This window comes from Marcopretia estuarina LEGE 06307 (assembly GCF_056633115.1).
On record NZ_JBSJOY010000004.1, the window covers coordinates 220,072 to 276,190 of the forward strand.

The 56,119-nt window shown below is 67.0% G+C and carries 56 protein-coding genes, 1 tRNA gene, 2 pseudogenes and 1 riboswitch (2 of these 60 running past the window's edge); of the genes and pseudogenes, 24 read left to right on the forward strand and 35 right to left on the reverse strand.

From position 1 onward, the window contains the following. Positions 1-1,889, forward strand: partial view of a DUF3769 domain-containing protein gene (locus ACWJI3_RS10855; protein WP_480203681.1) — the 3' portion only. Its footprint begins 1,387 nt before the window's first position; only the last 1,889 of its 3,276 coding nucleotides appear in the window; its start codon lies off the left edge, out of view; it ends in the stop codon at positions 1,887-1,889. A gap of 21 nt (positions 1,890-1,910) precedes the next feature. Here ACWJI3_RS10855 and ACWJI3_RS10860 read toward each other — a convergent pair whose 3' ends face one another. The 6 genes from ACWJI3_RS10860 to ACWJI3_RS10885 form a co-directional block, all read right to left on the reverse strand. Further along, positions 1,911-2,561 (reverse strand): 3-isopropylmalate dehydratase small subunit, encoded by a 651-nt coding sequence (locus tag ACWJI3_RS10860; RefSeq protein ID WP_480203682.1) that lies wholly within the window; start codon positions 2,559-2,561, stop codon positions 1,911-1,913. Between the two features lie 4 nt (positions 2,562-2,565). Beyond that, positions 2,566-4,035, reverse strand: coding sequence for a 3-isopropylmalate dehydratase large subunit (gene leuC / locus ACWJI3_RS10865; protein ID WP_480203774.1), 1,470 nt, complete (start codon positions 4,033-4,035; stop codon positions 2,566-2,568). Positions 4,036-4,092: 57 nt separating this feature from the next. Continuing rightward, complete coding sequence (locus tag ACWJI3_RS10870; RefSeq protein WP_480203683.1) at positions 4,093-5,421, reverse strand: competence/damage-inducible protein A; 1,329 nt, start codon at positions 5,419-5,421, stop codon at positions 4,093-4,095. A 45-nt stretch (positions 5,422-5,466) separates the two neighbouring features. Then, a complete protein-coding gene (locus ACWJI3_RS10875) occupies positions 5,467-6,588 on the reverse strand; it encodes an MraY family glycosyltransferase (RefSeq protein WP_480203684.1) in 1,122 nt (373 codons plus the stop codon). Between the two features lie 147 nt (positions 6,589-6,735). After that, complete coding sequence (gene glyA / locus ACWJI3_RS10880) at positions 6,736-8,025, reverse strand: serine hydroxymethyltransferase (protein ID WP_094513607.1); 1,290 nt, start codon at positions 8,023-8,025, stop codon at positions 6,736-6,738. 129 nt (positions 8,026-8,154) lie between these two features. Next, positions 8,155-8,228, reverse strand: a tRNA-Arg gene (locus tag ACWJI3_RS10885). Between the two features lie 104 nt (positions 8,229-8,332). Here ACWJI3_RS10885 and ACWJI3_RS10890 point away from each other — a divergent pair. The 3 genes from ACWJI3_RS10890 (at position 8,333) to ACWJI3_RS10900 (ending at position 9,233) form a co-directional block, all read left to right on the forward strand. After that, on the forward strand, positions 8,333-8,584 hold the full coding sequence (locus ACWJI3_RS10890) for a hypothetical protein (RefSeq protein ID WP_480203685.1): 252 nt from the start codon (positions 8,333-8,335) through the stop codon (positions 8,582-8,584). A 25-nt stretch (positions 8,585-8,609) separates the two neighbouring features. After that, positions 8,610-8,900, forward strand: a complete 291-nt coding sequence (locus ACWJI3_RS10895; RefSeq protein ID WP_094513613.1) for a DUF3181 family protein — start codon at positions 8,610-8,612, stop codon at positions 8,898-8,900. 66 nt (positions 8,901-8,966) lie between these two features. After that, the gene (locus ACWJI3_RS10900) at positions 8,967-9,233 is read left to right on the forward strand and encodes a cytochrome-c oxidase (protein WP_255100627.1); all 267 of its coding nucleotides are present in this window, start codon (positions 8,967-8,969) and stop codon (positions 9,231-9,233) included. On the opposite strand, the gene murJ is transcribed toward ACWJI3_RS10900, so the two are convergent. Further along, on the reverse strand, positions 9,217-10,830 hold the full coding sequence (murJ, locus tag ACWJI3_RS10905) for a murein biosynthesis integral membrane protein MurJ (protein WP_480203686.1): 1,614 nt from the start codon (positions 10,828-10,830) through the stop codon (positions 9,217-9,219). The genes ACWJI3_RS10900 and murJ overlap by 17 nt on opposite strands. A gap of 58 nt (positions 10,831-10,888) precedes the next feature. Here murJ and sfsA point away from each other — a divergent pair, with 58 nt between their 5' ends. The 4 genes from sfsA to ACWJI3_RS10925 all read left to right on the forward strand — a co-directional run bounded on the left by sfsA (position 10,889) and on the right by ACWJI3_RS10925 (position 15,466). After that, positions 10,889-11,704 (forward strand): DNA/RNA nuclease SfsA, encoded by an 816-nt coding sequence (sfsA, locus tag ACWJI3_RS10910; RefSeq protein WP_480203687.1) that lies wholly within the window; start codon positions 10,889-10,891, stop codon positions 11,702-11,704. Between the two features lie 113 nt (positions 11,705-11,817). Next, entirely contained in the window at positions 11,818-13,278 is a 1,461-nt protein-coding gene (locus ACWJI3_RS10915; RefSeq protein ID WP_480203688.1) for an ammonium transporter, read from the forward strand. 123 nt (positions 13,279-13,401) lie between these two features. Then, entirely contained in the window at positions 13,402-14,598 is a 1,197-nt protein-coding gene (locus tag ACWJI3_RS10920) for a 4-hydroxy-3-methylbut-2-enyl diphosphate reductase (RefSeq protein WP_255100623.1), read from the forward strand. A 250-nt stretch (positions 14,599-14,848) separates the two neighbouring features. Further along, positions 14,849-15,466, forward strand: a complete 618-nt coding sequence (locus ACWJI3_RS10925; protein ID WP_255100724.1) for a DUF1997 domain-containing protein — start codon at positions 14,849-14,851, stop codon at positions 15,464-15,466. A gap of 70 nt (positions 15,467-15,536) precedes the next feature. On the opposite strand, the gene ACWJI3_RS10930 is transcribed toward ACWJI3_RS10925, so the two are convergent. After that, positions 15,537-15,995, reverse strand: coding sequence for a DUF4079 domain-containing protein (locus tag ACWJI3_RS10930; protein WP_094513628.1), 459 nt, complete (start codon positions 15,993-15,995; stop codon positions 15,537-15,539). A gap of 55 nt (positions 15,996-16,050) precedes the next feature. Continuing rightward, positions 16,051-17,616 (reverse strand): bifunctional phosphoribosylaminoimidazolecarboxamide formyltransferase/IMP cyclohydrolase, encoded by a 1,566-nt coding sequence (purH, locus tag ACWJI3_RS10935; protein ID WP_480203689.1) that lies wholly within the window; start codon positions 17,614-17,616, stop codon positions 16,051-16,053. Between the two features lie 68 nt (positions 17,617-17,684). Here purH and ACWJI3_RS10940 point away from each other — a divergent pair, with 68 nt between their 5' ends. Next, positions 17,685-18,293: an alpha/beta hydrolase gene (locus tag ACWJI3_RS10940; RefSeq protein WP_255100620.1), complete on the forward strand. Its 609-nt coding sequence runs from the start codon at positions 17,685-17,687 to the stop codon at positions 18,291-18,293. Positions 18,294-18,374: 81 nt separating this feature from the next. Here ACWJI3_RS10940 and ACWJI3_RS10945 read toward each other — a convergent pair whose 3' ends face one another. Continuing rightward, complete coding sequence (locus tag ACWJI3_RS10945; protein ID WP_094513636.1) at positions 18,375-18,746, reverse strand: DUF3155 domain-containing protein; 372 nt, start codon at positions 18,744-18,746, stop codon at positions 18,375-18,377. Positions 18,747-19,141: 395 nt separating this feature from the next. On the opposite strand from ACWJI3_RS10945, the gene ACWJI3_RS10950 reads away from it, so the two are divergent. Further along, entirely contained in the window at positions 19,142-20,308 is a 1,167-nt protein-coding gene (locus ACWJI3_RS10950) for a sensor histidine kinase (RefSeq protein WP_094513963.1), read from the forward strand. On the opposite strand, the gene ACWJI3_RS10955 is transcribed toward ACWJI3_RS10950, so the two are convergent. After that, the gene (locus ACWJI3_RS10955) at positions 20,280-21,098 is read right to left on the reverse strand and encodes an adenosylcobinamide-GDP ribazoletransferase (RefSeq protein ID WP_480203690.1); all 819 of its coding nucleotides are present in this window, start codon (positions 21,096-21,098) and stop codon (positions 20,280-20,282) included. The two genes, ACWJI3_RS10950 and ACWJI3_RS10955, sit on opposite strands and share 29 nt — an antisense overlap. A gap of 92 nt (positions 21,099-21,190) precedes the next feature. Here ACWJI3_RS10955 and tgt point away from each other — a divergent pair, with 92 nt between their 5' ends. Both tgt and ACWJI3_RS10965 read left to right on the forward strand, forming a co-directional pair. Then, a complete protein-coding gene (gene tgt, locus ACWJI3_RS10960) occupies positions 21,191-22,294 on the forward strand; it encodes a tRNA guanosine(34) transglycosylase Tgt (protein ID WP_369803071.1) in 1,104 nt (367 codons plus the stop codon). A gap of 44 nt (positions 22,295-22,338) precedes the next feature. After that, positions 22,339-22,503 (forward strand): photosystem II reaction center protein K, encoded by a 165-nt coding sequence (locus tag ACWJI3_RS10965; RefSeq protein ID WP_094513972.1) that lies wholly within the window; start codon positions 22,339-22,341, stop codon positions 22,501-22,503. Between the two features lie 111 nt (positions 22,504-22,614). Here the strand turns inward: ACWJI3_RS10965 and ACWJI3_RS10970 are convergent, their stop codons facing one another. Further along, a complete protein-coding gene (locus tag ACWJI3_RS10970; protein ID WP_255100617.1) occupies positions 22,615-23,349 on the reverse strand; it encodes a WecB/TagA/CpsF family glycosyltransferase in 735 nt (244 codons plus the stop codon). Between the two features lie 173 nt (positions 23,350-23,522). On the opposite strand from ACWJI3_RS10970, the gene ACWJI3_RS10975 reads away from it, so the two are divergent. Then, a complete protein-coding gene (locus ACWJI3_RS10975; protein ID WP_480203775.1) occupies positions 23,523-26,762 on the forward strand; it encodes a glycoside hydrolase family 15 protein in 3,240 nt (1,079 codons plus the stop codon). On the opposite strand, the gene ACWJI3_RS10980 is transcribed toward ACWJI3_RS10975, so the two are convergent. The 4 genes from ACWJI3_RS10980 to psaC all read right to left on the reverse strand — a co-directional run bounded on the left by ACWJI3_RS10980 (position 26,723) and on the right by psaC (position 31,514). Beyond that, positions 26,723-27,730, reverse strand: coding sequence for a Gfo/Idh/MocA family protein (locus ACWJI3_RS10980; protein ID WP_094513644.1), 1,008 nt, complete (start codon positions 27,728-27,730; stop codon positions 26,723-26,725). The two genes, ACWJI3_RS10975 and ACWJI3_RS10980, sit on opposite strands and share 40 nt — an antisense overlap. A 54-nt stretch (positions 27,731-27,784) precedes the next feature. Beyond that, positions 27,785-29,077, reverse strand: coding sequence for a hemolysin family protein (locus tag ACWJI3_RS10985; RefSeq protein WP_480203776.1), 1,293 nt, complete (start codon positions 29,075-29,077; stop codon positions 27,785-27,787). Positions 29,078-29,115: 38 nt separating this feature from the next. Then, complete coding sequence (glmS, locus tag ACWJI3_RS10990; protein ID WP_259730680.1) at positions 29,116-31,053, reverse strand: glutamine--fructose-6-phosphate transaminase (isomerizing); 1,938 nt, start codon at positions 31,051-31,053, stop codon at positions 29,116-29,118. Positions 31,054-31,268: 215 nt separating this feature from the next. After that, complete coding sequence (psaC, locus tag ACWJI3_RS10995; RefSeq protein WP_094513650.1) at positions 31,269-31,514, reverse strand: photosystem I iron-sulfur center protein PsaC; 246 nt, start codon at positions 31,512-31,514, stop codon at positions 31,269-31,271. A gap of 147 nt (positions 31,515-31,661) precedes the next feature. On the opposite strand from psaC, the gene acpP reads away from it, so the two are divergent. The 4 genes from acpP to ACWJI3_RS11015 are packed head-to-tail and all read left to right on the forward strand — an operon-like array spanning position 31,662 to position 36,012. Beyond that, on the forward strand, positions 31,662-31,904 hold the full coding sequence (gene acpP / locus ACWJI3_RS11000) for an acyl carrier protein (protein WP_094513653.1): 243 nt from the start codon (positions 31,662-31,664) through the stop codon (positions 31,902-31,904). Between the two features lie 8 nt (positions 31,905-31,912). Then, a complete protein-coding gene (gene fabF / locus ACWJI3_RS11005) occupies positions 31,913-33,160 on the forward strand; it encodes a beta-ketoacyl-ACP synthase II (RefSeq protein WP_480203691.1) in 1,248 nt (415 codons plus the stop codon). Between the two features lie 57 nt (positions 33,161-33,217). Beyond that, positions 33,218-35,233: a transketolase gene (tkt, locus tag ACWJI3_RS11010; protein ID WP_480203692.1), complete on the forward strand. Its 2,016-nt coding sequence runs from the start codon at positions 33,218-33,220 to the stop codon at positions 35,231-35,233. 17 nt (positions 35,234-35,250) lie between these two features. Beyond that, complete coding sequence (locus ACWJI3_RS11015) at positions 35,251-36,012, forward strand: putative 2OG-Fe(II) oxygenase (protein WP_480203777.1); 762 nt, start codon at positions 35,251-35,253, stop codon at positions 36,010-36,012. Positions 36,013-36,072: 60 nt separating this feature from the next. Here ACWJI3_RS11015 and ACWJI3_RS11020 read toward each other — a convergent pair whose 3' ends face one another. From ACWJI3_RS11020 to ACWJI3_RS11040, 5 genes are all read right to left on the reverse strand, one after another. Further along, a complete protein-coding gene (locus ACWJI3_RS11020; protein WP_094513659.1) occupies positions 36,073-36,852 on the reverse strand; it encodes an ABC transporter permease in 780 nt (259 codons plus the stop codon). Then, the gene (locus ACWJI3_RS11025) at positions 36,849-37,745 is read right to left on the reverse strand and encodes an ABC transporter permease (protein WP_255100614.1); all 897 of its coding nucleotides are present in this window, start codon (positions 37,743-37,745) and stop codon (positions 36,849-36,851) included. Before ACWJI3_RS11025 ends, ACWJI3_RS11020 begins: the two co-directional genes overlap by 4 nt. Then, a complete protein-coding gene (locus ACWJI3_RS11030; RefSeq protein WP_480203693.1) occupies positions 37,723-38,934 on the reverse strand; it encodes an ABC transporter substrate-binding protein in 1,212 nt (403 codons plus the stop codon). Before ACWJI3_RS11030 ends, ACWJI3_RS11025 begins: the two co-directional genes overlap by 23 nt. Then, entirely contained in the window at positions 38,931-39,980 is a 1,050-nt protein-coding gene (locus ACWJI3_RS11035; RefSeq protein WP_480203694.1) for an ABC transporter ATP-binding protein, read from the reverse strand. The genes ACWJI3_RS11030 and ACWJI3_RS11035 overlap by 4 nt, the downstream gene beginning before the upstream one ends. Positions 39,981-40,142: 162 nt before the next feature. Next, on the reverse strand, positions 40,143-41,165 hold the full coding sequence (locus ACWJI3_RS11040; RefSeq protein WP_480203695.1) for a methyltransferase: 1,023 nt from the start codon (positions 41,163-41,165) through the stop codon (positions 40,143-40,145). Positions 41,166-41,521: 356 nt separating this feature from the next. On the opposite strand from ACWJI3_RS11040, the gene ACWJI3_RS11045 reads away from it, so the two are divergent. The 5 genes and pseudogenes from ACWJI3_RS11045 (at position 41,522) to ACWJI3_RS11065 (ending at position 44,252) form a co-directional block, all read left to right on the forward strand. Next, on the forward strand, positions 41,522-41,683 hold the full coding sequence (locus tag ACWJI3_RS11045) for a hypothetical protein (protein ID WP_480203696.1): 162 nt from the start codon (positions 41,522-41,524) through the stop codon (positions 41,681-41,683). A gap of 161 nt (positions 41,684-41,844) precedes the next feature. Further along, positions 41,845-42,102 carry a transposase gene (locus ACWJI3_RS11050; RefSeq protein WP_480203697.1) on the forward strand — a complete coding sequence of 86 codons (258 nt, stop codon included), beginning with the start codon at positions 41,845-41,847 and terminating at the stop codon, positions 42,100-42,102. A 195-nt stretch (positions 42,103-42,297) separates the two neighbouring features. Next, complete coding sequence (locus tag ACWJI3_RS11055; RefSeq protein WP_480203698.1) at positions 42,298-42,813, forward strand: DDE-type integrase/transposase/recombinase; 516 nt, start codon at positions 42,298-42,300, stop codon at positions 42,811-42,813. Positions 42,814-42,879: 66 nt separating this feature from the next. Beyond that, positions 42,880-42,930: pseudogene (locus ACWJI3_RS11060) on the forward strand (hypothetical protein); the annotation flags it as partial. Between the two features lie 248 nt (positions 42,931-43,178). Beyond that, complete coding sequence (locus ACWJI3_RS11065; protein ID WP_480203699.1) at positions 43,179-44,252, forward strand: glycosyltransferase family 2 protein; 1,074 nt, start codon at positions 43,179-43,181, stop codon at positions 44,250-44,252. 17 nt (positions 44,253-44,269) lie between these two features. On the opposite strand, the gene ACWJI3_RS11070 is transcribed toward ACWJI3_RS11065, so the two are convergent. From ACWJI3_RS11070 to ruvB, 14 genes and pseudogenes are all read right to left on the reverse strand, one after another. Continuing rightward, positions 44,270-45,460, reverse strand: coding sequence for a hypothetical protein (locus tag ACWJI3_RS11070; RefSeq protein WP_480203700.1), 1,191 nt, complete (start codon positions 45,458-45,460; stop codon positions 44,270-44,272). A gap of 404 nt (positions 45,461-45,864) precedes the next feature. After that, complete coding sequence (locus ACWJI3_RS11075; protein ID WP_480203701.1) at positions 45,865-46,296, reverse strand: transposase; 432 nt, start codon at positions 46,294-46,296, stop codon at positions 45,865-45,867. 91 nt (positions 46,297-46,387) lie between these two features. Then, the gene (locus ACWJI3_RS11080; protein ID WP_480203702.1) at positions 46,388-46,588 is read right to left on the reverse strand and encodes a hypothetical protein; all 201 of its coding nucleotides are present in this window, start codon (positions 46,586-46,588) and stop codon (positions 46,388-46,390) included. 265 nt (positions 46,589-46,853) lie between these two features. After that, entirely contained in the window at positions 46,854-47,153 is a 300-nt protein-coding gene (locus ACWJI3_RS11085; protein ID WP_480203703.1) for a transposase, read from the reverse strand. An 8-nt stretch (positions 47,154-47,161) separates the two neighbouring features. Next, positions 47,162-47,428, reverse strand: a complete 267-nt coding sequence (locus ACWJI3_RS11090; RefSeq protein WP_480203778.1) for a transposase — start codon at positions 47,426-47,428, stop codon at positions 47,162-47,164. Positions 47,429-47,777: 349 nt separating this feature from the next. Further along, positions 47,778-47,960, reverse strand: coding sequence for a transposase (locus tag ACWJI3_RS11095; RefSeq protein ID WP_480203779.1), 183 nt, complete (start codon positions 47,958-47,960; stop codon positions 47,778-47,780). Positions 47,961-48,270: 310 nt separating this feature from the next. Continuing rightward, positions 48,271-49,005, reverse strand: a pseudogene (locus tag ACWJI3_RS11100) (phosphomethylpyrimidine synthase ThiC); the annotation flags it as partial. A gap of 82 nt (positions 49,006-49,087) precedes the next feature. After that, positions 49,088-49,666, reverse strand: a complete 579-nt coding sequence (locus ACWJI3_RS11105; protein ID WP_480203704.1) for a cupin domain-containing protein — start codon at positions 49,664-49,666, stop codon at positions 49,088-49,090. Between the two features lie 2 nt (positions 49,667-49,668). Then, a complete protein-coding gene (gene thiC, locus ACWJI3_RS11110; protein WP_094513674.1) occupies positions 49,669-51,054 on the reverse strand; it encodes a phosphomethylpyrimidine synthase ThiC in 1,386 nt (461 codons plus the stop codon). Positions 51,055-51,148: 94 nt separating this feature from the next. Further along, a riboswitch (TPP riboswitch) is annotated at positions 51,149-51,274 on the reverse strand. Between the two features lie 50 nt (positions 51,275-51,324). Further along, entirely contained in the window at positions 51,325-51,945 is a 621-nt protein-coding gene (locus tag ACWJI3_RS11115; RefSeq protein ID WP_094513678.1) for a HEAT repeat domain-containing protein, read from the reverse strand. A gap of 12 nt (positions 51,946-51,957) precedes the next feature. Beyond that, entirely contained in the window at positions 51,958-52,191 is a 234-nt protein-coding gene (locus ACWJI3_RS11120; RefSeq protein ID WP_255100608.1) for a DUF3188 domain-containing protein, read from the reverse strand. Further along, complete coding sequence (locus tag ACWJI3_RS11125; protein WP_255100720.1) at positions 52,188-53,324, reverse strand: amidohydrolase; 1,137 nt, start codon at positions 53,322-53,324, stop codon at positions 52,188-52,190. The genes ACWJI3_RS11120 and ACWJI3_RS11125 overlap by 4 nt, the downstream gene beginning before the upstream one ends. 98 nt (positions 53,325-53,422) lie before the next feature. Beyond that, positions 53,423-54,169 carry a tetratricopeptide repeat protein gene (locus ACWJI3_RS11130; protein WP_480203705.1) on the reverse strand — a complete coding sequence of 249 codons (747 nt, stop codon included), beginning with the start codon at positions 54,167-54,169 and terminating at the stop codon, positions 53,423-53,425. After that, positions 54,169-55,329 carry a Holliday junction branch migration DNA helicase RuvB gene (gene ruvB, locus ACWJI3_RS11135; RefSeq protein ID WP_480203706.1) on the reverse strand — a complete coding sequence of 387 codons (1,161 nt, stop codon included), beginning with the start codon at positions 55,327-55,329 and terminating at the stop codon, positions 54,169-54,171. Before ruvB ends, ACWJI3_RS11130 begins: the two co-directional genes overlap by 1 nt. A gap of 59 nt (positions 55,330-55,388) precedes the next feature. Between ruvB and smpB the strand changes: the two genes are divergently transcribed. Together smpB and ACWJI3_RS11145 are read left to right on the forward strand one after the other, a co-directional pair. Beyond that, positions 55,389-55,886 (forward strand): SsrA-binding protein SmpB, encoded by a 498-nt coding sequence (gene smpB, locus ACWJI3_RS11140; RefSeq protein ID WP_094513691.1) that lies wholly within the window; start codon positions 55,389-55,391, stop codon positions 55,884-55,886. A gap of 67 nt (positions 55,887-55,953) precedes the next feature. Beyond that, positions 55,954-56,119, forward strand: partial view of a KpsF/GutQ family sugar-phosphate isomerase gene (locus ACWJI3_RS11145; RefSeq protein ID WP_094513693.1) — the beginning only. Its footprint extends 833 nt past the window's final position; 166 of the gene's 999 nt are visible here — the first part of the coding sequence; its start codon is at positions 55,954-55,956; its stop codon lies beyond the right edge, outside the window.

Sequence of the window (56,119 nt, forward strand, 5' to 3'; positions counted from 1 at the left end):
AGCCGCCCGAGCGGCCCCGCTCGCTGGCCGAAGCGCTGGAGCAGGTCGCGATGGGCGGCACCGCCCCCGCCGAGCCCCAGCCCCCCGCCCGGCCCCCGGCCGGCACCGGTGCCGGTGCAGCGAACGGCACTGGCACTGGCACCAACGCGGGTACCACCAGCGCCGACCAGACGACTGAGCGGCCCAGCTTCCGCGCCCTGCGCGCCCAGGAGGCGGAACGCCGCAAGGCGATCGCCGCCCTCACCGATCAACGCATCAGCGATGTGCAGGTGCGCGCCGGCCTGGCCTCCGAGCGCCGCTTCGGCGTTCCAGGTGGCGGCAACGCCAATACCGATGACGGAGATAACACCAACAACGACTTCGGGCCCGCCAGGCCGCCCCAGGTGCGACAGCTGGAGAGCAACCGCAACCCGAAACTGGTGGACGGCACCCTCACCCGGCTGCGCTTTCAAGCCGCCCGCGCCGTGCTCACCGCCGAAGGCTGGCGGGCCGATCGGGCCAGCTTCACCAACGATCCATTCACGCCCGCCCAGTCGTGGATGGACGCCGACGACGTGCTGGCCGTGCAGGACAAGAACGGCGACACGGTGATCACCTCCCGTCGCAACCGGCTGATCCTGGAAGATCGCCTGCCGATCAATGTCACCAGCCGCACCCGCATCCGCAAGGAGCAGGAGGTGCAGAACCGCTGGGTGCTGGGCGTCGACAACGAAGACCGCGACGGCTTCTACGTGGGCCGCCGCCTCAAGCCGATCGGCATCGGCCAGCGCGGCACCCTGCAACTCGAGCCCCAGTTCCTGCTGCAGCGGGCCTACGAGGGCACCACCAGCAGCTATCCACTGCCCGGACAATCCGCCGGAGCGGATCCTCAGTCGCAACCGAGCACCCTCGGCGATCTGTTCGGCCTTGAAGCGCGCCTGCAGGCGCCGCTGTTCGGCTTCGACGCCGACCTCAACCTCGACATCTCCACCTTCGAACCCGCCAACTTCGCCAACGGCACCCGGAGCTGGGGCGAACTGGTGCGCCCGCTCAAGTTGCCGCTGCTGGGCACTGTGAAGTCGCGCATCTTCGGCGCCTATCGCTTCCGCATCTGGAACGGAACGCTCGGCGAGCAGGACGTCTATTCCGCCTACGGCACCTCGATCGAGCAGCGTGGCGAGCTGCCGCCTGTTGGCAACTTCAGCAACAGCTACTTCTGGCGGCTGGGTATTGGCAACTATCAGAGCAACGAGTTCTTCGAGAACGGCGGCGAATCGCAGAACTTTGCCCAGCTGTGGCGCGGGAATGCCTTCGGCGCCATCAACAGCTCCCTCACCCTCTGGCGAGGCAAGCCGCTGCCCTCCACCCCGGAAGGGGCACTGCGCTATTCGCCGGTGCCGATTGTGCCGGGGCTCACCTTCAACACCAACATCTCTGCCAGCCTGGCCTACTTCGGAGATGGCACCCGCCAGAACGTGTTCTCGCTCTCCGGCGGGCCCACGCTCACCCTGGGCCACTTCAGCAGGTCCTTCCTCGATTACACCCAGCTCACCATCACCGGTGGCATCAGCTTGCGTGATGGCCTCAGCCCGTTTGCCTTCGATGCCGCCGTGGATCTGGGCACCGTGGGCATCGGCCTCACCCAGCAGCTGGTGGGCCCCCTGGTGCTCAATGGCGGCATCGGCCTGAACGTGGATGCCAGCTCACCCAACTACGGCGAGATCACCGGTTCGTACGTGGAGCTGCGCTGGCAGCGCCGCTCCTACGCCTTCAGCGTCTACTACAGCCCCTATGAAGGGATCGGTGGCGTGCGCGTGCGGCTGAACGATTTCGGCTTCAAGGGTACCGGCGTGCCCTTTGTGCCGTATCAGCAGCGCATGCGCGGACAGACCGGCGATGGCCTGTTCTGAGCGAGCAGGCGCCCCTGCTGCTCAGAACCCGTTCAGGTAAGGCAGACGGGCAACAGTGACCACCAGCGCGTCGTCGTTGGCGAGCAGCTGGCCGGTGGCGTCCCACTGGCCGGTGGTGAGCATCTGCCGCGGCCCGGGCGCCAGCTCAAGGGCCCACACCTGATCGCCGCAACGCAGCTCGGCGGCCTGCACATCCAGCAGGAAGGAGGCGGAAGGGTGGGCGCTGGCATGGGCCTGGATGGCCAGCATCTGCTCGTGGCCGCTGGTGAGACAGGGCAAACCGAGCGCCAGGCCATTGCCGTGGAAGATCTCAGCGAAGCTCTCGCCGATCACCGCCCGGATGCCCCAGCGCATCAGCGCCTGTGGCGCATGCTCCCGGCTCGATCCACAGCCGAAGTTGCGGTTCACCAGCAGCAGCCGGGCACCGCTGTGCTCGGGGCGGTCGAAGGGATGGCTGCCGCCCAGCTCACTGCGGTCGTCAGCGAACACCTGTTCCCCCAGGCCTTCGAAGGTGACGCACTTGAGGAAGCGGGCCGGGATGATCCGGTCGGTGTCAATGTCGTCGCCGGCGAGCACCAACGCACGACCTTCGACTCTGGGGATCGGGCCGATCGGGAAGCTGCTGGCGCTCACCGCATCGGTGAGGGGGGGCAGGGAAGGGGAAGCGATCACGGCGTCAGGCGGTGAGAGAAGGCTGGCGGGAGGCGGCGCTGGAGGAGGCACTGGCGCTGGGGCCGGCTTCGGCGAGCAGTTCGCGCACGTCGGTGACGTGGCCGCGGACGGCGGCGGCGGCCACCATCGCCGGGCTCATCAGCAGGGTGCGGCCGCTGGCGGACCCCTGCCGGCCCTTGAAGTTGCGGTTGCTGGAACTGGCGCTGATCTGGCGCCCCTCCAGGCGGTCGGGGTTCATCGCCAGGCACATTGAGCAGCCGGGTTCGCGCCACTCGAAACCAGCCGCGCGGAACAGCTGGTCGAGGCCTTCAGCTTCGGCGGCGCGGGCCACCTGCTCGGAACCCGGCACCACGAACGCCCGGATGCCATCGGCCACGTGGCGGCCACGGGCCACCAGGGCGGCGGCACGCAGGTCGCTGAGCCGGCCGTTGGTGCAGCTGCCGATGAAGCAGACATCCACCGGCAGACCGGCGATCGCCGCGCCGGGGCTGAGGTTCATGTAGCGGTAGGCCTCCTCGGCGATGGGCCGCTCCTGTGGATCGAGCTGCTCAGGGGTGGGCACCGCTTCATCCACGCCGATGCCCTGGGCCGGGGTGATGCCCCAGGTGACCGTGGGCGACAGCGTGGAGGCATCGAAGCGCACCTCGTCGTCGTAGCTGGCGTCGGCATCGCTGGCCAGGCTCGACCACCAGGCCACCGCCCGCTCCCAGGCAGCGCCAGAGGGGGCCATCGGCCGCCCCTCCAGGTAGGCGAAGGTGGTGGCATCGGGATTGACGTAGCCGCAGCGGGCGCCGCCCTCGATCGCCATGTTGCAGAGGGTCATGCGCTCCTCCATCGACAGAGCCGCCACGGCGGGGCCGGCGAACTCATAGGCATGACCGACGCCTCCCTTGACCCCCAGCACCCGGATCACGTGCAGGATCAGATCCTTGGCGTAAACGCCGGAGGGCAGGGCGCCATCCACCCAGATGCGGCGCACCCGCAGCTTGTTCAACGCCAGGCTCTGGGTGGCGAGCACGTCGCGCACCTGGCTGGTGCCGATGCCGAAGGCGATCGCCCCGAAGGCGCCGTGGGTGGAGGTGTGGGAATCGCCGCAGGCCACGGTCATGCCGGGCTGGGTGAGGCCAAGCTCAGGGGCGATCACGTGCACGATTCCCTGCCGGCCGCTGCCGATCCCGTGCAGGGGAATGCCGTGGGCGGCGCAGTTGCGCTCCAGATTCACCAGCATTTCCTCGGCCAGGGGATCGGCGAAGGGGCGGGCCTGGGAGGTGGTGGGCACGATGTGGTCCACCGTGGCGACGGTGCGCTCCGGGTGGCGCACCCCCAGGCCGAGATCCCTCAGGGCGGCGAACGCCTGCGGGCTGGTGACCTCATGGATCAGATGAAGGCCGATGAACAACTGGGTGGAGCCACCCGGCAGTTCCGCCACGCGGTGGAGATCCCACACTTTGTCGTAGAGGGTGCCGGCGCTCACCGTTTGTCCCCAGGGGTCTGACGACACCCTAAAACCGAGCCGTGCGGGCGGTCGGAATCAGGCGGGCGCGATGAGCTGCAGCCGCAGGCGGTTGAGCGCCTCCCCGGCGGTGACGGCCTGGATCCAGGCGCGGCCCCGGGAGCTGCCGAAACGCACCGCCTCACTGCGGCTGCCCTGCGGGCCCGCCAGGCCGATGTGCACCAGGCCCACCGGCTTCTCGTCGCTGCCACCGCCCGGGCCGGCGATGCCGGTCACCGACACCGCCCAGGTGGCGCCGGTGCTGCGGCGCACCCCTTCCGCCATGGCCAGGGCCACCGGATCGCTCACCGCGCCATGGCGCTCAAGGGCGGCGGCGGTCACCCCGAGCAGTTGCTGTTTGATCGTGTTGGCGTAAGCGATCACCCCGCCGAGGAACACATCGGAGGCCCCGGGCACGGCCGCCAGAGCAGCGCCGATGCCGCCGCCGGTGCAGCTCTCCGCCACCGCCAGGGTTTCCCCACGGGCCCGCAGCAGCGCCAGCACCACAGAAGCCAGCGATTCCTCGTCGGCGCCGAAGCAGAGGGTGCCGGTGCGGGCGCGCAGCTCCGCCTCCAGCGGCGCGAGCAACGCCGCCGCCTCGGCGGTGCTGGCGGCCCGGGCCGTGAGGCGCAGCTTCACCTCACCGGTGCCGGCATAGGGGGCCACAGTCGGGTTCTCGAGGGCCAGCAGATCGGCCACCTGCTCGGCCAGTGTGGATTCGCCGATGCCCCAGAAACGCAGCAGCCGGCTCTGAAAACAGGCCCCCGCCAACCCCTGCTCCCGCAGCCAGGGCACGGCGCTCTGCTGCCACATCGGCCTCAGTTCGCTCGGCACCCCCGGGAAGGTGAGCACGGTGAAACCCGGCTGGATGTGGCCGTCTGGCAGGGAGGTGGCCGGCGGACTCCAGAGCATCCCCGGCGCGGTGCCGGTGGGGTTCGGCACCACGCGGGCGCCCTCGGGCAGCAGCGCCTGGCGGCGGTTGCTGGCGGCCAGCGGCCGACCCCGGCCGGCCAGCTTGGCCTGGATGTCTTCCCACACCTGCGGCACCTCCACCAGCGGCGTGCCGAAAGCGGCGGCGATCGCCTCGGTGGTGAGGTCGTCGGGGGTGGGGCCGAGGCCACCGGTGCAGATCAGCAGACGGCTGCGGGCCGCGGCCTCCCTCACCACCTCGATCAGCCGCTCGCGGTTGTCCCCCACCACGGTCTGGCGGAAATGCGGAAGGCCGAGGGCAGCGAACTCTTCGGCCAGCCAGCGGGCGTTGCTGTTGAGGATGTTGCCGAGCAGCAGCTCGGTGCCGATGCAGAGCACCTCGGCCGCGGCCCTGTCACCTTCGCCCATCTGCACACCGCCCACTGGCTGAGAGCTCATCGGTTCAGCATCATCCCGGCCAACTCAGGCTGGCGGCGCCGGCGCTCAGCTGGGTCGGTTGCCACCGCCGTCGCAGGGGGGAGCGGGCAGCTGGGTCGCGAGGTGGCTGCGCGACCCCATCACGGCGCCGATCAGGATGGCGGTGGCAATCGCCAGCCAGAGGAAGCGCATCTCCACGTTGGCGGCCACCAGCGCCAGGGTGGCCAGCCATTGGGTGAAGGCATAGATCAGCAGCACCGTGCGGCGATGGCTGAAGCCGGCCCGCAGCAAGCGGTGGTGCAGGTGGCGCCGGTCGGGATAGAAGGGGGAATGGCCCTCGCTGAGCCGGCCCATGATCACCGCCGACATGTCCGCCAGGGGCAGCGACAGGATCAGCAGCGGAAACAGCAGGCTCACGGTGGTGAGCCCCTTGGCCGGCCCCACGATGCTGATCGCCGCCAGAGCGAAGCCGAGGAAGTAGGAGCCGCCATCGCCCATGAAGATGCGGGCGGGGTTGAAGTTGTGGCGCAGAAAACCGAAGCAGGCCCCCGCCAGCGCGGCGGCCAGCAGCCCGGCGGCGCTCTGCTGGAGGCTGAAACTCACCGACAGCAGACCGATCGCGGCAATGCCGCCCACGCCCGCGGCCAGCCCGTCGAGGCCGTCGATCCAGTTGATCGCATTGGTGATGCCCACCAGCCAGATCAGCGTGGCCAGCAGGCTCAGCGCATCGGGAAGCACGAGGCTCGCCGGCGGCTGGCCGAACAGGCCGAACGGCAGATCGATCGCGCCGATGCGCACGCCCTGGCTCCAGACCACCATGGCCACGGCCACCTGACCCGCCAGCCGGGGCAGGGGCGGCAGGGCGAACAGGTCGTCCGCCAGGCCGATCACGAAGAAACAGAGCGAGCCCGCCAGCGTCGTCCAGATCAGCTGGTCTTTCGCGGGCGAGAGGGTGCCGAAGCCCCCCAGCGCCCAGATGCAGGTGAGCGCCAGCGAGAACCCGAGCACCATGCCCACCCCGCCCAGCCGCACCATCGGGATGCTGTGCTGCTTGCGTGAATCGGGCGGGTCGAACAGACCCAGCTGCAACCCGAGCCGCCGCACCAGCGGCACCACCAACGCCGTAAGCAGGGACGCGACACCGAAGGTGACGAAGGCCGCGATGACCGGGTTGCGGAGAAGACTCACGACTGCGAAAGGCTTCTCAGCTGAAGGCTCAGGGCGTGGCTGGGGGGATGGAACGCCGACAGCGCACAGGCCAAGGCGGGATGGTTCATCACAGGGTGAGCCATGGGCCTGGTTGTCCTGGCGAGCAGCTTAGGGAGGAGGGGCAGCTCAGACCGGCTGGGCCACGCGGACCGGGCCGTACAGGGGGAAACGCGAGCACAGCGCCCGGACCCGCTCACGGCAGCGCAGTTCCACTACGGCGTCCTCGGGATGGAGCAGGCGATCCGCGATCACATCGGCCACTTCCACGAACGCCTCGGCATCGAAGCCGCGGGTGGTGAGCGCGGCGCTGCCAACGCGCAGGCCGCTGGTGACGAAAGGCGATTCGGGGTCGAACGGCACCGTGTTCTTGTTGGCGGTGATGTTCACATCGCTCACCAGCAGGTCGGCGACCTTGCCGGTGAGGCCCACCGAGCGCAGATCGAGCAGCACCAGGTGGTTGTCGGTGCCTCCCGACACCACCCGGATGCCGCGTTCCATCAACCGGGCCGCCATCGCCTTGGCATTGACCACCACCTGCTGGCTGTAGGCGCGGAAGGCCGGCTGGAGGGCTTCGCCGAAGGCCACGGCCTTGGCGGCCACCACATGCTCCAGGGGGCCGCCCTGGCTGCCGGGGAACACGGCCTTGTCGAACTGCCGACCGAAGGCGGCATCGCCGGTGAGGATCAGGCCACCGCGAGGGCCGCGCAGGGTCTTGTGGGTGGTGGTGGTGACCACATGGCAGTGGGGGACAGGGCTCGGGTGCACACCTGCGGCCACCAAACCGGCGATGTGGGCCATGTCGGCCAGCAGATAGGCGCCCACCTCATCGGCGATGGCGCGGAAAGCGGCGAAATCGATCGTGCGGGGGTAAGCGGAATAACCACAGATGATGAGCTTGGGCCGGTGCTCGAGCGCCAGCTCGCGGATGTGGGCGAAATCGAGCTGTTCGGTGTCGGGGGAAACGCCGTAGTGCACGGCCTTGAACCACTTGCCCGACACGTTCACGGGAGAGCCGTGGGTGAGGTGGCCGCCGTGGGAGAGGTCCATGCCCAGGATCGTGTCGCCCGGCTGCAGCAGAGCCAGGAACACGGCGAAGTTGGCCTGGGCGCCGCTGTGGGGCTGCACGTTCGCCCAGTCGGCGCCGAACAGCTGGCGGGCGCGGGCGATGGCCAGCTCCTCGATCGCATCAACGTGCTCGCAGCCGCCGTAGTAGCGCTTGTGGGGCAGGCCCTCGGCGTACTTGTTGGTCAGCACCGAGCCCTGGGCTTCCATCACGGCCCGGGACGTGAAGTTCTCGCTGGCGATCAGCTCGAGATGGTGCTGCTGACGCTCCTGCTCCTTGCCGATCAGGGCGGCGATGGCGGGATCACCGCTCGCCAGGGAATGGTTGAGGGCCTCGCCGCTGGAGTCCGTCATCGATCGGTACGTCGCCTGATGGAACGGATCGTAGGAAATCGACCCACCCGCAGGGCTGCTGGCGCGGAAGCGCAAAAAAAACCGCCCGGGTGGGCGGTGAGAGGAAGCGAAAACGGGAAACGTTGAAAGCGCGCCTGGAGAGATTCGAACTCCCGACCCTCTGATCCGTAGTCAGATGCTCTAATCCGCTGAGCTACAAGCGCTTGCCCACACATTCTCACCGCACGGAGGGCCCTTCCGTCAACAGGCCCAGGCCCTGGGGCCACAATCGAGGCAGCTTCCTGCGGCGGCTCACCGCGCAACAACCATGCCGATCCGCTGGTACGGCCCCGCCGATCCCACCGACCCCACCTACCGCCACTTCGAGCGGATCGTGAACCTCACCCTGCACGGCATGGCCTTCGCCGCCATCAACAGCGGGCTCTGGGTGGTGCAGGGTCTGCGCCACCCCTGGAACCATCTGGGCTGGCTGAGCCTGGGCTGGGGGGGGCTGTGGCTGGTGCATCTGTGCGTGGTGCTGAGCCGGCGACCGCCCGCTTCCGATGGGGCTACACGATGAGCAGTTCCCCTTGCCCCCTGCGGCCATGACGCTCTCGGCCACCGAGATCGAAGACCTCCGCCAGGCCCTCGCCGAGCGGCTCTACCTGCAGATCGCCGGCTGGCACCTCTATCTGGGCGATGCGGGCCTCGATGGCCCGTTGGCGATCGAATGTGCAGCCCGGCTGGACCAGGGGGCCGGGGTGTGCGCCCGCCAGGCGCTGGAGGCGGTGCAGGTGCCGATCGGTGGCGGCTCCAGCCGCCTGCCGCTGGCGCGGCTGATCCCCCCTGGGCAACTGCGCGACCTCGAAGATGTGCTCGACGGCTTCAGCCACTGAAGTTCGGCGACAAGCCGGGCGCAAAGGCAAGGCTGCGCATAAGGTTGCTGCCACCGCAGGCGCCGGATGCTGGTCATCGAGGTCACCAACGCCCGCGAGGTGGTCCGTCAGCGCATCGGCCGTCTGGGTGGGCGGCTGATCGGCAAGGTGGTCGACGCCGAAGCCCAGGTGGAGAAGGCCTTGATCCAGGAGCTGGAAACCGCCTTTCGCGAGTTCGGCATCGAAGCCCGCATCTTCTCGATCGACGGGCCCACGATGGTGGGTCGCAGCCACATCGAGGTGCCCGTTCACGTGCGGGAGGAACGGCAGGTGCGGCTCAAGAGCGGCGCCTGAGCCGCTGCAGCACCTGCTGGCTGAGCTGGCGCGCTTCCGGCACCCCGGCCGAGGTGGCCAGCAGCCCGTAGACCCCGAAGGCCAGGGAAGCACTGAGGCCGCACTCAAGCAACTGGCCGATCAGGCCGGCCGGCCAGGGCACGCCGATCGAGAGCAGCCAGGCAACAAGACCGGCCCCCACTGCCGCCAGCAGCAACAGCAGGCTGTCGCGGCCCCACTGACGCAGGGGCAGCTGGCCGAGGCGATTCTGGAGGGCGAGCAGCAACCCCAGGCAGGTGAGCACGTTGACAGCGACGGTTGCCATCACCAGCCCAGCAGCGCCGAAGTTGATCGCCGGCAACTGCAGGCCCCAGGGAGTGGGCCCTCCGACGAACAACCAGCAGAAGACCACGTTGAAGCCGATCCCGGCCAGGGAGAAACGGAACGGTGTGGTGCCATCACCAAGGGCATAGAAGACGCGCACGATCACGTCGCGGCCGAGGTAAGCGGGCATGCCCACCCCATAGGCGATCAGCAGGCTGGTCACCAGCTGGGCCGCGTCCGCGTCGAAGGCTCCCCGCTTGTAGATCAGGGCCACGATCGGGCCGGCCAAGCCCACCATCAAGGCCCCCAACGGCAACATGCTGGCGTTGGAGAGCATCAACCCCTGACGGATGCGTCCCACCAGGGCTGGCCGGTCGGCCGGTTCTGTGAGCCTGGAGAGCACCGGCAGCAACGGCACCAGCAAGGCGTTCGAGATCAAGCCCAGCGGTGTCTGTACCAGGAGGTTGGCGTAGCCCAGACCGGCCGCCGCACCCACCATCCCCGAAGCGAAGAACAGGCTGGTGAACACATTGATCTGCAGCATCCCGGAGGAGAGCGTGGCCGGCGCCATCACCTGCAACACCTCCTGCACACCGGGGTGGTGCCAGTCCCACACAAGCTGGAAGCGATGCAGCCCCTGCTTCGCCAGGGCCGGCAGCTGGATCAGCCACTGCAGTACGGCTCCGAGTGTGGTGGTGCCCGCCAGCACCACCCCACCGAGCACGGCCGTGGCCGGCAGGCCGATCTCCGGGCCTACCAGCCACCAGAGCGCGCCGATGCCGCCGATCATCGCCACGCTGGAAACAAGTGGGCTCACCGAGGGCAGCCAGAAGACATCGGCGGCGTTGAGAGCCCCGAAACCCAGGCCAATCAAGCCAGCGAACAGAGCCATCGGCGCCATCCAGCGCAACTGGAGCACGGCGATCGCGTGGCGCTCCCCCTCCAGGCCCGGGCCCACCAGGCTGATCAGCGGATCGGCAGCCAGCACCAGCAGCACGGTCACGCCCAGCAGGCCCACCCCCACCAGGGTGTTGATCGCCGCCAGCACGTGGGCCCCCTCCTGGCGCGGCCGCCGGGCCAGCACGCTCACCATGGCACTGTGAAACGGCCCGTTGATCCCACCCAGCAGGATCAGCAGAAATCCCGGCAACACGTAGGCGTAGTTGTAGGCGTCGTAGGCGGCCCCCACGCCGAAGGCGGCGGCGATCACCAGCTGGCGCAGCAGACCTGCCACCTTGCTCAACGCGGTGGCAAGGCCCACGATCAAGGCGATGCGCCGCAGGGATTTCACCATCCGGTATCGACCGCAGGCCCATTCGTTCGGCTGATTCTCCACCGCGTCCCCCCACCCCATGCCACCAGCCCCCAGAGACGCGGCATCCGCCCCCCAAGCGGCCGCCACCGTGCTGCGCTTCGAGCCCTTGGTGGAGGGGCTGCTGCTACGGCGCTACAAGCGCTTCCTGGCCGATGTGGAGCTCACCGATGGCGCGGTGGTGACGGCCCACTGCGCCAACACCGGCCCGATGACCGGGGTGCTGATTCCCGGCGGCCGCGTGCGGCTGCGCCACGATCCCCGGCCCGAGCGCAAGCTGGCCTGGACGTGGGAGCAGGCGGAAGTGCCCAGCGCCGACGGTTCCCTCTGCTGGGTGGGCATCAACACCGCCTTGCCGAACCGGCTGGTGCGCGCCACGATTGAAGCTGGTCTGCTGGAGCCCTGGCTGGGGCCGATCGGGGCCATCCGCGCGGAGGTTCCCTATGGCCGCGGGCGACGCAGCCGCATCGATCTGCTGCTCACCCCCGCCGAGGGAGCGGCCGATCCCCGCCAGATTTATGTGGAAATCAAGAACACCACCTGGAGCCGCGGCTCCCTGGCGCTCTTTCCCGACACGGTCACCGAACGGGGCCAGAAGCACCTGGAGGAACTCACCGACCTGCTGCCCGAGGCCCGTGCGGTGCTGGTTCCCTGCCTGAGCCGTGGGGACGTGGACCGCTTCGCACCAGGCGACTCCGCCGATCCCCGCTATGGGGAGCTCTTCCGCACGGCAGTGGCAGCCGGGGTGGAGGTGCTGCCCTGCCGCTACGACTTCCGGGAGGACACGGTGACATGGCAGGGCACCACACCGGTGCTGACGCATGAAGTCTTAGACGGCACATCCTCTTCTCTTTGATCGATTTGTAGCCGTCGACACCACAGGAACACGCATCAGAAAGGAAGTTTGGCGGCCAGGGACGCGCTTCCGGGCGTCATCCACTTCCGACAACCCTCCTGGTCTTTTCTTACATGACCATTGCAACCCAAGCCCCTCGACAACGGCGCCCCAAGCGCCTGTCGGAGGCGAGCCTGCTCGAAGCTCCCCCACTGCTGCTGCGTCGCATCAGTGGCATGAGCAGTTCCCGCACCCTCACCTGGATGGCCTGCGTTCCGCTGGCGCTCTTCGGTCTTGGTGTGTTCAACCTTTCGGCCCACGCCGCTGAGCTGCCTGAGCTCACCCCTGCCTTCCTGATCAACAACCTCTGGCTGCTGATCGCCTCGATCCTGGTGATCTTCATGAACGCCGGTTTCGCCATGGTGGAAGCCGGGCTTTGCCGCCAGAAGAACGCCACCAACATCCTGGCCAAGAACCTGATCGTGTTCGCCCTGGCGGCGAGTGCCTACTGGCTGATCGGGTATTCGCTGATGTACGGCTCGGCTGTTGTGCCCGGCTGGCTCTTCTACGGCAAGGGAGGTCCGCTCGGCCTGTTCTTTGATCCCGCCGTCACCCCGGCGATGGTCACGGATGGCGCTCTGGTTCCCAGTGTTGACTTCCTCTTCCAGGTGGCCTTTGCCGGCACCTCCGCCACGATCGTTTCCGGCCTGGTGGCTGAGCGCATCAAGTTCTTCGAGTTCGTGATCTTCTCGCTGGTGCTGGTGGGTTTCATCTACCCGATCGCCGGAAGCTGGAAGTGGAACGCCGAAGGCTGGCTCAACAAACTCGGTTTCATCGACTTCGCCGGCTCCACCCTCGTCCACACGGTTGGTGCTTGTGCTGGCCTGACCGGGGCGATCATCCTCGGCCCCAGGATCGGCAAGTTCGTTGATGGCAAGGTCAAGGCCATCCCTGGCCACAACCTGGCCATCGCCACCCTCGGTTGCCTGATTCTCTGGATCGGCTGGTACGGCTTCAACCCCGGCTCCGTCCTTTCCATGACCGAAGCCGTTCCCTACATCGCTGTCACCACCACCCTTGGTGCCGCAGGCGGAGGCATCGCCGGCACGGTGGTTTCCCAGCTGCAGTCGGGCAAGCCTGACCTCACCATGACCATCAACGGCATCCTGGCCGGCCTGGTGGGCATCACCGCGGGTTGCGACGGCTTCGGCATGGCCGGTGCCTGGATCGTCGGCTTCATTGCCGGTGCGATTGTTGTTTACTCGGTAGGCATCATTGACGGCCTCGGCATCGATGATCCCGTGGGTGCCTGGTCCGTTCACGGCACCTGCGGCATCTGGGGTACCCTCGCCGTGGGCCTGTTCAACAAAGACGCAGGTCTCTTCTTCGGCGGTGGCTTCGGGCTCCTCGGCCTGCAGATCCTGGGCTCGGTCTGCTACGTGATCTTCGCCCTCGTCACCTCCTGGATTGTCTGGTCCGTGCTCGGCGGTATCAGCGGTGGCATCCGCGTCACGGAAGCTGAGGAAGTCGAAGGCCTTGACATCAGCGAGCACGGCATGGAGGCCTATCCCGATTTCGCCTCCACGGCCAGCTGAACCCCGGTTCACCAAAGCGCGGCCTTTTGCTTCCGCGCCCCGACCCACGGCTCACCCCGTGGGTTTTTTGTCGTCAATCGCCCGGGCCCGCCCATAGAGTCGTCAGCGATGTGGGGCGATGCCGTGGACACCCGTGCCTTCAAGCGCTCGCTGCACCATTCGGAGCGCTACAACCGCCGCGGCTTCGGCCGGGCCGAAGAGGTGGCCGGCAGCCTCGAGCAGGCCTATCAGAGCGCGTTGATCGCCACGATCCGCGAGCAGGGCTATGAGCTGCGCCACGGGCGCCTCACGATCAAGCTGGCCGAGGCCTTCGGTTTCTGCTGGGGCGTGGAGCGGGCGGTGGCGATGGCCTACGAAACGCGGCGTCACTACCCGAGCGAGCGGATCTGGATCACCAACGAGATCATCCACAACCCGTCGGTGAACGACCACCTGCGCCAGATGAACGTGCAGTTCATTCAGGTGGAGGAAGGCGTCAAGGATTTCTCCGAGGTGGGCACCGGCGATGTGGTGATCCTGCCGGCCTTCGGCGCCACGGTGCAGGAGATGCAGCTGCTCAATGAGCGGGGCTGCCACATCGTCGACACCACCTGCCCCTGGGTGTCGAAGGTCTGGAACACGGTGGAGAAGCACAAGAAGCAGGCCTTCACCTCGATCATTCACGGCAAGGTGAAACACGAGGAAACCCTTGCCACCAGCTCCTTCGCCGGCACCTACCTGGTGGTGCTCGACACCGCCGAAGCCCAGATGGTCTGCGACTACATCCTCGGCCGCGGCGATCGCGAGGCCTTCATGGAACGGTTCGCCAAGGCCTGCTCGCCTGGCTTCGACCCCGACCGCGACCTCGATCGGGTGGGGGTGGCCAACCAGACCACCATGCTCAAGAGCGAAACCGAGGACATCGGACGCATGTTTGAGCGCACGATGCTGACCCGCTACGGCCCCACCGCCCTCAACGATCACTTCCTGGCCTTCAACACGATCTGCGACGCCACCCAGGAGCGGCAGGACGCCATGTTCTCGCTGGTGGACGAACCACTGGATCTGCTGGTGGTGATCGGCGGCTACAACTCCTCGAACACCACCCACCTGCAGGAGATCGCCATCAGCCGCGGCATCCGCTCCTTCCACATCGACACGCCCGAGCGGATCGGCCCCGGCAATCAGATTGAGCACAAGCCCCTGGGCGGCGAACTGGAGAGCGTGTCCCCCTTCCTGCCGGAGGGGCCGCTGAAAGTGGGAATCACCTCCGGAGCCTCCACCCCCGACCGGGTGGTGGAGGATGTGATCCGTCACCTGATGGAGCTGTGCGAGCCCTGAGCACCCTTGACGGCCTCCCTGTCGCCTTGCACCGTGCCACCCGCAACCGTGCCAGCGGCGTCAGCGCCAGGAACGGCAGCACCCAGGAACGTGCCCTTCTGCATGACACGGAGGCATCCCAGCTTGCTGTCACATCGGCTGCGTATCAGTCGGACGCTGCGATTTACGGTTGCCTGTGACAACCAGAAACAGTTCATCCACTCCGGCCTCCGGTAGGTCCAATCCTTTGACCTTCACCCAGCCCCGCCATCTGTCCGACGCTGTCGCGCCCGTTTCCCAGTTACGCAACGGGGACGATGCACGCATCCGGTGCTACACGAGCGTCTTCGCCGACCTGATGGAAATGCGTGCGGAGCCACGCACCGTTGCCACCTACCTCGACCATCACGACGGCTGGTTCCGCCGCTGCGCGGCTCCGATGCAGGTGTTGCCGCTCGGGCACAACGGCTATGCGCTCACCCTGGGCCGCTTCGGCAACTTCGGCTTCGAAGTGGAGCCCACGATCGGGCTGGAGCTGCTGCCACAGAGCGAAGGGGTCTACCGGATCGTGACGATCCCTCTGCCGGAAGGCGACCCCGCCCTGCAGCAGATCTACGACGTGGCCTTCAACGCCTCGCTGCAGCTTGAGCGTGGCGAAGGCGATCAGGCGCTCGCCACCATGGTGCGCTGGACCCTGGATCTGAGCGTGTGGATCCGGCTGCCCGCCGTGATCGGCCTGCTGCCTGAAGGGCTGGTGCAATCCAGCGGCGATCACCTGTTGCGCCAGATCGTGCGGCAGATCTCGCGCAAGCTCACCTGGAAGGTGCAGGAGGATTTCCACGCCACCCATGAGCTCACCTGCCCGCCACGGCGTCAGGCGCGTTTCTGAGCGCCTGGCATTGCGGCCGGAGAGGCCCTGAGTGGCCCACAGCGGCTCAGGGCTCAGAATCCGTGCGCTCTCAGCGGCTCGTCCAGATCTTGTTGACGATCTGCATGCCGCTGACCGCTTGCCACAGGAACAGCGACATGACGGTCATGTTCAGGCCCACATGCGCCTTGCGGGCGAGCATGTTGCCCTTCTGCATGGCGGGAGCGAAGGCGGCGGCCACGGCGATCAGGCTCACCATGGAGATGCCCGCCAGCAGGTGCGGCCCCACGAACAGCTTGCCGTTGTTGATGTAGGTGACGGCCATGCCGCCGAAGCTGCCGAGCACCATCAAGGCCAGCACCAGGCTGCCGATCTGGAAGTGGCGCTGGGCGAACTTGCCCTTGATCAACTCCTTGCGCTGTTCCGGTTCAGCGGTACGGGTCTTCTTGGCCTTCACCCCCAGATAGAGGGCGTAGCCGAAGAGTGCCAGCAGCGCCCACATCAGCAGGGGATGCAGGAAGTTGAGATTGAAAGCCAGGGCGTCCGGCATCGCAGTGAGAACGGTGACGTTGCGAAGCTACAACTCACGGTGTCGTCCCGTCCGTTCAGTGGAGGAAGTGGCGACGTCCGGTGGTGACCATCGCCAGACCGAACTCCTCGCAGGCCCGGATCGAATCGCCATCGCGCAGGCTGCCGCCCGGCTGGATCACCGCCGTGATGCCATGGCGGGCAGCCAGGCGCACGGTGTCGTCGAAGGGGAAGAAGCCATCGCTGGCCAGCACCGCCCCCCGGGCCGCCTCTGCCGCCGCCTCCAGCGCGAGCCGCGCCGATCCAACCCGATTCATCTGGCCCGCACCGATGCCGAGGCTGGCCCCATCGCTGGCCACCACAATCGCGTTGGAACGCACGTGACGCACCAACCGCCAGGCGAAGCGCAGATCGTCCAGTTCAGCCGCCGTCGGCGCCCTGCCCGTCACCACCTGCCACTCGGCTTCGTCCACCGGTTGATCGTCAAGGTCCTGCTGGAGCAGCCCACCCAGCACGCTGCGCCACTGGTGGCGAGGGGCCCGGGCGATCGCGGCTGCATCGAGCTCCAACAGGCGCAGATTGGCCTTGGCGCCCAGCTGCTCGCGGGCCTCGGAGCTGTAGCCCGGTGCCACCACACACTCCAGGAACAGGCCAGTGAGCAGCTCGGCGGCCGCCTGATCCACCGGTGTGTTGAGCGCCACGATGCCGCCGAAGGCCGAGGTGCGGTCAGCGTCGAGGGCCCGCCGCAGGGCCATCGCCCCATCGGTGGCGACCGCCACGCCGCAGGGGTTGGTGTGCTTCACCACCACGGCGGCCGGCGTCTCAGCGGCCGTGCCCTGGGCCAGGTCGGTGTAGCCGAACTCCCGCACGGTGGCGAGGGCGGCTTCGAGATCCAGCAGGTTGTTCATGCTCAGCTCCTTGCCCTGCAGCTGGCGGGCCGCGCCCCAGCCGGCGGCGGGAGCGGAGAACCAGGACGCCTGCTGATGGGGGTTCTCCCCGTAACGCAGGGTCTGCTGGAGGGGCAGCTCGATGGCCAGCGGCCGTGGCGGCGCAGCGGCTTCCAGGCGGCTTTCCAGCCAGGCGCTGATGGCCGCGTCATAGGCGGCGGTGTGGCGGAAGGCCTCCAGGGCGAGACGCTGGCGCAGCGCGTCGTCGAGCGCGCCGGCCGCCAGGGCGGCGAGGAACGGTTCGTACTGGGCTGGGCTGGTGAGTACGGTCACGGCCGCATGGTTCTTGGCGGCGGCACGCACCATCGCCGGGCCGCCGATGTCGATCGTTTCCACGGCCGTTTCCCAGCTCACGGCTGGGTCGGCCACCGTTTCGCGGAACGGATAGAGGTTCACCACCACCACATCGATCGGGGGGATGCCCTGCGCCTCGAGGTCGGCCTGATGGGCCGCGTCATCGCGGCGGGCCAGGATGCCGCCATGGATGCGGGGGTGAAGGGTCTTGACCCGGCCGCCAAGGATCTCCGGAGAGCCGGTGTGCTCCGCCACCCGGGTGACCGGCAGGCCGGCCGCCGCCAGCACCGCGGCGGTGCCGCCGCTGGAGAGCAGTCGGAAGCCGTGGGTGTGGTGGAGGGTGTGGGCCAGCGCCACCACGCCCTGTTTGTCCGACACACTCAGAAGCGCCGTGGGTGCCATGTCGATCGAGACGCGATTGCCACAACCTACGCAGCAACTCCCCGTTTGTTTCCGCCGCCACCCCTCCGATGTCTACCGATCAGCGTGTCCATGGACCGGCCGAGGCGAAGCGGCGGCTGGTACTGCTGCACGGCTGGGGCGCCGATGCGGATGATCTGATCGATCTCGGCCAGGAGCTGGCCGGCCCTGCCATCGGCCTGGTGGGGCTGCGGGCCCCCGAGCCCCACCCACAGGGCATGGGCCGCCAGTGGTACGACCTGCAGAATCCCCTCTGGCCCGAGCTGGTGGCGGCGGCGAGGCAAGCGCTGCAGCTGCGCCTGCTGCAACTGGGCGAGCAGGTGCCGCTGGAGAACACGGTGCTGCTGGGCTTCTCCCAGGGCGCCGCGATGGCGGTGGATGTGGCCAGCACCCTGCCACTGGCGGGCGTGATCGGCTGCAGTGGCTATCCCCACCCCGACTGGCTGCCCCGTGGCCCCCTGCCCCGGGTGCTGCTCACCCATGGGCGCGAGGATCCGGTGGTGCCCTTTGCCGCCAGCGAGCGGCTGCAGCAGCTGCTGCAGGGCGCAGGCGGGAAGGCTGAACTGTTGGGTTTCAGCGGCGGGCACAGCATCGATCCGGCGCTGTTTCCGCAACTGCGCACGTTTCTCCAGGATCAACTCGGCGCTGCACCGGCCTGAGCAGATCCTGGGATCGGGGCCTTGCGGCGGTTATCGCGGGAAGGCCCGCCCCCTGGAGGGCGGCCTTCCCGCAGGGGAAAGTCAGACGAAGGCGTATTCGTACTCTTCCATTTCCTCCCAGTCGTCGGCGGCGCTGGATTCGATGCCGGCAAACAGGTTTTCTTCGCCGATCTCATCGACGATCAGGCGAAGGGAGGGGAACAGGAAGTGGTTCTCCTCGGCGTACTGCGCGCTGAACAGGCCTTTTTCACCCCAGAAGAAGCGGTCGGTGGTGTGCTCGTTGCGGCGCACGTTGAGCAGGGCCGGCGGCACCAGCGCGGATTCGGCGATGAAGCGCCGGGCGGCCGTGACCGGTTTGTGCTCACCGGTTTCGAGGTTGTGGGTGGGCACATGGGCCAACACACGCTGACCGGCAAGACGACGGCGGCTGATCCGCTTGCGCTTCTTCGACATGGAACGACTCCCGAGGGGGAGGAAAGGAGGATGGGTTTTGTGGCGTGCCGAGGCGAGCCACGGCGAATGCGCACCCGGGATGGATGCAGCAAACGGCCAATCAGGGCAGGGCGGGAGCGGTGGTGCACGGGGTGGCCTGCTGGCAGATCACGCCCGAACACGACACGGATAACGGCGCGGCGGACCCGAGCGGGTCGCCGAACGGCAGAGGGACGATTCAGCCTCTGCTGTAGCCTCGGTCGCAAGGGAAATGCAACCGCTGCCGCCGATACCTCCGCAGTGCCATCCGCTCCCGGACAGCGAAGTATTGGTCGATACGTAAATCTTAAGCCTTTTTCCGAAATCCGGATCATCGGATCGCAATTTCTTTCGGCAACCCGTCCGTTTCAGTGCTGATGGAGGTTTCTGCGCGCTTCACCGCCTTCCTGACCCATCAGCTGGATCAGTTTTCCGATCGCCCCGACCTCCACTCCCTGGTCGTCTACCTCGCCATGACGCGCCAGGGCGGCAAGCCGGGCCTGGTGCCGGTGGGCCAGTGGCCACGCCGTTCCACCGCCCTGCCTGCCGTCGATGAAGACCGCAGCCTGCAGCTGCCCTGCCCGGAGCGACGCTGGCTGCCGCTGCGCCGCGAGCAGCTCCTGCTCGGTGCCATCCGGGTGGAAACGGCCTCCCTGCCGTGGTCGCCCACGCTCACGCCCCGGCTGCAGGCCACGGCCCAGGCGGTCACCGAAGTGCTCTGCCTCGATCTGGAGGAGCAACGGCTCACGCGCCAGCTGAAGCGGAACCAGGAGGATCTGCGGCTGCTGGTGCACCAGCTGCGCAACCCGCTCGCCGCCCTGCGCACCTTCGGCAAGCTGCTGCTGCGGCGCCTGGAGAGCGACCCCGACAACCGCTCCCTGGTGGAGAACCTGCTGGCGGAAGAGCAGCAGCTCAACCGTTACGTGGAGGCGATCGATGGGCTGATCGAGCGGCCCCTGATCGGCCCCGGCAGCCAGGATCCCCAGCCCCTGCTGCTGCCGCCCTCCCTGAGTTCGGGCCAGCCACAGGCGCTGGCGGAGCGCCTCGATCCCCTGCTGAAACGGGCCGCCGCCACAGCTTTGCTGCAGGGCCGTCGCTGGCTGGGCGGCGAGGTCCTGCCCCAGTGGTTCGGTGACAGCGGTGCGGTGGCCGAGATCGTTGCCAACCTGCTGGAGAACGCCTTTCGCTACTGCCCGCCCGGCGCACCGATCGGCCTGGAGGTGGCCCACGCCCCCGGCGACGCCGAGCGGCCCCGGTTGATCGTCTGGGACGGTGGAGCACCGATCGCCGCGGCCGAGCGGGAGGCGATCTTCGAGCGCGGCATGCGGGGAGCGCAGGCCGCCGGCACAGCCGGTACGGGCCTCGGGCTCACCCTGGCCCGGGCGCTGGCCCGCAGCCTGGGTGGTGATCTCACCCTGCACATCCCGCCGCAGGAGCTGGATCCGGCGCTGCCCGGCACCGGCAATGCCTTCTGCCTGCAGCTGCCCGCCAGCAGCGCACCTGCCGTGGGCCGGCTCAGGCCAGCGCCACCATCAACGCCATGAGGGCCAGCGCCAGGGCTTCACACCACTCCACACAGGCGCCGTAGGTGTCGCCGCTGTGCCCACCCAGGCGGCGCCCCAGCAGCCAGGGGATCACCAGCGCGGGCACCAGGCCAAGCGCGCCCAGACCGCCCAGGCCCACCGAGCCGGACGCCAGGGCCAGCAGCACGAGCAGAGGCAGGGAGGGCAGCAATTCGCGGCCAAGGCCGCGCCAGTGCTGGCGATGAAAGCCGGCGCTGCCGCCGCTGGTCTGCCGCAGATACGGAAACCATTGGATGGCGACCAAAGGGGCGAGGCGCCCCCACACCGCCGCCCAGATCAGGGCCAGCGCCACCAACGGCGCCGGGGCCACCTCCGCAAGGGTGAGCAGGGCGGCGGCGCGCACCAGCAGCACCTGCGCGAACGCGACCACGCCACTGGCGCCCACCCGGCTGTCGTCCATCGCCTCCAGCGCCCGCTCGCCTGCCGCGAGGCCGTCGGCGGTGTCCATCACCCCATCAATGTGAATCCCGCCGCTGAGGCTGAGGCCACAGGCCAGCACCAGCGCCACCTGGGCCGCGGGCGGCAGCCCGCCATCGCTGAGGATCCAGAGCAGGCCCTGCAGGCTGCCGAGCACGGCGCCGATCCAGGGGCCGAAGCGGGCGATGCGCTCAAAGCGAGGCTGCACCCGCGGCCAGGCCGGCAGCACGCTGTAGAAGATCCAGGCACCGGCGAGCTCCTGCCACCAGGCCGGCGGGGCGGACGGGGATGGCGGACGGGAAGACACGAACCGCAGCGCATCGGAAGGGAGCACCTAGGTTCGTCGACCGTGCGCGCGCTGATGCCGTGAACCGCTCCGCCCCCGAGGCTGCCGGGCCTGAGGCCGCGGCGCCATTCCGTTTTCAGGTGTCCCACCGCTGCAGCCACAGCCATGCCCGCTGCGGCAGCTTCCACACCCCTCACGGGGTGGTGGACACGCCGCGCTTCATGCCGGTGGGCACCCTGGCCACGGTGAAGGGGGTCACCCCCGAGCAACTGCGCGCCACCAAGGCCCAGATGGTGCTGGCCAACACCTATCACCTGCATCTCCAACCAGGCGAACAGGTGGTGGCGGAAGCGGGCGGCCTGCATCGCTTCATGGGCTGGAGCGGCCCGCTGCTCACCGATTCCGGTGGCTTCCAGGTGTTCAGCCTCGGGGCGATCAACACGATCAACGACGACGGCGTGGTCTTCCGCTCCCCCCGTGACGGCGCCCGCATCACGCTCACGCCGGAGCGGTCGATGGAGATCCAGATGGCGCTCGGTGCGGATGTGGCCATGGCCTTCGACCAGTGCCCCCCCTATCCGGCCAGCGAAACCGATGTGGCGGAAGCCAACCGGCGCACGCACCGCTGGCTGGAACGCTGCATCGCCCACCACAGCCGGCCCGATCAGGCCCTGTTCGGCATCGTGCAGGGGGGCACCCATGCCCACCTGCGCGAAGAATCGGCGCGGGCGGTGGCGGCGATGGGCCTGCCCGGCATCGCCATCGGTGGGGTGAGCGTGGGCGAACCGGTGGAGGCGATGCATCGCATCGTGCGCCAGGTGACGCCGCTGCTGCCGGACGACCGGCCGCGTTATCTGATGGGAGTGGGCAGCTACCGCGAAATGGCGATCGCGGTAGCGCAGGGGATTGATCTGTTCGACTGCGTGCTGCCGACCCGGCTGGGCCGGCACGGCACCGCACTGGTGGGAGGCGAGCGCTGGAACCTGCGCAATGCCCGCTTCCGCCACGACCACACCCCGCTCGATCCCAGCTGCCCCTGCCCGGCCTGCGCCCACCACAGCCGCGCCTACCTCCACCACCTGATCCGCAGCGAGGAACTGCTGGGGCGCATCCTGCTCAGCCTCCACAACCTCACCCAGCTGCTGCGCTTCACCAGCGCCATGGCACAAGCGATCCGCGAGGGGTGTTTTTCAGAGGATTTCGCTCCGTGGGAGCAGGGATCTCCGGCGGCGCACACGTGGTAGCGTCCGAGCCACACAGGTTTCCAAGGCCCGCGATGCCTTTCTCCATGCTGTTCGCCCTCGCGACTGCCAACGCCGCGCCGGGCTCCACCCTGGCCCAGCTTCCCGAGGCCTATCAGGCGTTCGGTCCTCTGGTGGACATCCTGCCGATCATCCCCCTCTTCTTCCTGCTGCTGGCCTTCGTGTGGCAGGCCTCGGTGGGCTTCCGCTGATCTCCTTGTCTGGATCGCGCTCCGCTGATCGCATCCTCTCCGACTTGGTCTTCCGCCGCTAGCGGCAGCTGATCGCCGTGGCAAATGGCTGTGTGGCGATGGCGGGGTGCTTCAGCGCCGTTCCCGGATCACCGCCCAGGCAAAGGCCGGCAAGGCCAGCATCCGCTGCCAGCGGGCCGGTTCCTGAATCAGCCGGAACAACCATTCCAATTGCAGGGCGCCCATCCACCGGGGCGCCCTTTTTTTGACGCCGGCCCAGACATCAAAGCTGCCGCCCACCCCCATCCACAGCCCGCGGCGGCCGTGGTGGACGCGTTGAATCCAGGTTTCCTGGCGGGGCACCCCCAGCGCCACCAGCACCAGATCCAGCTGGGCGCTCTGCAGGGCGTGCTCCAGGCCTGGCCAGGCTTCCGGCGCCTGGTAGCCGTGGATCGTCATCACCAGCTGGAGGGCGGGCAGGCGCCGGCGCAGTTGCTCGCTCAGTGAGGCCATCACCTCCGGGCTGGCCCCCACCAAGGCCACGCGCCAGCCAGCCTCGGCGGCCTGCTGCAGCAGCCGATCCGCCAGCTCGATGCCGGGCGTGCGCCGCACCCGATGCCCCTGCCGGCGGAGGGCCCACACCACGCCGGCGCCATCGGGAATCACCAGCTCGGCGGCATGGATCACCGCGCCCAGCTCCGGCTGCTCCAGGGCGGCCATGGTCATCTCGGCATTGAGGGTGACGATCTGGCCGCCGCCGGCACCATGGAGATCCAGCGCTGCCGCGAACACATCCGGGCAGACATCCACCGGCAGGCCGAGCACCAGGGAACGCCGGCCAGCCAACGGGGTGGATTGTGTGGCCATCGCTGCCTGAGGGCCGTGGGGCCGCGGGAGAGAATGAGTGGAGAGTACCGGTGCCGGTGGCGCCGCGATTCCCGTCGCACGGAGCCGGAGCAGGAATGACAGAGAGCTGGGCGGCGGACACCTGGGGCAGCGGCGATCCCTCCCATGGCCTGCCCGCACCTGAAGCGCCGGTGATGCAGGGTCCCCTGCGGCTGGAGCGGTCCGAGGCCGAAGCGCTGCTTGAGCGGCTCCACGCCCAGATCGACCATGTGGTGCTGGTGCGCCAGCACCCGATCAGCGGACTGCTGCCCGCCAGCACCGCCCACACCGTTCACGGCAACTACGGCGACGCCTGGGTGCGGGACGGGGTGTATTCGATTCAGTGCGTCTGGGGGCTGGCCATCGCCCAGCGGCGCCTGCACGGAGCCGGCACACGCGTGTATGAGCTGGAACAGCGGGTGCTGCAGCTGATGCGCGGCCTGCTCACGGCGATGATGCGCCAGGCCCACAAGGTGGAGCGCTTCAAGCGCAGCCTCGACCGCCTCGATGCCATTCACGCCAAGTTCGAGACCTCCAGCGGCGATCCAGTGGTGCCCGATGACGGCTGGGGCCACCTGCAGCTCGATGCCACGGCGCTCTACCTGCTGCAGCTGGCGCAGCTCACCCGGGCGGGGCTGGTGGTGGTGCGCAGCCATCACGAGCGGGATTTCCTGCAGAACCTCGTGTACTACGTGGCCCGCGCCTACCGGGTGGCCGATTACGGCATCTGGGAGCGGGGTGACAAAGGCAACCACGGCGAACCGGAGCGGAATGCCAGTTCGATCGGCCTGGTGAAGGCGGCGCTCGAGGCGCTCGAAGGGCTGGATCTCTACGGCCCCCATGGCGACGGCCACTGCCGTCTGCACATTCCCCACGACGCGATCGTGCGGCTGCGGCGGGCCCTGCAGGCTCTGCTGCCCCGGGAATCGGCCAGCAAGGAGGTGGACAGCGCCTGCCTGGCGGTGATCGGCTACCCGGCCTGGGCGGTGGACACGCAAGAGCTGGTGGAGCGCACCCGCACCAAGATCCGCCGCGAGCTCGGCGGCGCCTACGGCTACAAGCGCTTTCGCCGCGATGGCCACCAGACCCTGATCGAAGACCACAACCGCCTCCACTACGAACGGGAGGAGCTGGCGCAGTTCGAGAGCATCGAGTGCGAATGGCCGCTGTTCCTGGGCTACGAGCTGGTCACCGCCTGCTGCGAGCAGCGCTGGGAGGAAGCCTGGCGCTGGCGCCGGCGGCTCGAATCCGTGAGCGTGCTGGTGGAGGGCGTGCCGCTGCTGCCTGAGCTCTACCTGGTGCCGGAGGAGGCGATTGCCGCAGAGCGTCGCCAGCCCGGCAGCCAGGCCCGGGTGCCAAACGCGAACGTGCCGCTGCTGTGGACCCAGAGCCTCACCTGGCTGGGGGATCTGCTGCTGCACGGCCTGATCGAGCCCGAGGACATCGACCCCTGCGGGCGGCGGCTGCCACGGCCACTGGGGGCGGAGCAGGTGCTGGTGGCCCTGGCGCCGGCCACAGCCGAGATCGCCGACGCCCTGGAGCAGAAAGGCCTGCCGGTGAGCCGGCCGGATGGCGCCGTGCGCATCGCCAGCTCCCAGCAGCTGGCACGGCGCAAGGCCCAGGTGGGCGCCAACGCCCGGCTCGGTCTCAGCGGCCACCCGCCCGTGCGGATGGAAACCATGGCCACGGCGCGTCTCTACCGCTGCCCGGGCGCCGACGGCGAGGACCCCATCGCCTTCCTGCCCGCCGTGCTGGAGGAGGGCACCTTCTACCTGGCCGATGACCCTGAACAGCTCGCCGACACGGTGGTGAGCGAGCTGCGGGTGCTGATGCGCCAGTGGCGCGGGCCGGGGCTGCCGCTGCTGGTGATTCCCCTCGCCGTGGTGCCCTTCGGCAGGGATCCCGGCGCCTTGCTGCGGCTGGGTGAAAGGCTGCAGGAAGGGCTGGTGGAGGGGGTACCGGTGCGGCTCGACCGCCTCGAAGCCTTCACCGAGCTGGCCGGCTGGGAAACGCTGCCGCCGCTGCCGGCCGCCACCGCGCCGGCGGCCAACAGCCGCCCCCCACTCCTTCAGCAGAGCACCAGCCAGCAACCGCTCACGATCCAGCAGGAGCAGGAACTGGATGACGCGCCCCTGCCGGTCCTCGCAGACCGGCTCTGGAGCAGCACCTCCCTGCCCGAACAGGCCGAGGTGCTGGAGCAGCTGGTGCGGCGGCTCGGCCCCAACGCCATCCTGCAGGGGCCGTTCAGCAGCGGACCGGTGACCCTGCGGGGTCTGGTGGAGGAGGTGTACCGCCGCGGACTGATGACGGGCGACTGGAACGTGGTGCGCCGCTGCGGCGGGCTGATGCAACTGGTGCACCCCCAGCTGGAGGATGCGCTCACCGATCTGCTAGTGCACCAGAAGCAGCTGGTGGTGGGCCGCAACTACACCCGCGACTCGCTGATCACCGAACCACAGGGCAGCGTGGCGATCGCGGCGATGATCCAGCGCTTCAGCGGCGAGGACGGCCGTGAATGGATGCTGCAGCAGGAGCTGCTGCTTGCCCTCGATGGCCTGGCGCGGCTGGAGCCGAAACTGCTGCAGGGCAGCCTCACCCTGCAGCTGGGCCAGCTGCTGCTGCTGCTCACCGGCGAGCTGGCCGCCGAGCAGGATCTCACCCCCGACGAAGCCTTCGAAACGCTCTGCAGCCTCCCTCCCCATGCCATCCGGCGGCGGTTGCGGGCCGTGCTCGCCGACGTGGATCACGCCCGCGAGGCGCTGCTGGCCAAGGAGCAGCTCCACCTGCAGGGGCGGGTGCAGTGGGAAGTGTCGGATCCGATGGAAGATCTCCCCCCCGGCGGCACCAGCTGGCTGCAGCACCGCCAGCGGCTGGGGGCCCTGCAGCGGGTCCCGCGCGATTTTTACGCCGGCATCTGGGACCTGCTGCACCATTGCCGCGGCCTGGTGATCGGCGACAAGCTGGAGCGCCGCAACCGCCTCGAGAGCGAACCGCTGCTGTCGGAGAAGACCCGGGGCGAACGCAACTTCGCCGCGCTGGTGGAGCACCTGCTGATCAAGATCGAAGCGCCGGAATACCGGCAGCTCTGCACGGAAACACTGCTGTCGCTGGTGGCCTTCGTGGGGGCCAACCCCCAGGTGCGCTTCGACGACTACCTGGCCCTCGATGTGGTGATCGGCTACGCGGTGCGGGCCGGCTGGGCCCAGACCCATCCGCACCAGCCGATCGAGAGCTACCCACAGCAGAAGGCGTCGGCCTGGGATCTCTTCTACCGCTCCTCACCGGCCACCTGCCGCCGCTGGCAGATGCTGGCCCTGCGCGACCTGGCGGTGATCCCCCGGTCACCGGCCCCGGCTCAGATGGGCGCGTCGAGGGCCATGCAGAGCGCCGGCTGATCCACCGCCCGCTCGATCAGGTTGGCCAGCAGAAGGGCGCGGGAGGCCTGCTGGCCATCCACCGCCGGGGTTTCCCGGCCACGCACGCACTGCAGGAAGTGCTCCAGCTCGGCGTAGAGCGGCTCGATCGAGGTGGTGCTCACCTCCTCGATGAAGCCATCGTTGCGGTAGAGCAATTCGCCGTGATCGGCCGACACCCACTCGTGGGCGCGGCGGTGGATGTGCAGGCTGCGGTTGAGGAAATCGGTTTCCACCAGGCTGGCGCGGCAGTGAGCGCTGAGGCTGCGGATCTTGCGGTGGGCCATCTTGCTGGCCGTGAGGCTCGCCACCACGCCGTTCTCGAAGCCGAGCGTGGCGTTGACGTAGTCGATCGGGCCTTCGCCGCTGCGCCCGCCGGCCGCCGCCAGCCGCACCACCGGCGCCTGGGCGAGCTCCAGCACCAGGTCGATGTCGTGGATCATCAGATCGAGCACCACCGACACATCGTTGGCCCGATCGGCATGGGGGCTATGGCGGCGGGCTTCCAGCACCACCACTTCCTCATTGGCCACCACCTTGCGCAGTTCGCGGAAGGCGGGGTTGAAGCGCTCGATGTGGCCCACCTGCAGCTGGCGGGCGCTGGCTTCGGCGGCTTGAATCAGGGCGCTGGCCTCCTCCTGGGTGGCGGCGATCGGCTTCTCGATCAGCACGTGCAGGCCGGCCTGCAGGCAGGCCATGCCGACCCGGTGGTGCAGGAGGGTGGGAACGGCGATGCAGACCGCCTCCACCTCACTCAGCAGCGGGCCGTAGTCGGGGAACCAGCGGCAGCCGAACTGCTCGACCGCCAGGCGGCCGCGCTGGGCGTCGGGGTCGGCCACCCCCACCAGCTCCGCATCGCGCAGGAGGCTCAGCACCCGGGCGTGGTGCCAACCCATGTTGCCGATGCCAATGACCCCTACCTTCACCGGCGTGATGGGATCCGTCGTCATCGCGTCACATGCTCACGCGTCAACGGCCCAGACCTCGTTCCTGAGACGGCATTATCAACGATCACCCTGCGCTGCGGGGCCCCGTTCATCGGCAGACCGGCAGGTGATGTGAACCCGCTCAATGCGGGGGCCGTCCATGGCGGTGATCTCGAAGTGGTGGCCCTTCCAGCGCAGGCTCTCTCCGGGCGCCGGAATGTGCTGCAGCCGCTCCAGCAGGAAGCCGGCCAGGGTGTGGTGGCCATCGGCTTCGGGCAAACGGAGGCCCAGCTGCCGGTTCAGCTCGAAGATTTCCAGCTCGCCGGCCACCAGCCAGCTGTCGTCCGGCAGCTGCTGAAGATCGTCGCCACCCTCGTGCTGATCGTCTTCCTCGCCGACGATCTCGCCGGTGAGATCGGCCACCGTGACCAGCCCCTCGGTGCCACCGTGCTCATCAACCACCACCAGCAGCGGCTGGCCGCTGCGGATCAGCGGCAGCAGCTCCGCCAGCGAGGCGGTTTCCTGCACGCGAGCCACCGGTGAGATGAAGGGGGCCAATGGGGTGTCCCCCTGCAACTGGCCGCGGGCGATCGGTTCGGCGAGGCGGCGCAGGTCGAGCATGCCGCGCACGTCGTCCAACGACTGACCGATCACCGGGAAGCGGGCGTGATGGGTCTGATGGACCGCATCCATCAGTTCGGCGAAGCAGGCATCAAGCGGCAGGGTGACCATGCCGGAGCGGGGCACCATCACCTCACGCACCTGCGTGTCCCGCAGGGAGAACACCCCTTCGAGGATGTTGCGCTCATCCGGCATCAGGCCCGTGACGCTGTTCGATTCGATCAGGGTTTCCAGCTCCCCGGCTGACAGTGCCGGCACCAGCGCATCCCAGTTGCGGGGCAGCCCCAGCAGGCGCAACAGCGTCACGGTGACACGCTCGAACGCCGTGAGCAGTGGCGCCAGGGTGCGGCTCACCGACTCCAGCACCGGCGCCAGCCGCAGGGCGGAGGCCTCCGGGCGATGCAGCACCCAGGCCTTCGGGATCAGGCCGCCCAGCAGGGTGGCCAGGCTCACGATCACGGCGAACACCAGCAGGTCGATCCAGGGGCTCTCACCCTCGGGATCGAGGTTGGTCGCCAGGCCGCGCCCCGACCAGCCCAGCGCCACCACCGCCAGCGTGGCGCCCAGCTGGGTGGCCAGCAACGTGCGGCGCAGCCGCTTCTGCAACCGCTCCACCGCCTTGGCGCCCGGCGTGCCCCCGCTGGAGAGCACCTGCACCCGGCTGGGGCGCAGGCGGATCAGGGCAAATTCGGCGGCGGCGAAGAAGCCCAGCAGGGCCACCAGGGCCACCAGCAGGAGACTCAGGCGCAGGACCAGCACGATCGGAGCGTCAGGGGCGAAGGGAAGGGTCACTCCACAGTGACGCTCTTGGCCAGGTTGCGGGGCTGATCGACGTCGAGGCCGCGATGGGCCGCGATGTGATAGCTGAGCAACTGCATCGGGATCACGGTGAGCAGGGGGGAGAGCAGCTCGTCGACGGCCGGCACCGGCAGCAGCACATCGAAGAGTCCGGTGTCGGGGCCTTCCGGCGCCACGCCGATCAGACGGGCGTCACGCGCCTTGGCCTCCTGGGCGTTGGAGAGCACCTTGTCGAACACCACACCTGGCATGGCGATCGACACCACCGGCACACGCGCATCGAGCAGGGCGATCGGCCCGTGCTTCATCTCGCCGGCCGGGTAGCCCTCGGCGTGGATGTAGCTGATCTCCTTGAGCTTGAGGGCCCCCTCCAGGGCGATCGGGTAGTTGATGCCCCGGCCCAGGAAAATCACGTCCTGGGTATCGGCGAACAGGTGGGCCAGCTCGGCGCACTGGCGGTCGTGCGTTTCCACCAGCTGCTGGAGCTGGGCCGGCAGGGCCCGCAGGCCGCTCACCAGGGCCTGCAGCTGGGCCGGGCTGCGGCTGGAGCGCCGCTCGGCGAACGACAGGGCCAGGCCATAGAAGGCCAGCAGCTGGCCCATGAAGGTCTTGGTGGCGGCCACCCCCACCTCGATGCCGGCGCCGATGTCGAGCAGGTGGGGAACCAGGCGACCGAGCGAGCTCTCCGCCCGGTTGGTGATGCCCAGCAACTTCGGGGCGTAGGCGGGATCGGGGATCAGGTCGCGCCGCTCACGCTCCATCAGCAAGGCGGCGAGGGTGTCAGCGGTTTCGCCCGACTGCGTGACCCCGATCGTGAGGGTATGGGGCACCAGCGGCGGCGGTGCGTAGCGGAACTCGCTGGCGTAAAACACCGAGGTGGGCAGGCCGGCCAGCTGCTCCAGCAGGTAAGCGCCCACCATCGAGGCATGGCGGCTGGTGCCGCAGGCGAGGATCTGAATCCGCTCCACCTGCTCGAACACCCCGTCTTCCAGGGGCAGGGCCACCAGGGAGGGTCCGGCCGGGCCGCCGTTCGGCTCGGGCAGGTGACGCGCCACCCACAAGGCCGCCGTTTCCGACTGCTCATGGATCTCCTTGAGCATGAAGTGGCGGAAGCTGCGCTTGTCCGCCACGTGCTCGGTGCCGGTGAGCAGGCGCGGCAGGCGCTGCACCCGGGCACCGGCGGCGTCATAAAGCTCGATGCCGAGGGGCGTGAGCAGGGCCAGCTCGCCGTCCTCCAGCGGCAGGATCGTGCGGGTGAAGCCGGCCAGGGCGGGCGTGTCGCTGGCACAGAGGAACTCCCCTTCGCCAAGACCGATCAGCAGGGGCGCCTGACGCCGGGCCACCACCAGGGCGCCGGGCGTCTGGGCCCACAGCACCGCGAGGGCGTAGGCGCCATGCAGCAGGGGCAACACCTGCTGCAGCGCTTCGAGCAGAAGGGCGCCGCTCGGGATCGCCCCCGCGTCCAGACGCGCCGCCAGCTCCCGCGCGATCAGGTGCGGGATCACCTCCGTGTCGGTGTCGGAGCGGAAGTGGACGCCCTGGGCCTGCAGCTCCTCGCGCAGTTGCCGGTGATTTTCGATGATGCCGTTCTGCACCACCGCCAGCTGGCCGCTGCCATCGAGGTGGGGGTGGGCGTTGCGCTCCTCGGGCTTGCCGTGGGTGGCCCAGCGGGTGTGGCCGATGCCGCAGTTGCCGGGGGCGCCCTGCCGCTCCAGCCGCTGGGCCAGGTTCACCAGCTTGCCCTCGGCCCGCAGGCAGACGAGCTGGTGGGTGCCGGCCGGGTCAGCCGAGGGGGCGGCGGCCCCGGCAGCCATCGACACGGTGGCCAGACCGGCGGAGTCGTAGCCGCGGTACTCGAGCTGACGGAGGCCTTCCATCAAGAGAGGGGCGGCCTCCCTGGAGCCGATCACCGCAACGATGCCGCACATGGGCGATGGGCCGGAATTGGGGTGGTTCTACAGGATCGCCGCTGCCTGGCAACAGTGCCAGGTGCCAGCTGCTGCGAGCTGACAGGTGCCAGGTGCAGGGCCGCCGGCACCCAGGCCGAAGCTTCTTGCGGCAGGCACGCACAGCGGGCAGGGCCCGACATGCAAAAGCCCGGCGTGCGCCGGGCTGGAAGCGCTGCAGAAGGCTGCGCCTGACTTCAGTAGGCCAGACCCATGCTGCGGCTGGTCTCGTCGCCCAGGTAGACGCGGACGCTGAGGAAGTCGGTGGGGCAGGCGGTTTCACAACGCTTGCAACCGATGCAGTCTTCGGTGCGAGGGGAGGAAGCGATCTGGCCGGCCTTGCAGCCATCCCAGGGCACCATCTCCAGCACATCGAGAGGGCAGGCACGGACGCACTGGGTGCAACCGATGCAGGTGTCGTAGATCTTGACGGAGTGGGACATGCCCGACCGGAGGCGAACGGCGTGCGGCCAAGGTACCCAAGGCGACCGAAGCCAAGGCTGGGCCGGCCCGAGGCCGTCATTCTTTTTCATATGGCTCGGGGGCCCGTCCGGGGCGACCCGTAGGATGCGGCCTCCCTCTAAGCGGCCATGTCACAGGAAGCGATCTTCGAGAAAGTGCGTTCGATCGTTGCCGAGCAACTCAGCGTGGATGCCGCTGAGGTCAAGCCCGAATCGAACTTCCAGAACGACCTCGGCGCCGACTCTCTCGACACGGTGGAGCTGGTGATGGCCCTGGAAGAAGCCTTCGATATCGAGATCCCCGACGAGGCCGCTGAAGGCATCACCACCGTGGGTGATGCCGTGACTTACATCCTGGATAAGCAGGCCTGAGGGTGTTGATGGTGGAGGGACTCCACCGCGTCGTGGTCACAGGCCTGGGCGCGGTCACACCGATCGGCAACACCGTTACCGATTACTGGGAAGGCCTGGCCTCGGGGCGCAATGGCGTGGCCGCGATCACCCTGTTCGACGCCTCGCGCCATGCCTGCCGTTTTGCGGCGGAAGTGAAGGATTTCGATCCCGTCGGCATGATCGACCGCAAGGAAGCCAAGCGCTGGGATCGCTTCTGCAAGTTCGGCGTGGTGGCCGCCAAGCAAGCCGTGCTGGATGCCGGTCTCACGATCGACGACACCAACGCCGACCGGGTGGGTGTGTCGATCGGCTCTGGTGTGGGCGGACTGCTGATGATGGAGAGCCAGGCCCATGTGCTGGCCGACCGCGGGCCGGACCGGGTCAGCCCGTTCTGCGTGCCGATGATGATTCCCAACATGGCCGCCGGCCTGGCCGCCATCGCCCTGGGGGCCAAGGGTCCGAGCAGCGCCGTGGCCACCGCCTGTGCCGCCGGCTCCAACGCCATCGGCGACGCCTTCCGCCTGATCCAGATGGGCCTGGCCGACGCCATGGTGTGCGGCGGCGCCGAATCGGCGATCACTCCACTCGGGGTGGCGGGTTTCGCCAGTGCCAAGGCACTGTCGTTCCGCAACGACGACCCCGCCACCGCCAGTCGCCCCTTCGATGCGGAGCGCAACGGCTTCGTGATCGGCGAAGGGGCCGGGATTCTGGTGCTGGAAAGCCTGGATCACGCCACCCGGCGCGGCGCCGAGGTGCTGGCGGAGATCGTCGGCTACGGCATGACCTGCGATGCCCACCACATCACCTCCCCCACACCCGGTGGGGTGGGTGGTGCCGAAGCGATGCGGCTGGCCCTGCGTGATGCCCGCCTCGACGCCGAAGCTGTGGATTACGTGAATGCGCACGGCACCAGCACCCAGGCCAACGACAGCAACGAAACGGCCGCCATCAAGGCCGCGCTCGGTCCGCACGCGCTGCGCACACCGATCAGCTCCACCAAATCCATGACCGGCCACCTGCTCGGCGGCAGCGGCGGCATCGAAGCCGTCGCCGTGGTCAAGGCGATGGAGAACAACCTCATACCCCCTACGATCAACTTCCAGAATCCGGATCCGGCTTGTGATCTGGATGTCGTGCCGAACCAGGCGCGGGAACAGAAACTGAACGTCGTGCTCTCGAACTCCTTCGGGTTTGGTGGTCACAACGTCTGCCTCGCATTCCGCAGGAAGCCCTGAACGCCCCCGTTCAGCCGTCCTTCAGGAAGCCCTCACACCACCCCCCTCCTCTTCGCCATGGTCGCTGCCCCTTCAGTGGACACCTTGTCCATCGACACCCTCTGCATCAACAGCATCCGCTTCCTGGCGATCGATGCCGTCAACAAGGCGAATTCCGGTCACCCGGGCCTGCCGATGGGCGCAGCGCCGATGGCCTATGCGCTGTGGGACAGGGTCCTGAAGCACAACCCCAGCAACCCCGGCTGGTTCAACCGCGACCGCTTCGTGCTCTCGGCCGGCCACGGCTGCATGCTGCTCTATTCGCTGCTGCACCTCACCGGCTACGACAGCGTGGGGCTGGAGGACATCAAGCAGTTCCGCCAGTGGGGCTCCAAGACCCCCGGCCACCCGGAAACCTTTGAAACCGCCGGTGTCGAAGTCACCACCGGCCCTCTCGGCCAGGGCATCGCCAACGCCGTGGGCCTGGCGATCGCCGAAGCCCACATGGCAGCGCGGTTCAACAAGCCCGGCGTTGAGCTGGTTGATCACTACACCTACGTGATCATGGGCGACGGCTGCAATCAGGAAGGGGTGGCCAGCGAAGCCGCCTCCCTGGCGGGCCACCTGGGCCTGGGCAAGCTGATCGCCCTCTACGACGACAACCACATCACGATCGACGGCAACACCGCGGTGTCGTTCACCGAAGACGTGATGAAGCGGTACGAGGCCTATGGCTGGCACGTGCTGCATGTGCCCGATGGCAACACCGATGTGGCGGCGATCACCAAGGCGATCGAGGAGGCCAAGGCGGTCACCGACAAGCCCAGCCTGATCAAGGTCACCACCACCATCGGCTACGGCTCCCCCAACAAAGCCAACACCGCCGGTGTGCACGGCGCCGCCCTCGGCGCTGACGAAGCCGAGCTCACCCGCAAGGCCCTTGGCTGGTCGTATGGACCGTTCGAAGTGCCCCAGCAGGCCTACGACCACTGGCGCCAGGCTCTCAGCCGCGGTGCCGCCGCCGAAGCGCAGTGGAACGCCGACCTGGAGACCTACCGCTCCCAGTACCCCACCGAGGCAGCTGAATTCGAGCGCCAGCTGCGTGGCGAGCTGCCCGAGGGCTGGGAAGCCAAGCTGCCCACCTTCACCCCCGCAGACAAAGGTCTGGCCACCCGCCAGCACTCCTACAACGTGCTCAACGCCGTGGGACCCAGCCTGCCGGAGCTGATCGGCGGCTCCGCCGACCTCACCCACTCCAACCTCACCGACATCAAGGGCGAGGCCAGCTTCCAGAAAGGCGGCGAAGCCAATCGCTACCTGCACTTCGGCGTGCGTGAGCACGCCATGGCCTCGATCCTCAACGGCCTGGCTTATCACGGCAGCGGCCTTGTGCCCTACGGCGGCACCTTCCTGGTGTTCGCGGGCTACATGGTGGGCGCCATGCGCCTGTCGGCCCTCAGCGAGCTGGGCGTGATCTACGTGCTCACCCACGATTCCATCGGCCTCGGCGAAGACGGCCCCACCCACCAACCGGTGGAAACCCTTGCCTCGCTGCGTTCGATCCCCAACATGCTGGTGATGCGTCCCGGCGATGGCAACGAAACCAGCGGCGCCTACAAGGTGGCGATCAGCAACCGCAAGCGCCCCACCGTGCTGGCCCTCAGCCGCCAGGCGATGGTGAACCAGGCCAACTCGTCGATCGATCAGGTGGCCAAGGGCGGCTACGTGCTGATCGACTGCGACGGCACCCCCGATCTGATCCTGATCGGCTCCGGCACCGAGCTCGACCTCTGCGTCAAGGCCGCCGAGCAACTGAGCGCGGATGGCAAGCAGGTGCGCGTGGTGTCGATGCCCTGTGTGGAGCTGTTCGAGGAGCAGGACGCCAGCTACCGCGAAGCGGTGCTGCCCGCGGCGGTGCGCAAGCGCCTCGTGGTGGAGGCCTCCAGCTCGTTCGGCTGGCACAAGTACTCCGGTTTCGACGGTGACACCGTGTCGATCGATCGCTTCGGTGCCTCCGCCCCTGGCGGTGTGTGCCTCGAGAAGTTCGGCTTCACGGTCGACAACGTGGTGGCGAAGGCGAAGGCCCTGGGCTGAGCCGTTCCGCCATGCCGATGGAGATGCTCGAGCTGTTTCCGCGTTACGTGCTCACGGGCACGTTGCCGGTCGGCACGCTGGAGCCTCTCCTTTCCCTGGCGGAGCGGGTGCTGGCCGATACCGGCCTCACCAGCGATGCCTCCGCGAAGCTCGCCGGCCAGTTGCAGCAGCAGCGCGAGCTCGGTCCGCAGTTTCCGGAGATCACGGCCCTGTGCAGCGAGGTGGTGCTGCCCGCCTGCGAGCGCTGGCTGCGCCACGTGATGGAGCGGCAACCGCCCCAGGGTCGCGGCCCCTGGCATCCGGGCCGCTACGGCCTGCAGATGATCGACATCTGGCTCAACAGCCAGCAGGCCGGTGACTACAACCCGGTGCACACCCATGGCGGCTCGTTTTCCGGCGTGCTGTTCCTGAAGGTGCCACCGCAGATCAACGGCACCAGCTTCGACGGCCAGCTCTGCTTCCACGGCCCGGAGGAGTGGCACATCCAGAGCTTCCGTACCGGTATGGCGCACTACGTGCAGCCCGTGCCGGGCACCTTCTATGTGTTCCCGGCCTGGCAGCCCCATTCCGTGCCGCCCTTCCGTGGCGAAGGCGAGCGCTGGTCGCTGGCCTTCAACGTGCAGGCGGTTCCCGCGCCGCCAGGGGGGCAAGGAGCCCAGGCCGCTGCGGCCGTGCCCCGCGGCCGCCTGGAGGTGGGCCCGGCCCTGCCAGTGCCGCCCCCGGCCAGCGGCAACGTGTCGCTGTCCTCCACCAGGAAGCGGCCCGGCGGCTTTGCCTGAGCGGAGCGGGGGCGGCGTGCAGCTGACCCAAGGTCGTGCGCGGCCAGGCCTGTCGCCGAGCTAACCGCGGCGCTGGCGGGGCGGTGAGGCGAGCACCAGCAGCACGGCGCTGACGAGCAGCACCAGGGTGGAGAGCACCTGGATCTGGGGCGAGATCTCGCGCTGAAAGGCACCGGCCAGGTAGAGCGGCAGGGTGACGATCTCGCCGGCAGTGAAGCTGCTGATCACGTAGTCGTCGAAGGAGAGAGAAAAGGAGAGCAGGGTGGCCGCCAGCAGGCCAGGCGCCAGCAGCGGCAGGGTGACCCGGCGGAAGGCCGCCAGCGGTGGAGCGCCCAGGTCCTGCGCAGCGAGCTCGAGCGTGGGGTCGAACCCTGCCAGCCGTGCCTTGAGGGTGAGCGCCGCGTAGCTGAGGCAGAACAGGCTGTGGGACAGCAACAAGGTGAGCGGTCCACGGGGCAGATCGACGCGCACGAACAGGGTGAACAGGGCCGTGGCCAGCACGATCTCCGGGTTGGTGAGCGGCAGGGCCAGCAGCAGCTCGATCCAGCGCCCCGCCCGCAGGCGGGCGCGGCTGAGCGCCAGGGCCATCAGCCCGCCCAGCAGCACCGCCAGCAGCGCAGCCGCCAGGGCAAGGCCGAGGCTGGTGAGGAAGGCCTGGGTGAGGGCGACGTTACGCAGCGGATGCCGCCAGTTCTCCAGGGTGAAGCCCTGCCACAGCAAGTTGAAGCGCCCGCGGGGGGCGTTGAAGCTGAACAGCACGGTGACGACCACCGGCGCATACAGCAGGCCATAGGCCAGCGCACTCCATACACCCAGCAGCAGCGCACCGGTTCGGTTCATGGCAGCGGCAGATCCTCCACGCCACGGCTGCGCAGCTGCAGCACCACTGCCACCGAGATCAGCGCCATCAGCATGAGCGTCAGGGCCGCCGCCCGGGGCGCCTGCAGTTGCACCAGCAGCAGGTTGTCGATCGTGTTGGCGATCATCCGCTCATTGGGGCCGCCGAGGAACAGCGGATTCACGACATCACCGGCCGCCGGGATCAGGCTCAGCAGCAGGCCGGCTCCCAGCCCCGGCAGCGACAGGGGCCACACCACCCGAACGAAGGAGCGCAGCGGACCGGCATGCAGATCAGCGGCGGCCTCCAGCAGGCGGGGATCGATCCGCTCCATCGCCACCACCAGCGGCAGCACCAGAAACGGCAGCACCCCATTGGTGAGGCCCAGGATCACCGAAGTGGGCGTGTTCAACAGCCGTCCATCACGCAGCACCCCCAGCCCATTGAGCAGCTCGGTGAGCCCAAGGGTATCCAGCACGCCGAGCACCGGACCGTTGTCCCCGAGCAGGCTGGTCCAGGCAATCGCCCGCACCAGAAAGGACGTGAGCGAGGGCAGCACCACGAGGCCGATCAGCAGCGGTTGCCAGCGGCCGCCATGGAAGCGGATCGCGAAGGCCAGCGGATAGGCCAACACCAGGCCCACGGCCGTGGCCACCAGTGCGTAGCTGAAGGAACGCACCAGGATCGGGCCGTAGGCCTGCAGCACCTCCAGATAGTTCGCCACCCGGCCGGTGAACACCGTGTCGAGGCCGAAGCGGCTGAGCGGCTCCGACAACGACAGTGGCACCAGACCGAGCAGCGGCAGCACATACAGGGCCAGCAGCCACAGCAGGCCCGGGGTCAGCAGCAGCCACGGCCAGTGGCGCCGGAGTTCAGCCCTCGGTGATACGGGCAAAGCGTTCCTCCCAGCGGGCTTCCTCCTGATCGCTGAGCGGCCCGAAGACATGCAGCTTCTTCTGCATGGCCGCATCTGGGAACATCAGCGGGTTGTTTGCCAACGGGGCGGTGGCGGGATCCTTCGCCAGCACCTCGCGCACCCCTTCCACCGGGGAGATGTACTGCACCGCAGCGGCGATGCGTGCCGCTTCCACCGGCTCGTAGACCCAGTTGAGCCAGCGGGCCATCTCCTGCGGGTGGCGGGCGCCCTTGGGCATCAGCATCACGTCGGCCCAGAGCACACCGCCGCTGTCCGGCACCAGGAAGCGCAGATCGGGCTGCTCCATGGAGAGCTGCGCGACATCCCCCGACCAGCCGATGCAGGCGGCCAGGTTTCCGGCCAGCAGATCGGTCTGGTAGTCGTTGCCGGTGAAGCGACGGATCTGGCCGTCCTTGCGGGCCTGCTCCAACCGGTCGAAGGAGGGCTGGGCTGCGGCCCAGGTGGGGCGGGTGATGTCCTGGCCGTCGGCCAGCATCAGCAGGCCCATGGTGTCGCGCATCTCCAGCAGCGCCGACACGCGGCCCTTGAGCGCTGGATCGAACAGATCATCGATGCCGCGCAGTTCCCGGCCCGTGGCCTTGATGTTGTAAGCAATGCCAGCGATCCCCGACTGCCAGGGCAGGCTGAAGCGCTGCTCCGGATCCCAGGAAGGCTTGCGCAGGGAGGGGACAAGATTGCGGGCGTTGGGCACCTCCGCCAGCGGCAGCGGTTCCATCCAGCCCAGCCGGATCAGCCGTTCGGCCATCCAGCCGGTGAGCACGATCAGGTCCTGGGCGAGCGGCCGGCCGGCAGCCAGCTGGGGCTGGATGCGGGCGAAGAACTGGCGCACATCATTCACGTCCTCGACGTAGCGCACCTGGATGCCGGTGTCCTTCTGGAAGCGCGCCACACTCCCGGGGGCGCCAGGGGCGTCCACATCGATATAGAGGGGGAAGTTGGAGATCACCAGCTCCCTGTCCTTGCCGCCGCCGTCGCCGCCCTCGCTCTGGCCGCCGGTGCCGCCGCCACCCCCACCGCCACAGGCCTGCAGCAGCGGCGGTGTGAGCGCCACCCCCGCAGCCGCCAGCCCCAGCTGGCGCAGAAAGACCCGGCGGCTGCGGGGGGATGGGGCGGAGCCGGAGCGGGAGGGGGTGAACGGACGGGTCATGGGCGGCTGGGCGGCTGGAGGGCGTGGCTGTCGGCGGGGTTCCACCGGCACCAGAGCTCGGTGCCGATGGAGAGATCGTCCGGCAGACCGGCGCTGGTATCGATCGCGATCAGCGGCAGATCATCGGCACAGCGCAGACGCACCTCCACCGTGGCTCCCTGAAAGGCGAGTTCGCGCACCCGCGCCCGCAGTCCCCGCTCCCCTTCCCCCGGCGGGGACGTGCTGAGCCGCAGGCGCTCGGGCCGCAGCAGCCGCACACCCTCCCCGGCACCGGTGGGCAGCAGGTTGGCGGCGCCCAGGAAGGTGGCCACCACGGCGCTGGTGGGGCGTTCATAGAGCTCCCGCGGCGTGCCCACCTGCTCGAGCCGGCCGCGGTGCAGCACCGCAAGCCGGTCGCTCAGGCTGAGGGCTTCTTCCCGGTCGTGGGTGACCAGCAGGAAGGTGATGCCCACCTCCCGCTGGATGCGCTTGAGCTCGGAGCGCATGGTGCGACGCAGATCGGGATCGAGTGCCGCCAGCGGTTCGTCCAGCAGCAGGGCAGCCGGGGCGTTCACCAGCGCCCGCGCCAGCGCCACCCGCTGCTGCTGGCCGCCGGAGAGCTGGTGAGGCCGGCGCCGGGCCAGCTCCGTGAGCCGCACCACCTCAAGCGCTTCGCCCACCCGGCGGCGGATCTCCGGCTCCGGCCGGCGCAGCGAACGGGGCCCGAAAGCCACGTTGTCCCAGACGCTGAGGTGCGGGAACAGGGCGTAGTTCTGGAAGACCAGATTCACCGGCCGCCGGTGAGGCGGCGCCTGGGTGAGGTCCTGGCCCTGCAGCAGGATCCGGCCCGCCTGGGGGCGCTCGAAACCGGCGATCAGGCGCAGGGTGGTGGTCTTGCCGCAGCCGGAGGGGCCCAGCAGGGAGAAGAACTCGCCGGCAGCGATCGACAGGCTGAGGTCGTCGAGGGCGGCCTGATCGCCGTAGCGATGGCTCACATGGCGCAGCGCGATCGCCTCGGCGGGGAGGGCCGCGACGCGGCCGCTCTCCAGGACGGGCTGCGTGAGCACAGAGGAAGCGCGAATGGGCCCCCTTTTAGCAATGTCCGGCCCGCTGTGATGTCCACCAGCAGCTGGCATCAGCAGTTGAACAGATGGCGCCGGCATGGGGCAGCGGAGCCAGCCGTTCAGACAGGCGCGACAGGCCATGGCAGGCCTGGGGCCCTAGGTGGCCTACTTGATCGCCACCACCATCGAATCAGGCCCTACGAGGGGTTCCACCCGGCTGCTGGAGAAGCCCGCCTCCCGCATCCAGCCGGCGCAATCGGCGCCGGTGTAATCGAAGCCGCCGGGTGTTTCGATGAGCATGTTGAGGCTCATCATCAGACCGAAGGCATTCTGCGAGCGGTCGTCGTCGATGATGGCCTCGTAGACGATCAGGGCACCGCCGGGCGGGAGTGCGTCGTAGGCCTTGGAGATCAGCATCTTCTTGGTGGCGAGATCCCAGTCGTGCAGGATGTGCCCCATCAGCACCACATCGGCCTGAGGCAAGGCCTGCTGAAAGAAGTCACCCGGCTGGAAGCTGAGGCGATCTGCCACTCCAGCCGCGGCGACATACTCCTCGAACAGCGGCGCCACCTGCGGCAGATCAAAGCCGATGCCCCGCAGGTGTGGGTTGGCGAGGGCGATCTGGGTAGCGAGATCCCCCTGTGCCGTGCCCACATCCACGAATGTGCCTGCGGTCTGCCAGGGGTAGTGGCGGGCGATCGCCATGTTGGCCCCCCGGCTGATGCCGGTCATGGAGGAGAGGAATTCCTTCAGCCGGGCCGGGTCGCTGTAGAGCGTTTCAAACAGCCCCGTGCCGCCGTTGCGCAACTCGTTCTGCGGCGCGCCCGTGCGCAACGCTTCGGTGAGGTGACCCCAGAAGGGATAGAGGCGATGGTTCGCCATCTCGAGAATGCCGCCCAGGTAGGTGGGCTTGTGGGGATCCAGAAAGAGATCGCTGTCTGGAGCATTGGCATAGCCGGCCGGGCCGCGGCTGAGGAAGCCGAGGGCCACCAGTGCATCGAGAAAGTCGCGCGCCGCACGCGGATGCAGACCAAGGCGCTCGCTGAGACCTTCGAAAGGTTCCGGACCATCCGCCAGCGCACGGAACACACCGATCTCGATGGCGCTGAGCAATGTTTTCGAGGCCCAGAACGCCAGGCCGGTCTGCAGGATCTTGTCCGGAGTGGGTTGCTCAGGCACGCGGGTCACCAGATGTTGAAGGGGGGTCGCAGCAGCGGCCGTGGTTGAGGGTTGACGCCTCTGACAGCGGTTCGCCGCGGTGCAAGCCCGGCGCTACCGCAGCGTCGCTGACGGCGGCAGGGGCACTGGAGCCTAAAAGAGGAAGGGTCTGTGGCTGAATCGCGCCTTGGCTGAATCACTCTGCCGGCCGTGGCCGAGGGGGCCGGGCGTGGCCCAGGTGGCACCAAACCCGCCCGGACAGAAAGAAGGCGTGCTGGGCACTCTGCGATCAGCCACGCCCGAGGCCGTGCGGGTTCCATGAACAGCTGGGACTCCTGCAACCACGCTGATGGGCAGGAACAGTGGCCAATCAGGGGCGCCAGCACGTGCGCGCCTTAAAACTCCAGCCGGAGCGACAGCAGCAGCAGGGCAGCAGCCGCACCCACCAGGAGGCCGGGGAAACCACCGGCAACCAGCCCTGCCACAACCATGAGCACCGCGAACAGAATTTGAACCCTGCGCAGATCACGATTGAGTTGCCTGGTTGAATCCTGGAGCAACCGCCTGCGGGCGATCCGGTTCAGACGGCTCCTCTCACGCTGTTCAAACAGATTGTTACTGCTTGAACTGAGGTAGACTGGCTTTTATGGACTGGGTCCATCATTAACCTGTGAGGCGGGGCAGCGCCCCTGAAGGGGGGCTGCCACCGTTGACGAAGCTTTCTCCGAAGGAGTTGTGCGAACGCCGCACCCATAGCCCTGAGTTCAAGGCCAGGGTCGCCATGGAGGCGATCAGTGGCGGCAAGACGCTCCAGGCGATCGACGCCGACCACGCGGTGCACCCGATCCAGGTGAGCCAGTCGAAGAAGCAGCTCCTTGAGGGCACCAGCGACCTGTTCAGTAGGGGCAAGAAGACACAGGCTAAGGAGGCTGGGCTGTTCCAGCAGTACTGCTTCGCAGAAGCCTGACGGCTACGGCAAGCTCCAGATGGAGCTGGAGTGGCTGAAAAAAGTCTCAACTGCTCTGATGCCCATGCACGACGCAAACTGGTCGATCATGACCACCCTGATCTCACGGTCACTCGCCAATGTGATCTGCTGGGCCTACCTCGATCCACGCTGTATTACCAACCGGTCCCTGTCCGTAAATCCACGCTGAGGATCATGGCGAGGATCGATGCCCTCTACCTGGAGGATCCCACCACCTGCAGTCGGCAGCTGGTCCATTACCTGGCCAGAGACGGCATCCCGATGAGCCGTGACCGTGTCCGAAGCTTCATTCGGCGCATGAGATTACGAGCGAACTACCAGAAACCCCGCACAACGGTGCCGGGTGAACCATGCGAGCACTTTCCCTGCATGGTGGACCTCCAGCTGCTCACGGCTCCAGATCAGGTCTGGGCTACGAATGTCACCTACATCCCTTTGCGGAAAGGATTCCTGTACCTGGTGGAAGTTGTCGATGTGTTTTCCAGGCTTGTGTACTCCTTAAGTGAAGGCTGCGCCTACAGCTGGAAGCTCTCCAACAGCCTTGACACGGAGTTCTGCCTGGAGGCGCTGGAGATGGCCCTGGCCAGTGGCCGCAAGCCCCAGATATTCCATTCCGATCAGGCATGTCAATTCACCTCGTCAGGCTTCGTTCAACGACTCAAGGCAGCGGAGATCCAGATCAGCTGGTAGGGCCGTAGATGCAGCTACGACAACAACTTGGTGGAGAGGCTGGGGCGCACCGTCAAGTACGAGGAGGTGTATCTGCGTGCCTACAGCGATGGCCGGGAAGCGGGGATCAGTCTGGCCCGCTTCTTCTGGAGGTATGACCAAAGAAGACCGCACCGCACACTGGGAGACAAAACTCCCCATGTGGTCTACGATGAAGTCCGAACCCTGTTCCTTCCGCCCTGGGTTAACGATGTCAGGGGACCAGTCTGTCCCGCAAGAGCCATCCACCTCATAGTGCTGCTAAGGGCTTTGATTTCAACCATAATGAAGACACATTCGTGCAAGGCGAGCATTCACCACCCCATCAACTTCGGGTCACACTCGTGTTGCCCACCTACAACGAGCGGGGCAACATCGCGCCGCTCCTGGCTGAGTTGCTGTCACTTAAGCAGAAATTCGACCTGGAGATTCTGGTGGTGGACGATGATTCTGCCGATGGAACCGCAGAGCTGGTGCGGCGGCTGTCCCATGGCGAGCCGCGGTTGAGGCTGATCCGGCGGGTGGGGCGCTCCGGCCTAGCTAGCGCGATCAAGGAGGGCCTGCTCGATGCCACCGGTGACGTGGCGCTGGTGATGGACAGCGATGGCCAGCACGAGGCGGATGCGGTGCTGCGCACGATCAACACCTTGATGCAGGACGATGTTGATCTGGTGATAGGAAGTCGCTTCCATCCCGAGGCGCAGATCCGCGGCCTCAGCGGCCGCCGCGAGGCCGGCTCCAGCTGGGCGAACGCCAGTGCCCGGTTCAGCCTCCCACGCGCCTATGGGAGCCTGAGCGACTACATGAGCGGCTTTTTCGCGCTGCGGCTGGAGCCGCTGCTGCCGCTGATCCGCGCTGTGGATGTGAACGGCTTCAAGTTTCTTTACGAGTTGCTAGCGGTGAGTCGCGGTCGCCTGCGCACCACCGAGGTGCCGCTCCACTTCCAGCCGCGCAGCTACGGAAGCTCCAAGCTAGATCTGGCCATCTTCTGGGATTTCCTGATCTCGATCCTCCACAGCCTCAGCTTCCGCTTGCTGCCGCGGCGGGCGATCAGCTTCGGATTGGTGGGGATCAGCGGCGTTGCGGTGCAGCTGCTTTCCACCCAGCTTCTGATGCTTCTGGGCGACCTGAACTTTGAGCAGGCACTCCCCGTTGCCGTAGTGGCTGCCGCCAGTTCCAACTACCTGATCAACAACGCACTGACCTTCCGCTTTCAGCGACTGAAGGGCCTGTCTTTGCTGCGGGGCCTGCTGAAATTTTTACTGGTTGCCTCGCTGCCGGTGCTTGCCAATGTGGGGCTTGCCTCCGCTTATTACAGTTTCGTGGCTCGTGACACATTCTGGGCCCAGCTGGCAGGGATCTTGGTGGTGTTCGTATGGAACTACGCAGCCAGCAGCAGATTTGTGTGGAACACTCCATAGCTATCGCTAGCGAAGATCTACGCCAACCAGTACCAATGAGAAAACACGAAAGCAAATAACGACATTAGCAATGCAGAGCAGCCTATCAAGATTTCAGGTGGGGCCCTTTTAAAAAACATTGCAATTAAAATATACACCGGGAACAGAGAAGTAGCAAACCTGCCTGCACTAAACCATACCGTGGAGGATATCAAAAGAACAGAGAGCGACCACAGAAGAATACTCTTTGGTAAGCACTTTTTGTATAAGCCAAGAACCATAATTCCTAAAGCGAATATCGCCAAAAAGGAATTAATAATTCCCATCTCATTAATCTCGCCCCTAAGCACTCTATTGATATTTAAAATTGGCGTCCAGGTGTTTACGATATCATTTAGCAATGACTCCCCAGTCCACCATCCTTTTTGACTTATCGCAAATTGCAAGAAATTTCCAAAACTGAAGTGAAGATATAGCAAATAAGCAATTAATAGCGAGCAACCAACCATAGTAGCAGCAAAAAATTGCCTTACAGTCTTAGCCCTTGAACAATGGCCGCTGAAAGGGCATGGATTAGAACCACAAGCCTGCAGAAAGGCTAGGTAAGCAAACGGAACAATACCAACACCAACAACTCTTGTGACACCTGCCAAAGCAGCCGCAATCATTGAAGGAAGCAGAGATCGACGAAGCGAGAACCAGAAAGATGCAGTAGTGGCTGCAAAGAAAAACGATTCAGTATAAACTGCGCTGAAGAATATTGAAAACGGACTAAAAGCAGCCAAAGCGACTGCAAGCCTTGCAGTTTTTTTTGAGGCATATCGGTAAGATATGTCATATAAGAAGCACAAGCCAATCGCAAAAGATGCATTCGAGACGGCTATTCCCCAAGCGATTACTCCTTTCTTCCCTAGGAAGCCAGCCAGTGATAGAATAAAGGGGTACGCGGGGAAGAATGCAGTGTTTAGTTGGTCTTTATAGCGAGGAGTACTGGAATATCCCTTTTCGGCCAAATCAAGGTACCATCCAGAGTCCCAACGAGCAAAGCCATCAAGAAAAAGATTGTCAGGAAAAACCCTCCAAAGGCCGTCACCTGAAGCGATCGCAGGTATTATGGCTAAACCAAGGTAGACAACAAGAAAAAGAGTTGCCCTACTGAAGATAAATACAGCCAGCGCGTATTTATATCGAAGTAGCAACCCTATAAGCATGGATTTTGGAGGGACCATAACGAGTAACTATCCATAGCTCTGGAGATTACAGTAGTAGGTCCAACAGCCTAGACAAGCGTGCTGTCATGAAGATTTTCGAGCAATGTCGCTGGAGCTTCCCCGGGACGGTAATTGCCAGGAAAGGTGGCGCCCCCTGCTGCTGCTAAGGTAGCCATGGCAGACATAGCTGGCTTTGGTTAGATTTACGGGAGTGGTGGGTTGATCCAGACCGCCGACGGTTGACGCCAGCAGCGCGTCGATCATGTACAGCGACGCGGGTGTCGCTGACGTGCCCCTTCGTAGACGACAGCGCGGTGACGGCAGATTTCCACAACCTGGCCGCTGTGACGTTGCTGGGGCGTCACGAATTTTATCCCGATGTGGCACTGCCGATGGTTGTACCAACCAACAAACAACTCTACCTATTCGCAGGCATCGTCCTTGCTGGAAAAAGGCCGACTCGGGTAGTCGGGCCGGTACTTCGCTGTCTTGAACAGGGATTCTGAGTATGGGTTGTCGTTCGATACCCTCGGACTGGAGAAGGATCTGAGCACGCCCAGCTCCTCCAACCGGCTCTCCAATGTGGCCGCTCTCATGGCAATGCCGTTGTCGGCGTGGAGGAGTAACGGCTGGCTGCGGGCCTTGCTGATCCGCTCGCGCAGCCGGAACCAGTTTACCAAATCGGCTGCAACGGCTGGGTCTTTTCGCTCGGCGACATCCCAGGCCACCACCTTGCGGCTCCAGATGTCGATCACCAGGTAGAGGTACAGCCACACTCCACGAACGGTGGTAGGCAGGTAGGTGATGTCCCAGCTCCACACCTGATTGGGACCAGTGGCCCCTAGGCGTGGCACTGGCCTGGTTCCTGTGGAGGCCGGGCACGCCCTGCCGGTGGGACTGACCGTGAGCGTGGAGTACGCGGTAGAAGCTGCGCTCTGAACCGATTTACAGGCCTCGATCCGCGAGCACCGGCACGATCTGGCCTGGTGGCAGCGCCGCAAATTCCGGCTCATTGCAGGTGAGCAGGATCCGCTGGCGTTCTTCTTCGCTGAGGCGGTGGGCCACATGGCGGTGGCTGCCCTTGCGGCGGTCAATGCCAACACCGTTGCCAGCACTGCAGCGTGGTGAGACCAACGCCCAGGACAAGAGCTAGCTCACTGGCTTGGGCACCATCGGCAACACCCTCATGGAGAAACTGTAGGGCCTTCCGGCGGTCGCCCGGGCACGTCAGGCGTCCCCGTCCTCTCCCCAGAAGGCCTGAATCATTTATGAGGCGATCAGCAGCGCTGCCGCCTCTGCCAGGGCCTCCTCCTTGCGGCGCAGCTCTTGTTTGATCTCCAGGTGGTCCTTGGGCACGGAGCCGTTCGAGTTCCTTCTGCTCCTACGGCTCGTCGAGCTCGCCGGACTGCGTCTACAAGGTGAGCACTGGCTTCTTGTTGGCATCCTGGGATGCCTGTCGCCAGCGCTCCACCTGCTCCGGGTACAGGCCCCGCTCGCGGCAGTAGGCACTGAGCTCGGTGACGGTAAAGCCTGCTGTCTCCAACGCCACCGTGAACTTGTCGGTGGCGCCCCAGCCTTCAGGATCCTTCTCGGATGCCGGCACCACCTCTCCCTGTAACCGCCAGGGCTTCCTCCAGTTGTAGAGGGTGACCACGTGAATGCCCAGTTCTGCGGAGATCTGGGCCACGCTCTGCCGATGTGGCGGGCTCATCCGCCTCCTCACATCAGCCTTGAGGGCCCCGCGGTAACGACGCATAGCTCTGCTCCATCAAGCCCCCTTGGTGAAAGAACTTCTCGGGTTTGAGAGGCGTCAACTTTCCTAGCAGAGGGGGAGTCTGCCCAGACATAGTCATGTTCATTCTCAGGGTCCATGAGGAATGGAAGCATCTGACTGTCGTGAAGATTGGCAGGACTTACAGCGTATCGACGGATGAAGCCATGGTCGACATCGATACAGATACTGTTCTTGTAGCCGTAGTAACTGATGCCGTTCTTTTGGACTCAGCGAGCGTCTAAGTCCTTCTGCTGCAAGCGATCTGGGTTCTCGTCCCAACCTTCCGGCAGCCTCCCGGCTTTGACTTCCTTGTTCTCCTCGCGGGTATTGCGTTGCTTAGGAACCGGGACGAGAGTCGCATCGATGATCTGACCGCCACGGGCTTGGAGACCCTGGGATCGGAGATATGCCTCAAACCTCTCGAAGAGCTCCTCGATCACTCCTACCTTGCAGAATCACTCCCTGAAGAAGCCGACTGTTATCGCATCGGGAATGCTCTCATTACGCCAAGCCCGACAAACTCCTCAAAAGAGCGTCTGTCATTCACCTGAAATTCAAGCTCTACATCGCTGAAGTTAAAAGCTGCTGAAGAACGAGCATCTTGAACAGAATCAGCGGATCAATCCGCTTGCATCCTGCATTGCTCTTGCGTTCACATACATAGCCTTTTTCAAGAAGCGGACGGAACGGTTCCCATAGAAGCGAATCGGCCAGGCGCCTGAGGGCAGGCCTCTTATCCTCGATCTTTGCGACCCTTTGCTATTCGTCCCAGAAGCCCCTCTGCCCCACGACTGACCTGTTGATTACTCAACTAATAGCAATCGGGAGCATGCAGGAATCGGCTGGCTTGTTGAAATTTCGAGGCGTACTTGCATCGGCTGCCTGACAAGACAAGCTGCAAGATTGTCTATACTTATTGCAGCGGGGAAAGTGGGAGAGATATTTATAGCGAGATCGTTATTTTCGAAAGAGAGCTATAGCCTGTTTGTACTATACACCTCTTCATTCCCTATCTTTATCGCTCCCCTCATCGCCACTTCCATGGCCACAGCACCTATCCAAGTCCTCTCTGCGCTGCCCAGAGCGCTCCTAAATTCCTTTGTGATTTCAGCGCTATTTCGAGGCACTCGATGTCCGCATCCGTGATCTTATCTTGGTCTGCATCGGGTAGTTGCTTCATCCCGCACATCAAGCAGAACTCCGCCTACTTGTAGATATCGGCCGGCAGGCTTTCATCGTGGTATTCGCGGGCCCGATCGGGGTCTAACGGCAGCTCGAACTGCTTATTCCAGTCGAAGGCGTAGCGGGCGCGGCTCAGTTCGTCGTCCCGCTCGCGTGCACCCGGGCGGTGACGGGCGGTGACGGACAATGTCGGCGGCGTGTGCGGCGATCTTGTAGGCGATCAGGCCCTCGCTCACATCCTCGGCATGGGGCATGTCCAGGTGCTCCTTCGGGGTCACGTAGCAGAGCATCGCCGTGCCCTGCTAGCCAGCCAGGGCCGCGCCGATGATGCTGGTGATTGGTTTGTAGCCGGGGGCGATGTCGGTGACCAGGGGCCGCGTACGTCGAAGGGCACCTCGCTGCACTCCTCCATTTGCTGTTTGATGTTGAACTCGATCTGATCCATGGGCACATGGCCCGGACCCGGAACCTCCACCATCACCTGCACGTCGTGTTTCCAGGTCCAGCGGGTGAGTTCAACCAGGGTTTACTGTTCTGCCAGACGGGCCACATCGGAGGCGACGTATTGACAACCGGGCAGGAGGGATTCACCGATGGAACTGCGGCAAGGGAGCGGGGTCCCAGAATGTGGCTGCTCGAAGGCTGATCCACTGGGGCCGCAGGGGGATCAATAGGGAGTGATCGTGATCTCAGTGTTGATGGGGCGGGGACAGCATCAACGTCAGAGCTGAGACAATTATCTCCGATCGATCAAATCCATGAACTCTCGATCTAACGGATGAAAACTCAGTGATCACCGGCTGGGCATCCGGGAACGCAGCCCTGGCAAGAGCAGTGGGTTCCATCCGCTCCACTTCTTCAGGAACCACCCGGCCCCAGATGGAAGTGCCCACAAGCGCAAAACCAAAGGAGCCACCCTCGGACAGACGCCCCGCATGGAATGTGCCGCCTGGAATGGCCAGCTGGGGCCGCTGACCAGACGCCAGGTCACTGCCGACCTGCGCGATCGAGGCATGGCCTTCGGGCGACACCAGCAGCACGTGCAGCGGGTCTCCCAGGTGGTGGTGATACACCTGGTCGTGGCAGATGCGGTGCAGCTGGATGCCCCGCTCCGGGCTGGCAAGAAAGTAGAGGGTGCCGCCTGGAATCTCCCGGGCCACGAAGCTCTCGGCCACCCTGCCGCAGGTGCGATGGGTCTCCAGCCCGAGCCAGGCAACCACCTGCTCGGCGCTGGGTGGCTGGGCCCCTTTCGGGCCGTGGCCGGGCAACTTCAGACCCCTACCGGCTGGCCGGCGGCCGCCTGGGCCTTCAGCACGTCTTCGAGGCCGGCGAGATCCTCATCGGTGATCTTGGTCTGCATCGGGCAGTGCTTGGGACCGCACATTGAGCAGAACTCCGCCTGCTTGTAGATGTCGGCCGGCAGGGTTTCATCGTGGTATTCGCGGGCGCGCTCGGGATCGAGCGAGAGCTCGAACTGGCGGTTCCAGTCGAAGGCGTAGCGGGCACGGCTGAGTTCATCGTCGCGATCGCGGGCGCCGGGGCGGTGGCGGGCGATGTCGGCGGCGTGGGCGGCGATCTTGTAGGCGATCAGGCCCTCACGCACATCCTCGGCATTGGGCAGGCCCAGGTGCTCCTTCGGGGTGACGTAGCAGAGCATGGCCGTGCCGTGCCAGCCGGCCAGGGCGGCACCGATCGCGCTGGTGATGTGGTCGTAGCCAGGGGCAATGTCCGTCACCAGCGGGCCGAGCACATAGAAGGGCGCTTCGCTGCACTCCTCCATCTGCTTCTTGACGTTGAACTCGATCTGGTCCATCGGCACGTGGCCGGGGCCCTCCACCATCACCTGGATGTCGTGCTCCCAGGCGCGGCGGGTGAGCTGGCCGAGGGTTTTGAGCTCCGCCAGCTGGGCTGCATCGGAGGCATCGTGCTGACAGCCCGGCCGCAACGAATCGCCCAGCGAAAAACTGCAGTCGTAACGCTTGAAGATCTCGATGATGTCGTCGAAGCGGGTGAACAGCGGGTTCTGCTTGTGGTGGTAGAGCATCCACTGGGCCAGGATGCCGCCGCCGCGGCTCACGATCCCCGTGAGGCGGCCCTTCACCAGCGGCAGGTGCTCGATCAGCAGACCGGCGTGGATGGTCTGGTAATCGACGCCCTGCTGGCAATGCTTCTCGATGATGTGCAGGAAATCATCGGCATCGAGCTTCTCGATCGAGCCGTGCACGCTTTCGAGCGCCTGATACACCGGCACGGTTCCGATCGGCACGGTGGAGGCGTTGATGATCGCCGTGCGCACCTCATCGAGATTGACGCCGCCGGTGGAGAGATCCATCACCGTGTCGGCGCCGTACTTCACCGCCAACCGCAGTTTTGCCACCTCTTCCTCGAGGTCGGAGGCATTGGGGGAAGCGCCGATGTTGGCGTTCACCTTGCACCTGGAGGCGATGCCGATCGCCATCGGCTCCAGATTGGTGTGGTTGATGTTGGCAGGGATGATCATGCGGCCCCGGGCCACTTCTTCCATCACCAGGGATTCGGGCAGGTTCTCCCGCTTGGCCACGTAGGCCATCTCCTCGGTGATCACACCCTGGCGGGCGTAATGCATCTGCGACACGTTGGCGTCGCCGCGACGCTTCTCAATCCAGGCGCTGCGCATGATCGACTCGAGAAATTGGGGCGTTCGGACCGGGTCGCTGGGAAGCGAGGACACAACTCCGGAACCGGGCGCCACCGGGACCGATCGGACCGCGGTTGCATTCGGGACACTTCCCTGCGCCGGCATGACCCGGATCAGGTTCGGAGGGTGTGATCTCAGCCGAGGCCCAGGCGCACTTCCGGTGGGAAGCAGGCTCGGGGCGGCACCCCTAGTGACCGGCCAAAGCTAGCAAGGGTGCCTGTGAATGCCGGAGTTCAGCACAGAACCCATTCAGGGCTGCAGTCCGTTGAGGGCGGCCGCCACCACCCGGTGGTCGGGGTCGTTCTGCAGACCGCGCAACAGCGCCCGCACCGCTTCGGCACCCTCCGCCGGCGCCGCTTCATGCGCCAGCCGGCCGAGGATTTCGGCGCCACCCACCCGCACCGAGCTGTCGGGATCGGCGATCGCCATGCGCGCCAGCTCCAGCAGCGGTTCAAACCCCATCACCGCCTGCTCGGCCAGGGCCGAGAGGATGCTGCAGCGCACCAGCCACTGGTCGTCGGCGGCGAAGGCCTCGCGCAGCAGCGGCCAGGCCTGCTCGGCGCCATAGCTGGCCAGGGCGTTGGCCGCCTCCGCCCGCACGTTGGCGTCGTCGTCGTGGCGCAGGGCCCGCTGCAGCGCCTCCCAGCCCGCCGCACTGCGCTTCACTCCCAGGCCGGCGCAGCTGAGCGAGCGCACGATGAAGGGTTCCTGCTCCAGGCCGAGCAGCAGCAGCGGGATCGCCACCTCGCTTTCCACGCCCCGCAGCCCCGCCAGGGCCGGCATCGCCTGCACCGGATCACCGGAGGCGATGGCGGCGCGCAGGGCGTCCGCATCCAGCGGCGGCTTGCTGTCGGAAGAGGAATCGGCCATGGCTCCACCCTGTCACGGAGGGGGAGGAAATGACTGCACCTGCCGGAGGCATTCCCGCACCACCCGGCGGCGACGACGGCGGCGCAGGCTGCTGCTCACCAGCAGGCCGCTGCCGATCAGCAGCGCCGGCAGACCCTGCACCCGCTGGATTCCCTGACGCGACACGATGCTGATCAGCGCCAGCAGGATCAGCAGCGGCGCCGACAGCGCCAGCAGCGCGCGGAGTGTGCGGTCGCGGGCGCTCACACCCGGCGCTCCATCCAGAGCAGCAGGCTGAGCGTGAGCACCTGCACGCCGACGGCGATCGCCCCTTCGTCAGGGTCGAAGCCGCCGTTGTGGAGGGCCGCGCAACCCTCGGGCCCGGCCACCCCCAGCCGGAACATGGTGCCCGGCGCAGCGGTGAGCAGCTCGGCGAAATCCTCCGCCCCCAGGGACGGCTGCTCCAGCCGCCGCACCTGCGGCCGATCGAGCAGCGCCAGGGCCGCCTCCTCCACCAGCTCGGTGAGCGCCGGGTCGTTGTGCACCGGCGGCGAGATGCAGCGGTAGCGCACCCGCGCCTCGCCGCCGTAGCCGCGGCAGATGGCATGCACCGTGTCCTCGATCCAGCCGGGCAGTTCGGCGTGCACCTCGGTGTCGAGGCAGCGCACCGTGCCCAGCAGGCGCACATGGTCGGCGATCACATTGAAGGCCTTGCCCCCCTCGATCCTGCCGAAGCTCACCACCACCGGCTGCAGCGCATCCAGTCGCCGGCTGATCGCCTCCTGCAGACCGCTCACCACCCGGGCCGCGATCCAGATCGCATCGGTGGACTGGTGCGGCCGGGCGCCGTGGCCGCCTTCGCCCAGCACCTCCACTTCCAGCTCGCCCGCCGCGGCCGTGAGGCTGCCGCTGCGCACACCGATGCTGCCCACCGGCAGACTCGGAAACACATGCACGCCGAACAGGGCCTGCACGCCCTCCATGGCGCCGTCGGCCAGCATCCAGGCCGCCCCCTGGGCGATTTCCTCGGCCGGCTGAAACAGCAGCCGCACCCGGGCCGTGAGCCGCGGGGCGAGGGGCGCCAGCAGCCGCGCCACCCCCAGGCCGATCGCGGTGTGCATGTCGTGCCCACAGGCATGCATCAGCCCCTGATGGCAGGAGGCGAAGGGCAGGCCCGTGCGCTCCTCCACCGGCAGCGCGTCCATGTCGACCCGCAGAGCCAGCAGTGGCGCCGCTTCAGGGCCAAGCTCCGCGACCACGCCGGTGCGGCCCACCCCTTCGCGCACGTCCCACCCCAGCAGGCGCAGCTCCCCGGCCACCAGGGCGGCGGTCTGGTGTTCCGCCCCGCTCAGCTCCGGATGGGCATGAATGTGGCGACGCAGCCCGATCAACTCCGGCATCGCCTGCTGGAGGGCCGCCTCCAGCTCAAACTGCTGCCAGAGCGTCAGCGGCGCGACCGGCAGGCTGGACAGGGACGGACGCGTTGACGCGGCAGGGCTCATCGACGGGCCAGTTGCAGAAAATCCTGAAGAGCGTGCACCGGCAGGGGAGGCCAGCGCCGTATCTGCAGGAGCCATTCTGGCTGCCGGTAGCGGGGGTCGAGGCCGGAGGCCGCCGCCCAGTTGCTCTCCGCCTCCCCCGATGCGCCGCGTTGCCACAGCACAGCCGTGAGGCCGGCGCGGGCATCGGCGAACAGCGGGTAGCGGCGGATCAGCTGGCGCAGCTCCCGCTCAGCCGCCGCCCCATCCCCCTGCTGGAAGGCCGCCAGGGCGGCGCTGGAGCGGGCCATCGCAAAGCCCGGCCGGGCCAGATCGGCCGCTTCGAAGCAGCGGCGCGCCTGGTCCCAGTGTCCCTGGGAGCCGCGGACATTGCCGAGGTTGTAGAGCGCCGCCGCATCGGCCGGATCGTTCTGCAGGATCGCCTCGTAGTCGGCAGCGGCCAGGTCCCACTGCTGCAGGGACTCCTCGGCGATGCCCCGGTTCAGGTAGGGGTCGGCGCTGCCGGGTTCCAGCGCGATCGCGCGGTTCTGGTCGCTGATCGCGCCCTGCGGGTCCCCCATCGCCAGCCGCACGTTGCCGCGGTTGCTCCAGGCGGAGGCATCGCCGGGCAGCTGGTCCACCACCTGATCCCACAGGGGCAGCGCCTCACCGAAGCGCCCGTCGCGGCTGGCGCTCAGGGCCGCATCGAACAGCTGGGGCACACTCATTTGCGCGGCCAGCAGCACCGCCAGCAGGGTGGCGAGCATCAGGCCGCCTCCGGCCAGGCGAGGTGTTCACGGGCGGCGGCGGTGGCGATGCGGCCCCGCGGGGTGCGCTGCAGGAAGCCCAGCTGCAGCAGGAAGGGCTCCACCACCGTTTCCAGCGTGACCGGGTCTTCGCCCAGGCCGGCGGCCAGGGTCTCGAGGCCCACCGGGCCACCGCCGTAGCCCTCCAGCAGCAGCTGCAGCAACCGCCGGTCGCTGGCATCGAGGCCGCGGGCATCCACGCGGTGCAGGCTGAGGGCTTCGGCCACCAGCGCCGCATCGATGCAGGCGTGGCCGCGCACGCTCGCCACATCCCGGACGCGACGCAGCAGGCGGTTGGCGATCCGGGGGGTGCCGCGGCAGCGGCGGGCCACCTCGATCGCGGCATCGCCGGCGAGCTCCAGCTTCAGCAGGCCGGCGGCCCGCTCCACGATCGCCTGCAGATCGGGCAGGTCGTAGAACTCCAGCCGCTGGATCAACCCGAAGCGATCCCGCAGCGGCGAACTCAACGCTCCCGCCCGGGTAGTGGCCCCCACCAGCGTGAACGGCGCCAGCGGCACGGCGCGGGTGCGGGCCGTGGTGCCCTTGCCCACGGTGAGATCCAGCCGGCAGTCCTCCATGGCGGGGTAGAGCAGTTCTTCAGCCACTCGGTTGAGCCGGTGGATCTCATCGATGAACAGCAGGTCGCGCGGCTGCAGGTTCATCAGCAGCCCGACGATGTCGCGCGGGCGTTCCAGCGCCGGCGCACTGGTGATGCGGCAGCGCACGCCCAGCTCCTCGGCCAGCACCAGGGCCATGGTGGTCTTGCCGAGGCCGGGGGGGCCGTAGAGCAGCACGTGATCGAGCGCATCGCCGCGGTTGCGGGTGGCCTCCACCGCGATCGCCAGCACCTGCCTGAGCTCCCGCTGGCCGATGTACTCCCCGAGCCGGCGCGGGCGGAGCGTGTCCTCGCGCAGCAGCCGCGGGGCTTCGGCTGTGCCGCTCAGCTCAGCGGCGCCGGCTGAGTGGGCTGGGTCGCCGGCGTCAGCCCTGTCGAGGCCTGCGGCGGGGTCCAGGGCGCTGTCATACGGATGGGGCTGCGCATCCACCAGACGTCTGGAGCCCAGGCGACTGGAGCCCTTGCCAGAGGCTCGATCGGACGGGCCGGAGGACACGATCGCCATGGCAGGAGCGTAGGGAGGACCGGGCCTGCTTAGGGTCGAGCCTGAGGCCGGGGGTGGCAATGGCGAAGGCAGCGGGAAAGAAAGCCGCGCGGGCAGCCCGTGATGCGGCCAACCGCCTGCTGGCCGACAACCGCTTCGCCCGTCACCAGTACGAGATTCTCGAAACGCTGGAAACCGGTCTGGAGCTGGTGGGCACCGAGGTGAAGTCGATCCGGGCCGGCAAGGCCAACCTGCGCGATGGCTTCTGCCTGATCCGCCAAGGGGAACTGCAGCTGCACAACGTGCATATCTCGCCCCACAGCCACGCCGGCGCCTATTTCAACCACGAGCCGCTGCGCACCCGCAAGCTGCTGGCCCACCGCCGCGAGATCGACAGGCTGCGCATCGCCATCGATCAGAAGGGGCTGACGCTCATCCCCCTGAACCTGCATCTCAAGGGCTCATGGATCAAGCTCACGCTCGGCCTGGCCAAGGGCCGCAAGCTGCACGACAAACGCCAGGAGGAGCGTCGCAAGGACGCCGACAGGGAAGTGCGCGCGGCCTTGACCCGCGGCTGAACCCGGCCACCGCCCTGGGCCCGGTGGCACGCCATACAGTCGCCACGCCCCATCGCCAGCAGCTGCCATGTCGGCATTGACCCGCTGCCTGCAGGAAGAGGCCGCCGCGATCGCCGCTGCCGCCGGCCGGATCGAAAGCTGCCAGGTGGATGCAGCCCTGGCGATGCTGGACCGCTGCGCCGACCAACGGGCCAAGCTCGTGATCACGGGGGTAGGCAAGAGCGGCATCGTGG

Coding starts and splice junctions, on each gene's coding strand:
- ACWJI3_RS10870 (WP_480203683.1), bottom strand. CDS start 5,421: ATGAGCTCTCAGCCAGTGGGCGGTGTGCAGATGGGCGAAGGTGACAGG.
- glyA (WP_094513607.1), bottom strand. CDS start 8,025: ATGACGGACTCCAGCGGCGAGGCCCTCAACCATTCCCTGGCGAGCGGT.
- ACWJI3_RS10890 (WP_480203685.1), top strand. CDS start 8,333: ATGCCGATCCGCTGGTACGGCCCCGCCGATCCCACCGACCCCACCTAC.
- ACWJI3_RS10895 (WP_094513613.1), top strand. CDS start 8,610: ATGACGCTCTCGGCCACCGAGATCGAAGACCTCCGCCAGGCCCTCGCC.
- ACWJI3_RS10900 (WP_255100627.1), top strand. CDS start 8,967: ATGCTGGTCATCGAGGTCACCAACGCCCGCGAGGTGGTCCGTCAGCGC.
- murJ (WP_480203686.1), bottom strand. CDS start 10,830: ATGGTGAAATCCCTGCGGCGCATCGCCTTGATCGTGGGCCTTGCCACC.
- sfsA (WP_480203687.1), top strand. CDS start 10,889: ATGCCACCAGCCCCCAGAGACGCGGCATCCGCCCCCCAAGCGGCCGCC.
- ACWJI3_RS10915 (WP_480203688.1), top strand. CDS start 11,818: ATGACCATTGCAACCCAAGCCCCTCGACAACGGCGCCCCAAGCGCCTG.
- ACWJI3_RS10930 (WP_094513628.1), bottom strand. CDS start 15,995: ATGCCGGACGCCCTGGCTTTCAATCTCAACTTCCTGCATCCCCTGCTG.
- purH (WP_480203689.1), bottom strand. CDS start 17,616: ATGGCACCCACGGCGCTTCTGAGTGTGTCGGACAAACAGGGCGTGGTG.
- ACWJI3_RS10940 (WP_255100620.1), top strand. CDS start 17,685: ATGTCTACCGATCAGCGTGTCCATGGACCGGCCGAGGCGAAGCGGCGG.
- ACWJI3_RS10945 (WP_094513636.1), bottom strand. CDS start 18,746: ATGTCGAAGAAGCGCAAGCGGATCAGCCGCCGTCGTCTTGCCGGTCAG.
- ACWJI3_RS10950 (WP_094513963.1), top strand. CDS start 19,142: ATGGAGGTTTCTGCGCGCTTCACCGCCTTCCTGACCCATCAGCTGGAT.
- ACWJI3_RS10965 (WP_094513972.1), top strand. CDS start 22,339: ATGCTGTTCGCCCTCGCGACTGCCAACGCCGCGCCGGGCTCCACCCTG.
- ACWJI3_RS10970 (WP_255100617.1), bottom strand. CDS start 23,349: ATGGCCACACAATCCACCCCGTTGGCTGGCCGGCGTTCCCTGGTGCTC.
- ACWJI3_RS10975 (WP_480203775.1), top strand. CDS start 23,523: ATGCAGGGTCCCCTGCGGCTGGAGCGGTCCGAGGCCGAAGCGCTGCTT.
- ACWJI3_RS10980 (WP_094513644.1), bottom strand. CDS start 27,730: ATGACGACGGATCCCATCACGCCGGTGAAGGTAGGGGTCATTGGCATC.
- glmS (WP_259730680.1), bottom strand. CDS start 31,053: ATGTGCGGCATCGTTGCGGTGATCGGCTCCAGGGAGGCCGCCCCTCTC.
- psaC (WP_094513650.1), bottom strand. CDS start 31,514: ATGTCCCACTCCGTCAAGATCTACGACACCTGCATCGGTTGCACCCAG.
- acpP (WP_094513653.1), top strand. CDS start 31,662: ATGTCACAGGAAGCGATCTTCGAGAAAGTGCGTTCGATCGTTGCCGAG.
- fabF (WP_480203691.1), top strand. CDS start 31,913: ATGGTGGAGGGACTCCACCGCGTCGTGGTCACAGGCCTGGGCGCGGTC.
- tkt (WP_480203692.1), top strand. CDS start 33,218: ATGGTCGCTGCCCCTTCAGTGGACACCTTGTCCATCGACACCCTCTGC.
- ACWJI3_RS11015 (WP_480203777.1), top strand. CDS start 35,251: ATGGAGATGCTCGAGCTGTTTCCGCGTTACGTGCTCACGGGCACGTTG.
- ACWJI3_RS11020 (WP_094513659.1), bottom strand. CDS start 36,852: ATGAACCGAACCGGTGCGCTGCTGCTGGGTGTATGGAGTGCGCTGGCC.
- ACWJI3_RS11030 (WP_480203693.1), bottom strand. CDS start 38,934: ATGACCCGTCCGTTCACCCCCTCCCGCTCCGGCTCCGCCCCATCCCCC.
- ACWJI3_RS11055 (WP_480203698.1), top strand. CDS start 42,298: ATGGCGAGGATCGATGCCCTCTACCTGGAGGATCCCACCACCTGCAGT.
- ACWJI3_RS11070 (WP_480203700.1), bottom strand. CDS start 45,460: ATGGTCCCTCCAAAATCCATGCTTATAGGGTTGCTACTTCGATATAAA.
- ACWJI3_RS11085 (WP_480203703.1), bottom strand. CDS start 47,153: ATGAGCCCGCCACATCGGCAGAGCGTGGCCCAGATCTCCGCAGAACTG.
- thiC (WP_094513674.1), bottom strand. CDS start 51,054: ATGCGCAGCGCCTGGATTGAGAAGCGTCGCGGCGACGCCAACGTGTCG.
- ACWJI3_RS11115 (WP_094513678.1), bottom strand. CDS start 51,945: ATGGCCGATTCCTCTTCCGACAGCAAGCCGCCGCTGGATGCGGACGCC.
- ACWJI3_RS11125 (WP_255100720.1), bottom strand. CDS start 53,324: ATGCCGGAGTTGATCGGGCTGCGTCGCCACATTCATGCCCATCCGGAG.
- ACWJI3_RS11130 (WP_480203705.1), bottom strand. CDS start 54,169: ATGCTCGCCACCCTGCTGGCGGTGCTGCTGGCCGCGCAAATGAGTGTG.
- ruvB (WP_480203706.1), bottom strand. CDS start 55,329: ATGGCGATCGTGTCCTCCGGCCCGTCCGATCGAGCCTCTGGCAAGGGC.
- smpB (WP_094513691.1), top strand. CDS start 55,389: ATGGCGAAGGCAGCGGGAAAGAAAGCCGCGCGGGCAGCCCGTGATGCG.